General features: G+C 59.4%; 57 protein-coding genes and 4 tRNA genes (1 of these 61 only partly in view). 26 read left to right on the top strand and 35 right to left on the bottom strand.

Translation table 11 applies throughout. The features are described from left to right. The 3 genes from AAEZ10_RS04620 to AAEZ10_RS04610 form a co-directional block, all read left to right on the top strand. A protein-coding gene (locus AAEZ10_RS04620) for an XRE family transcriptional regulator (RefSeq protein WP_350568252.1) crosses the window boundary here: on the top strand, positions 1 to 111 show its 3' portion. It extends 621 nt beyond the left edge of the window; only the last 111 of its 732 coding nucleotides appear in the window; its start codon lies off the left edge, out of view; its stop codon occupies positions 109 to 111. Between the two features lie 62 nt (positions 112 to 173). Beyond that, positions 174 to 920, top strand: coding sequence for a HipA family kinase (locus AAEZ10_RS04615; protein WP_210709378.1), 747 nt, complete (start codon positions 174 to 176; stop codon positions 918 to 920). Beyond that, positions 917 to 1,753 carry a DUF3037 domain-containing protein gene (locus AAEZ10_RS04610; protein ID WP_350568011.1) on the top strand — a complete coding sequence of 279 codons (837 nt, stop codon included), beginning with the start codon at positions 917 to 919 and terminating at the stop codon, positions 1,751 to 1,753. Before AAEZ10_RS04615 ends, AAEZ10_RS04610 begins: the two co-directional genes overlap by 4 nt. A gap of 55 nt (positions 1,754 to 1,808) precedes the next feature. Here AAEZ10_RS04610 and AAEZ10_RS04605 read toward each other — a convergent pair whose 3' ends face one another. Beyond that, on the bottom strand, positions 1,809 to 2,399 hold the full coding sequence (locus tag AAEZ10_RS04605; RefSeq protein ID WP_350568008.1) for an SPOR domain-containing protein: 591 nt from the start codon (positions 2,397 to 2,399) through the stop codon (positions 1,809 to 1,811). A gap of 488 nt (positions 2,400 to 2,887) precedes the next feature. Here AAEZ10_RS04605 and AAEZ10_RS04600 point away from each other — a divergent pair, with 488 nt between their 5' ends. Next, on the top strand, positions 2,888 to 3,172 hold the full coding sequence (locus tag AAEZ10_RS04600; protein WP_350568005.1) for a hypothetical protein: 285 nt from the start codon (positions 2,888 to 2,890) through the stop codon (positions 3,170 to 3,172). An 86-nt stretch (positions 3,173 to 3,258) separates the two neighbouring features. Here AAEZ10_RS04600 and AAEZ10_RS04595 read toward each other — a convergent pair whose 3' ends face one another. Next, a complete protein-coding gene (locus AAEZ10_RS04595; RefSeq protein ID WP_350568249.1) occupies positions 3,259 to 3,444 on the bottom strand; it encodes a YodC family protein in 186 nt (61 codons plus the stop codon). Between the two features lie 164 nt (positions 3,445 to 3,608). On the opposite strand from AAEZ10_RS04595, the gene AAEZ10_RS04590 reads away from it, so the two are divergent. From AAEZ10_RS04590 to AAEZ10_RS04545, 10 genes are all read left to right on the top strand, one after another. Continuing rightward, positions 3,609 to 3,845, top strand: a complete 237-nt coding sequence (locus tag AAEZ10_RS04590; RefSeq protein ID WP_350568002.1) for a hypothetical protein — start codon at positions 3,609 to 3,611, stop codon at positions 3,843 to 3,845. Next, the gene (locus AAEZ10_RS04585) at positions 3,842 to 4,075 is read left to right on the top strand and encodes a hypothetical protein (RefSeq protein ID WP_350567999.1); all 234 of its coding nucleotides are present in this window, start codon (positions 3,842 to 3,844) and stop codon (positions 4,073 to 4,075) included. Before AAEZ10_RS04590 ends, AAEZ10_RS04585 begins: the two co-directional genes overlap by 4 nt. Beyond that, positions 4,072 to 4,266 (top strand): hypothetical protein, encoded by a 195-nt coding sequence (locus tag AAEZ10_RS04580; RefSeq protein WP_223630176.1) that lies wholly within the window; start codon positions 4,072 to 4,074, stop codon positions 4,264 to 4,266. Before AAEZ10_RS04585 ends, AAEZ10_RS04580 begins: the two co-directional genes overlap by 4 nt. Continuing rightward, positions 4,263 to 4,388, top strand: coding sequence for a hypothetical protein (locus tag AAEZ10_RS04575; protein ID WP_350567996.1), 126 nt, complete (start codon positions 4,263 to 4,265; stop codon positions 4,386 to 4,388). Before AAEZ10_RS04580 ends, AAEZ10_RS04575 begins: the two co-directional genes overlap by 4 nt. A gap of 156 nt (positions 4,389 to 4,544) precedes the next feature. Then, positions 4,545 to 5,687, top strand: a complete 1,143-nt coding sequence (locus tag AAEZ10_RS04570; protein ID WP_350567993.1) for a coiled-coil domain-containing protein — start codon at positions 4,545 to 4,547, stop codon at positions 5,685 to 5,687. Between the two features lie 55 nt (positions 5,688 to 5,742). Then, entirely contained in the window at positions 5,743 to 6,723 is a 981-nt protein-coding gene (locus tag AAEZ10_RS04565) for a RecT family recombinase (protein WP_206420663.1), read from the top strand. After that, positions 6,720 to 7,388, top strand: a complete 669-nt coding sequence (locus AAEZ10_RS04560) for a lambda exonuclease family protein (RefSeq protein WP_350567990.1) — start codon at positions 6,720 to 6,722, stop codon at positions 7,386 to 7,388. The genes AAEZ10_RS04565 and AAEZ10_RS04560 overlap by 4 nt, the downstream gene beginning before the upstream one ends. Before the next feature lie 2 nt (positions 7,389 to 7,390). Next, a complete protein-coding gene (locus tag AAEZ10_RS04555) occupies positions 7,391 to 7,633 on the top strand; it encodes a hypothetical protein (RefSeq protein WP_350567987.1) in 243 nt (80 codons plus the stop codon). Next, the gene (locus tag AAEZ10_RS04550; protein ID WP_350567984.1) at positions 7,630 to 8,094 is read left to right on the top strand and encodes a hypothetical protein; all 465 of its coding nucleotides are present in this window, start codon (positions 7,630 to 7,632) and stop codon (positions 8,092 to 8,094) included. The genes AAEZ10_RS04555 and AAEZ10_RS04550 overlap by 4 nt, the downstream gene beginning before the upstream one ends. Positions 8,095 to 8,169: 75 nt before the next feature. Continuing rightward, the gene (locus AAEZ10_RS04545; protein ID WP_122747169.1) at positions 8,170 to 8,478 is read left to right on the top strand and encodes a hypothetical protein; all 309 of its coding nucleotides are present in this window, start codon (positions 8,170 to 8,172) and stop codon (positions 8,476 to 8,478) included. Positions 8,479 to 8,481: 3 nt separating this feature from the next. On the opposite strand, the gene AAEZ10_RS04540 is transcribed toward AAEZ10_RS04545, so the two are convergent. Then, positions 8,482 to 8,682: a hypothetical protein gene (locus tag AAEZ10_RS04540; RefSeq protein ID WP_122747168.1), complete on the bottom strand. Its 201-nt coding sequence runs from the start codon at positions 8,680 to 8,682 to the stop codon at positions 8,482 to 8,484. Positions 8,683 to 8,788: 106 nt separating this feature from the next. Between AAEZ10_RS04540 and AAEZ10_RS04535 the strand changes: the two genes are divergently transcribed. After that, complete coding sequence (locus AAEZ10_RS04535) at positions 8,789 to 9,190, top strand: hypothetical protein (protein ID WP_122747167.1); 402 nt, start codon at positions 8,789 to 8,791, stop codon at positions 9,188 to 9,190. Positions 9,191 to 9,196: 6 nt separating this feature from the next. Here the strand turns inward: AAEZ10_RS04535 and AAEZ10_RS04530 are convergent, their stop codons facing one another. The 4 genes from AAEZ10_RS04530 to AAEZ10_RS04515 form a co-directional block, all read right to left on the bottom strand. Beyond that, positions 9,197 to 9,463, bottom strand: a complete 267-nt coding sequence (locus AAEZ10_RS04530) for a hypothetical protein (protein ID WP_164558298.1) — start codon at positions 9,461 to 9,463, stop codon at positions 9,197 to 9,199. Positions 9,464 to 9,575: 112 nt separating this feature from the next. Next, on the bottom strand, positions 9,576 to 9,890 hold the full coding sequence (locus AAEZ10_RS04525) for a hypothetical protein (protein ID WP_350567979.1): 315 nt from the start codon (positions 9,888 to 9,890) through the stop codon (positions 9,576 to 9,578). 89 nt (positions 9,891 to 9,979) lie between these two features. Continuing rightward, positions 9,980 to 10,168, bottom strand: a complete 189-nt coding sequence (locus AAEZ10_RS04520; protein ID WP_350567976.1) for a hypothetical protein — start codon at positions 10,166 to 10,168, stop codon at positions 9,980 to 9,982. Between the two features lie 37 nt (positions 10,169 to 10,205). Continuing rightward, positions 10,206 to 10,496 carry a hypothetical protein gene (locus tag AAEZ10_RS04515; RefSeq protein WP_350567973.1) on the bottom strand — a complete coding sequence of 97 codons (291 nt, stop codon included), beginning with the start codon at positions 10,494 to 10,496 and terminating at the stop codon, positions 10,206 to 10,208. 530 nt (positions 10,497 to 11,026) lie between these two features. Between AAEZ10_RS04515 and AAEZ10_RS04510 the strand changes: the two genes are divergently transcribed. The 7 genes from AAEZ10_RS04510 (at position 11,027) to AAEZ10_RS04480 (ending at position 16,677) form a co-directional block, all read left to right on the top strand. Next, positions 11,027 to 12,832: a DNA cytosine methyltransferase gene (locus tag AAEZ10_RS04510; RefSeq protein WP_350567970.1), complete on the top strand. Its 1,806-nt coding sequence runs from the start codon at positions 11,027 to 11,029 to the stop codon at positions 12,830 to 12,832. Positions 12,833 to 12,972: 140 nt separating this feature from the next. Beyond that, positions 12,973 to 13,920, top strand: a complete 948-nt coding sequence (locus tag AAEZ10_RS04505) for a GAF domain-containing protein (protein ID WP_350567967.1) — start codon at positions 12,973 to 12,975, stop codon at positions 13,918 to 13,920. Continuing rightward, the gene (locus AAEZ10_RS04500; RefSeq protein WP_350567964.1) at positions 13,917 to 14,126 is read left to right on the top strand and encodes a hypothetical protein; all 210 of its coding nucleotides are present in this window, start codon (positions 13,917 to 13,919) and stop codon (positions 14,124 to 14,126) included. The genes AAEZ10_RS04505 and AAEZ10_RS04500 overlap by 4 nt, the downstream gene beginning before the upstream one ends. 155 nt (positions 14,127 to 14,281) lie before the next feature. Then, positions 14,282 to 14,686: a hypothetical protein gene (locus AAEZ10_RS04495; protein ID WP_350567961.1), complete on the top strand. Its 405-nt coding sequence runs from the start codon at positions 14,282 to 14,284 to the stop codon at positions 14,684 to 14,686. A 328-nt stretch (positions 14,687 to 15,014) separates the two neighbouring features. Next, on the top strand, positions 15,015 to 15,263 hold the full coding sequence (locus AAEZ10_RS04490) for a hypothetical protein (RefSeq protein WP_350567958.1): 249 nt from the start codon (positions 15,015 to 15,017) through the stop codon (positions 15,261 to 15,263). A gap of 44 nt (positions 15,264 to 15,307) precedes the next feature. Next, positions 15,308 to 15,541: a hypothetical protein gene (locus AAEZ10_RS04485; protein WP_016773953.1), complete on the top strand. Its 234-nt coding sequence runs from the start codon at positions 15,308 to 15,310 to the stop codon at positions 15,539 to 15,541. Beyond that, the gene (locus AAEZ10_RS04480) at positions 15,541 to 16,677 is read left to right on the top strand and encodes a tyrosine-type recombinase/integrase (protein ID WP_071171664.1); all 1,137 of its coding nucleotides are present in this window, start codon (positions 15,541 to 15,543) and stop codon (positions 16,675 to 16,677) included. Before AAEZ10_RS04485 ends, AAEZ10_RS04480 begins: the two co-directional genes overlap by 1 nt. A gap of 109 nt (positions 16,678 to 16,786) precedes the next feature. Here the strand turns inward: AAEZ10_RS04480 and AAEZ10_RS04475 are convergent. Then, positions 16,787 to 16,863: transfer RNA gene (locus AAEZ10_RS04475), tRNA-Val, on the bottom strand. Positions 16,864 to 17,046: 183 nt separating this feature from the next. Here AAEZ10_RS04475 and AAEZ10_RS04470 point away from each other — a divergent pair. After that, positions 17,047 to 18,330 carry an NAD(P)/FAD-dependent oxidoreductase gene (locus AAEZ10_RS04470; protein ID WP_041478544.1) on the top strand — a complete coding sequence of 428 codons (1,284 nt, stop codon included), beginning with the start codon at positions 17,047 to 17,049 and terminating at the stop codon, positions 18,328 to 18,330. 129 nt (positions 18,331 to 18,459) lie between these two features. On the opposite strand, the gene AAEZ10_RS04465 is transcribed toward AAEZ10_RS04470, so the two are convergent. The 23 genes from AAEZ10_RS04465 to leuC form a co-directional block, all read right to left on the bottom strand. Next, on the bottom strand, positions 18,460 to 19,431 hold the full coding sequence (locus tag AAEZ10_RS04465) for an XdhC family protein (RefSeq protein WP_350567953.1): 972 nt from the start codon (positions 19,429 to 19,431) through the stop codon (positions 18,460 to 18,462). A gap of 1 nt (position 19,432) precedes the next feature. Continuing rightward, positions 19,433 to 20,668 carry a c-type cytochrome gene (locus AAEZ10_RS04460; protein ID WP_350567950.1) on the bottom strand — a complete coding sequence of 412 codons (1,236 nt, stop codon included), beginning with the start codon at positions 20,666 to 20,668 and terminating at the stop codon, positions 19,433 to 19,435. A 2-nt stretch (positions 20,669 to 20,670) separates the two neighbouring features. Continuing rightward, on the bottom strand, positions 20,671 to 21,210 hold the full coding sequence (locus AAEZ10_RS04455) for a (2Fe-2S)-binding protein (RefSeq protein ID WP_236169456.1): 540 nt from the start codon (positions 21,208 to 21,210) through the stop codon (positions 20,671 to 20,673). Further along, complete coding sequence (locus AAEZ10_RS04450) at positions 21,203 to 24,034, bottom strand: xanthine dehydrogenase family protein molybdopterin-binding subunit (protein WP_122700518.1); 2,832 nt, start codon at positions 24,032 to 24,034, stop codon at positions 21,203 to 21,205. Before AAEZ10_RS04450 ends, AAEZ10_RS04455 begins: the two co-directional genes overlap by 8 nt. Positions 24,035 to 24,511: 477 nt before the next feature. Further along, positions 24,512 to 24,588, bottom strand: a tRNA-Asp gene (locus AAEZ10_RS04445). Positions 24,589 to 24,681: 93 nt separating this feature from the next. Then, a tRNA-Asp gene (locus tag AAEZ10_RS04440) sits at positions 24,682 to 24,758 on the bottom strand. Between the two features lie 55 nt (positions 24,759 to 24,813). Next, positions 24,814 to 24,889 (bottom strand) — tRNA-Val (locus AAEZ10_RS04435). 166 nt (positions 24,890 to 25,055) lie between these two features. Next, complete coding sequence (locus tag AAEZ10_RS04430) at positions 25,056 to 25,832, bottom strand: SDR family oxidoreductase (RefSeq protein ID WP_122706896.1); 777 nt, start codon at positions 25,830 to 25,832, stop codon at positions 25,056 to 25,058. Next, positions 25,829 to 27,040: an O-succinylhomoserine sulfhydrylase gene (locus tag AAEZ10_RS04425; protein ID WP_016773944.1), complete on the bottom strand. Its 1,212-nt coding sequence runs from the start codon at positions 27,038 to 27,040 to the stop codon at positions 25,829 to 25,831. Before AAEZ10_RS04425 ends, AAEZ10_RS04430 begins: the two co-directional genes overlap by 4 nt. A 69-nt stretch (positions 27,041 to 27,109) precedes the next feature. Further along, entirely contained in the window at positions 27,110 to 28,615 is a 1,506-nt protein-coding gene (purF, locus tag AAEZ10_RS04420) for an amidophosphoribosyltransferase (RefSeq protein WP_016773943.1), read from the bottom strand. 41 nt (positions 28,616 to 28,656) lie between these two features. After that, complete coding sequence (locus AAEZ10_RS04415) at positions 28,657 to 29,217, bottom strand: CvpA family protein (protein WP_016773942.1); 561 nt, start codon at positions 29,215 to 29,217, stop codon at positions 28,657 to 28,659. A gap of 98 nt (positions 29,218 to 29,315) precedes the next feature. Further along, positions 29,316 to 29,975, bottom strand: a complete 660-nt coding sequence (locus AAEZ10_RS04410) for an SPOR domain-containing protein (protein WP_350567943.1) — start codon at positions 29,973 to 29,975, stop codon at positions 29,316 to 29,318. Beyond that, entirely contained in the window at positions 29,959 to 31,266 is a 1,308-nt protein-coding gene (gene folC / locus AAEZ10_RS04405) for a bifunctional tetrahydrofolate synthase/dihydrofolate synthase (protein WP_350567940.1), read from the bottom strand. Before folC ends, AAEZ10_RS04410 begins: the two co-directional genes overlap by 17 nt. Continuing rightward, complete coding sequence (accD, locus tag AAEZ10_RS04400; protein WP_016773939.1) at positions 31,263 to 32,183, bottom strand: acetyl-CoA carboxylase, carboxyltransferase subunit beta; 921 nt, start codon at positions 32,181 to 32,183, stop codon at positions 31,263 to 31,265. Before accD ends, folC begins: the two co-directional genes overlap by 4 nt. A gap of 199 nt (positions 32,184 to 32,382) precedes the next feature. After that, positions 32,383 to 33,015, bottom strand: a complete 633-nt coding sequence (locus AAEZ10_RS04395; protein ID WP_024012391.1) for a phosphoribosylanthranilate isomerase — start codon at positions 33,013 to 33,015, stop codon at positions 32,383 to 32,385. A 64-nt stretch (positions 33,016 to 33,079) separates the two neighbouring features. Next, positions 33,080 to 33,904: a tRNA pseudouridine(38-40) synthase TruA gene (gene truA, locus AAEZ10_RS04390; protein ID WP_016773937.1), complete on the bottom strand. Its 825-nt coding sequence runs from the start codon at positions 33,902 to 33,904 to the stop codon at positions 33,080 to 33,082. A 266-nt stretch (positions 33,905 to 34,170) separates the two neighbouring features. After that, positions 34,171 to 36,831 carry a FimV/HubP family polar landmark protein gene (locus AAEZ10_RS04385; protein WP_350567936.1) on the bottom strand — a complete coding sequence of 887 codons (2,661 nt, stop codon included), beginning with the start codon at positions 36,829 to 36,831 and terminating at the stop codon, positions 34,171 to 34,173. A 209-nt stretch (positions 36,832 to 37,040) separates the two neighbouring features. Then, positions 37,041 to 38,051 (bottom strand): aspartate-semialdehyde dehydrogenase, encoded by a 1,011-nt coding sequence (locus AAEZ10_RS04380; protein WP_122506453.1) that lies wholly within the window; start codon positions 38,049 to 38,051, stop codon positions 37,041 to 37,043. 247 nt (positions 38,052 to 38,298) lie between these two features. Next, on the bottom strand, positions 38,299 to 39,411 hold the full coding sequence (gene asd / locus AAEZ10_RS04375; RefSeq protein ID WP_071171651.1) for an aspartate-semialdehyde dehydrogenase: 1,113 nt from the start codon (positions 39,409 to 39,411) through the stop codon (positions 38,299 to 38,301). A 66-nt stretch (positions 39,412 to 39,477) separates the two neighbouring features. Next, positions 39,478 to 40,560: a 3-isopropylmalate dehydrogenase gene (gene leuB, locus AAEZ10_RS04370; RefSeq protein WP_016773933.1), complete on the bottom strand. Its 1,083-nt coding sequence runs from the start codon at positions 40,558 to 40,560 to the stop codon at positions 39,478 to 39,480. Between the two features lie 55 nt (positions 40,561 to 40,615). After that, positions 40,616 to 41,383, bottom strand: a complete 768-nt coding sequence (locus AAEZ10_RS04365; RefSeq protein WP_350567932.1) for a class I SAM-dependent methyltransferase — start codon at positions 41,381 to 41,383, stop codon at positions 40,616 to 40,618. 95 nt (positions 41,384 to 41,478) lie between these two features. Continuing rightward, positions 41,479 to 42,123 (bottom strand): 3-isopropylmalate dehydratase small subunit, encoded by a 645-nt coding sequence (gene leuD / locus AAEZ10_RS04360; protein ID WP_024012386.1) that lies wholly within the window; start codon positions 42,121 to 42,123, stop codon positions 41,479 to 41,481. A 2-nt stretch (positions 42,124 to 42,125) separates the two neighbouring features. Then, on the bottom strand, positions 42,126 to 43,556 hold the full coding sequence (gene leuC, locus AAEZ10_RS04355) for a 3-isopropylmalate dehydratase large subunit (protein ID WP_024012385.1): 1,431 nt from the start codon (positions 43,554 to 43,556) through the stop codon (positions 42,126 to 42,128). 139 nt (positions 43,557 to 43,695) lie between these two features. Between leuC and AAEZ10_RS04350 the strand changes: the two genes are divergently transcribed. The 3 genes from AAEZ10_RS04350 to AAEZ10_RS04340 all read left to right on the top strand — a co-directional run bounded on the left by AAEZ10_RS04350 (position 43,696) and on the right by AAEZ10_RS04340 (position 49,714). Beyond that, on the top strand, positions 43,696 to 44,586 hold the full coding sequence (locus AAEZ10_RS04350) for a LysR family transcriptional regulator (RefSeq protein WP_024012384.1): 891 nt from the start codon (positions 43,696 to 43,698) through the stop codon (positions 44,584 to 44,586). A gap of 63 nt (positions 44,587 to 44,649) precedes the next feature. After that, positions 44,650 to 47,928, top strand: coding sequence for a PAS domain S-box protein (locus AAEZ10_RS04345; RefSeq protein ID WP_071171649.1), 3,279 nt, complete (start codon positions 44,650 to 44,652; stop codon positions 47,926 to 47,928). A gap of 94 nt (positions 47,929 to 48,022) precedes the next feature. After that, positions 48,023 to 49,714: an Hsp70 family protein gene (locus AAEZ10_RS04340; RefSeq protein WP_350567927.1), complete on the top strand. Its 1,692-nt coding sequence runs from the start codon at positions 48,023 to 48,025 to the stop codon at positions 49,712 to 49,714. Here the strand turns inward: AAEZ10_RS04340 and AAEZ10_RS04335 are convergent. From AAEZ10_RS04335 to AAEZ10_RS04320, 4 genes are all read right to left on the bottom strand, one after another. Next, positions 49,711 to 52,401 (bottom strand): DUF805 domain-containing protein, encoded by a 2,691-nt coding sequence (locus AAEZ10_RS04335; protein WP_110646441.1) that lies wholly within the window; start codon positions 52,399 to 52,401, stop codon positions 49,711 to 49,713. The genes AAEZ10_RS04340 and AAEZ10_RS04335 overlap by 4 nt on opposite strands. Then, the gene (locus AAEZ10_RS04330; protein WP_073474085.1) at positions 52,398 to 53,093 is read right to left on the bottom strand and encodes a DUF1266 domain-containing protein; all 696 of its coding nucleotides are present in this window, start codon (positions 53,091 to 53,093) and stop codon (positions 52,398 to 52,400) included. The genes AAEZ10_RS04335 and AAEZ10_RS04330 overlap by 4 nt, the downstream gene beginning before the upstream one ends. A 188-nt stretch (positions 53,094 to 53,281) precedes the next feature. After that, a complete protein-coding gene (locus AAEZ10_RS04325) occupies positions 53,282 to 53,728 on the bottom strand; it encodes an Hsp20 family protein (RefSeq protein ID WP_101160023.1) in 447 nt (148 codons plus the stop codon). A 119-nt stretch (positions 53,729 to 53,847) separates the two neighbouring features. Continuing rightward, complete coding sequence (locus tag AAEZ10_RS04320) at positions 53,848 to 54,807, bottom strand: tRNA dihydrouridine synthase (RefSeq protein ID WP_016773924.1); 960 nt, start codon at positions 54,805 to 54,807, stop codon at positions 53,848 to 53,850. Positions 54,808 to 54,878 lie beyond the last annotated feature (71 nt).

Below are 54,878 nucleotides of genomic sequence, written 5' to 3'. Positions count from 1 at the left end.
AGCTTCAACCGTGACGAGCATCCGGACGAGGACTACACGTTCCAGCAGATCCAGGAGCAGCAGATCTCAATTCTGGGGCATGTGTTCTGGTGGGCGATGTACTCGCGCTGATTACGCGCTGGAAGCCAACAGCTCGTTTATTCAACCTTTAATTCGCTTCGCAGGGATCGCTTATGCCGGGACGTGTTACAGCAAAGGAAATCATCAGGCAAAGCAGTCAAGGCATTTCGGTTCAGCCTTTTCTTGTTAGGGCAGATGACGACCAGACCTACTTCGTCAAGGGTCTATCAAGAGCTCTCGGAGCGGGACTGATGTCTGAAGCGATAGCAGCCGAGTTAGGAACACACCTTGGGCTGCCAATCCCCCCGTGGCGAATCATCGATATTCCCCCGGAATTGATTGATTTCAGCGTCATGGATAACGTTAGAGATCTTGAAGGTGGCCCCGCATTCGGCTCCCTACAGGTTGAAAACGCATCGGACTTGCTCTGGGCTAAGGTCCCCGACATCCCTGCAGAATTAAAGAAGCGAGTATTGCTCTTCGACTGGTGGATCGGAAATGGCGATCGTGGCCTCGGCCCGTTAGGTGGTAATGTAAATCTAGTCCTCGATCAATCCGGGGGCTTAATGGTAATAGATCACAATGTAGCCTTTGATAGCAGCCTCACAGGCGAGGAATTTAGGATGTACCACGTATTCCGTGACCAGTTGAGCACCCAGACCGGGGAGCTGCTCGCTCGTCTGGAATATTTGCCCATGCTTGACGCTGCTATGGCTGACTGGGGTAGGATCACATCCCTTTTGCCAGAAGAATGGATAAGGCGTGACTCGGGTCACGGCGATGAGAACGAGCCGACCCTCGAGCAGAGGCTTCAACTACTGGAAAGGTTCAAGGAAGAGCAGTTCTGGGGGCAGCTATGAAACATATTTGTAATTATTCGATATTGAGGTTCCTCCCCTACCCTGAAACGGGGGAGTTCGTGAACATTGGCGTTGTGCTGTTGGCGAATAATGGCGAGTTTCATTATAAAATTGAGCCAACTCGTAAGCGAGTGACTCAATTTTTCAAAACCTTGGACCACAAGGTGTATATCAGAGCTCGCGACGAGGTTCAGGACGAGTTCAAGAGGCTTGCCGAGTTTTTTTATGGGCATCGTGGCGAGGTGTCGTTACTGGCAAGCACCTTCAAGCACCTCATCCATGCTCGCGAAACGATGATGCGTTTCAGCAATCCTGGATCTATCGCGACAGACAACATTCCTGCGGTTGTTCAAGAGCTGTATGACCACTATGTCAATCACAGCTTCGCAAACAAGGAGTATCAGGAGCGGGTTCTTGAGCGACAGCTTGGTAATCTTCTCGCAGTGTCGAATTTGAAGCAGAGATATAAAGAACAGCGCCTAGGGACAAAGGAGTACGAGGTACGCTTCCCCTTTGTTGTGCTGGATGACGGTGATGCGGCCCAGGCAATCAAACCCCTTTATCTGGGCCAGAGCGAGCCGTCTAGAATCCTAGATCATGGTGATGCGTGGGTGGCTAGAGTAAAAAGACTCAGCAAGGCCAACCACCTAGCAAAGGATACTTTGTTTATCGTTGCTCCACCTGAAGGTGGCAATTCGAAATTGCAGAGTGCATTCGGAGAAGTTGTTGAAGCACTAACCGAGTTTAACGGGGTTAGGGTAGTCAGCAATCGTGAAACTAACGCCGAAATCGTTCAAGAAATCAAGCGCGGCTTACCTGCAACAATGCATTGACTCAAGCCCGGCCTAGCGCCGGGCTTTTTCATGCCCGCTCTTGCTCTAACTGCGATTACTTGCTCGACGCCTCCGGCTTGCTGTATCGCAGCACGAATCCTTTCAAGGCCTTTTTGCTCGCCAACTCATCCATCGAGGCGTTGGCCTCTGACCGGGTTGAGAACGGCCCAAGGAAAACTCGGCTCTTGCCTTCCCGCCTCGTCGTATAGGGTTTCCAGCCAGAGGCGATAAGCTCTTGGCTTAGTTTCTCTGCTGTCTGCTCACTGCTAACAGAGGCCACCTGGACGGCCCACTGGACGCCAGGAATCTCCTTTGTCTGCACCGGATCTTCTATTTGCGGGCTGGCTATCGTGTAGCCGCAAACCTTACTGACGAATGGATCTGATAGAGAGGAGTCGATCACCACATCGAAACCACCGGGCGCTTTCATGGCAAAGAACGGAGCGAATCCAGAATAGGCGCCAAAACCATTTTTTCCGTTCACCTCTCCACAAACGCCGCCATCGGCGACCTGTCGCTCATTTTTGAACTTTGCAGAGTCAGGATCTTTCAAGCGATCAGCGACTGCAGTTCGAGCTCTATCAATATCGCTGCCTCCACATCCCGCCACGGCGAAAGCCAGGCCCACCAGCAGTAATCCGCGCATCCATACCTCCATGGTCAAGTCGCGCGATTCTACCAGCCAGCTAGGCCCTAAGAAGGACAGCACGAAGGATTTTTGCAAATGAAAATATAGGAAGATCGAAAATTATGGGAATGCCCGTTGACATAGAATATGGGAGTACCTATATTTCACCCATCGCAGCGACATACAGTCACTGCGAAGGGCCTCAACAGACCCACCGCTCTTTAACAACCAGCGCCATGAACGACTACCCGGCCAGTCCGGTTAGGTCACTCCCGGCTCCATCGGTGGGAGGTCAGTAAACCGATGAACAAAACCGCACTTGCCTCTACCGGCGACCGGCGATCCGACAGGCCCGAAAGCCTGCCCACGCGCAGCCCACTGCGACGGCGGACGAGGTGTTGACCGAACTGAGTGAATGACCTGGTAAGCGGGTGCGGAGAAACACGGAATTTTTCACTGATGCACCTGGTGACGGGTGCATTGGGAAAACAACCGAGGGCAAGACGATGAAGCTCTACACCCGACACGATGGACTACTTGCTCTTAAGAAAGAGCGCATCGAAACATGCAAAGCGGCTGGAGTTACAGTTCTTGGCTTCGGCGAGCACCTGCCGAAGGATGGAATTCTGATCGCTGACTGCCGGCCGCGCGGCTTCGTTGGTGGCCGCGTGATTGAGCGCGACCCGGCAGCAACGATGCTGTACGTGGGTGGCGTGTTCAAGCCAGAAAAAACCTACTACTTCGAGAGCTTTGAGCGAGCACTGAAGAAGGCTCAGAAGCTCGCAGCCTGAACAACCAGCGCCACGACAGCCTGTCGTTAACTGCCCGATCCTCTCCCCTCGCAAGAAATAATCAAACTGCAATGGAGAGGACTAGGTCAGTCTGCTCTTTTCAACGAGTCAATCGAAAAATTCTCGATATGACGCTTACCAGATGCATCAAACCAACTGCACTTGGCTCCGTTTTTAGGTCCGTTGCCAAAGCCTCCTGCGGAAAAGTCCCCAATTTGTTCAATTGTCATTCTCGGGCCTCCGCTCTTTAGGCGCACTACTTGGCCCGGCATTAAATTATGCATTCAATCGCTCCCAAAATGATGGCGCGACGATTCTACACGTTCCTTTTCGAGTCGACCCACATGTACTCCCCTCCGCGCCCAACGGCAACCAGCGGAGCGGATGAGTGCATCCGAGTTTTGTTGGATCAATACCCGCCATCACGGAGGCGACCATGGCAACCAGCTATGCAGACAGTGCGCAGGCCCGAGAGTGGGATCGGCGCTTTGATGAATGGGGACGCCCCAAAGCGCCGAAGGTTGAAGACTTTCACGACTACGAAGCAGCGGCGCAAGAACGCACAGAGCGTCAGGCGCTGATGGCAGCTCAAGATCTGGTCGACCGCAAGGCGCGGGCGAAGCGACTTGAGGCAGCGGTGGTCGCCTACGGCGAATTCTGGGGGCTCAAATGAACATCCAGCAACGTGACCATCAAACGGCGGTGACCTGGATCGAAGGCGAGATCAGCAACATGATCCGCGACCTCGGCAAGCCCAACGCCAGCGCCGCCGCGACATCCTGCATCACCCTGGCCTTCATGCTTCGTGCCATTGACGATGCCGAACACCGTCACTTCCGCGCACGCATCGACCAGATTTACGCCACCTACAACGCCTCCGTCTCGCAAGGAGCTGCAGCATGACAACGCCTCTGGTGAAAACGCTGGCCGATGAACAGCTCGAGGATATCGAGCGTCGCATTGCGATTCTCGGCTTCGGCCTGCCCTTCAATGAAGTGATCGGCCGCAAGCGCGAGGATTTGGTCGACAATCTCCCGCAGCGCCTGTCGGTGACCATGAAAGGCGGACGCATCGCTGTGAGGGCTCGGCCATGAACCTCGTCTACTGGATTCTGGTTGTGCTTCTGGTTGTCGGTGCAGGCGCCTACGGCATCGTGAAAGACGGCTCGGGCACTTGCCAGGTGCCGCGCTCCACCACCTACAACGTGTTCCGATGACCAGCCTTCAGCGTGCACGCCGCATCCTGATTCGGCGTGGCTCGTTTCGAGTCCTTTCGATCTACACCTTCCTGATGCTGCTCAGCGCTCTCGCCGACCGCATCACTCAATAAACAAGCCCACCACAAGCTGCGCTCGGCGCGGCAAGGAACCGTCATGTCTGCAAAAGCCCAACAAGCCCCTTTGCAAGAGTCCATCGAAATGACCGCTGTAACGCCCAAAGTAGCTGTCACCGATATCGCCGAATATCGGCCGCATGAAGAACAAATCGTCCGATTGGAAACGACCTACGCGAACCTCGTTGTCGACTGCTCTACCAGTGAGGGCTTGGCGAATGCGAAGGAAGTTCGCGTGGATATTCGCGACGTCCGCTACGCCTTGGCCAATACCACGAAAACGGCGCTGGTTCCCTATCAGCAGGCGGTTAAAGACGCCCAGGCTCGCGTCAACCAAGTGAAGGAATTTGGTGAAGCACTGAAGGAGCGCGTGCTGGCGATCGAAGCGCCTGTAGACGAGGCAATCAAGGCCGAAGAAAAGCGCGCCGCAGACGCCAAGGCCGAACGCGAGCGTGTCGAGGCTGAGCGTGTCGAGGCCATCCGGAAAAAAATTACCCGATTCAGCTCTGTAGCAGCAGCGTACGCAAGCCGCAGTGCTGCCGATGTTGCAGCCGTGCTTCAAAGCGTCAAAGAGTCGGTAATCCTGCCAGACGAATACGCCGAGTTTGAAGCTGAAGCCACCATCGCCCGCGACAACGCTATTGATCAGCTTGAAGCGCTGCACCGGGCTGCTGTTGACCGCGAAGAGGCGGCAGCCAAGCTACTGGCCCAACAAAAAGAGCTGGACGAACTGCGTGAGAAGCAACGCATCGCCGATGCTGAAGCAGAGGAGTTGCGCAAGCAGCGCGCCGAGGAAGATCGCCTGCGCTTGAAGCAGCAGCAAGATGAACTCGACCAGCAGCGCCGCGATATGGAAGCGCAACAACGCCAGCAACGTGAGCAGCAAGAAGAACAGCAGCGCCAGCAGCGCGAACGCGATGGGCAGTATCAGCGCGACCAAGAAGAGTTGGCTCGCCTGCGCGCACTGGCTGCAGCACCCGCTGCGGTTGCTGGCGTCATCACGACACCAGCCGTTACCGACACAGCGCCAGCAGATGCAGTGGGAGTTGATCCGGTTCCAGTGGCTGACGAAGTCGCTGACTCGAACATGCCGAGCGCCAACGAAGTGGTCGAGGTCGTGGCCATGGCCTTCTGCGTCACCAATGACGAGGCATCGGCCTGGCTGCGCGCCCTGTCGTTCTAACAAACCCTGAAATCACCCCGGAGGCCGGCCAAAGTCGTCGGCTATGGAGTTAGGAATGAACGCTCAAACCCAGATTGCTACCGTACCAATGGACACAAGCCCGACGGGCCTGATCCTCAATCGCGACAGCATGCAGTCGATGACTGAACTCGCCGGCATCATGGCAGGCGGCAAAACCACCCTGCCAAAGCATTTCCACGGCAACACTGCCGACTGCATGGCAGTGATCATGCAGTCCATGCAATGGGGCATGAATCCCTTCCAGGTGGCGCAGAAGACATTCATCGTCAACGGCGGCCAGCTCAGCTATGAAGCACAGCTCGTCAACGCGGTGATTACCACGCGAGCGCCGACCCTTGATCGAATCCATTACGAGTGGTTCGGCGACTGGGACAAGATCATTGGCAACTTCCGCGAAATCGAAAGCAAAAAGCAAACGGATGATCACGGGCAGCCGAAGAAATACCGAGTCCCAAACTGGAATATCAACGACGAGAAGGGACTCGGCGTCCGCGTTTGGGCGACGTTCGTTGGCGAAGACGCTCCCCGCGAACTGACCACCTTGATGACTCAGGCGCGAACCCGGAACTCTACGCTATGGGCGGACGATCCGAAGCAGCAGATCGCGTATCTGGCGCTCAAAAAATGGGCTCGTCTGTATTGCCCCGACGTGATTCTGGGCGTGTACACCCGTGACGAGCTGGACGACGGCTACGCGCTTCCGGAAACGGATGTTACCCCACGATCTACCAACGAAAAACCAGCAGATGTGGGAGCTGCGTCGGTTCCTCAGGGCGACACCACTGACGCAACAAGTGACCTATTCGAGCAGCTGAAAAAGATCGCTCAAGAACAAGGAATTGATGGCTACGAAAAGGCCTGGAAGGCGTTGAAGCCGCAGCAGCGCGGCGCTATTGGCGTGACACGTCACGGTGAGCTGAAGTCGATTGCACAGACAATTGAGGCAGAGTTCACAACCCTCAATGAAAGCTCAAACGGCAGTGCGAACGACGATGTGCAAGGCGGCGAGCAATGAACGCCTCAGTAGACCTTCAACGCACCGAGCAGTGGCATCAGGACCGCAGCGGGCGCCTAACGGCAAGCAGGTTCAAGGATGTGATTGCTTGGGGTGATCGTGACAAGCAAGGGAAGCGCAAGCCGCTCGCGGCCCGCACCACTTACATGCGCGAACTGGCTTTTGAACGTCTGGCGAACAGATCGAAACATTCGGTCAGCAGCAAGTCGATGGCGTGGGGTACGGAGGTCGAGCAGTCGAGTCACGACTTTTACGAAATTCTGACCGGCAATACCGTCATCAAGTCGGGCTTCTTGGTTCATCCAAAATACGACTGGTTGGGCTGCTCGCCGGACGGCTTGATTGGCGAGGACGGCGGCATTGAGTCGAAGTGTCCATTCAATGAAGCCGTCCACGTCCGTACCTGGCTCGAAGGAATGCCCGACGAACACATGCCGCAGGTTCAGGGCTGCATGTTCGTCACGGGCCGGGAATGGTGGGATTTCCTGTCGTTCGATCCGCGACAAGATGAAGACTGCCGCCTGTACATCGAGACCATCAAGCGCGATGACGAGTACATCGCGATGCTTCATCAAGAGCTGGTCCAGTTCAATCTGGAGCTTGGCCGGATGGTTGACGAAGTAGCGGACAAAGCGCGGGCACAAGCCCATCGATTAGGAGCCTGAGCATGATCAGCCTCAACCTAAACGCAGTTCGTGAAAAGCAGACTGAGTCGGATCGAATCGCGGCTGCGATGGCCGACTTCTGGGCGCGACCCGGCAGCACCTTCAAAGAGCTGCCGGCAACCCGGATAAAGCCTAGGCCTGCACGGCGGGACTGGGTAGACCCTGAAACGGTGCTCAAGCGGCGCCCGAAGCCGATATCAGCGGCCGAACGCAAGGCGCTGCGCAAAATGGCGGACTCGATATGAAATCGAAACGCAAACCCAACAACGGTTTCGCCCGAGCTGAGCGCAGTTGCCGGGCGCTGCTGCGCACCAACCGCATCGCGGTCGTGAACATCGATCCCAGCGGCAGCCAGATCATGGCGAACTGGAAGAGCTGCAAGCAGATCCGCAGCCTGGCGATCGCCAACGCAATCTTCGATTTCTCCTATCGCTGGACGATCTACATCGCCGCCATGTGTCGAGACGAGTGCGGCGCGGAGTACATCAAGTCGGTGGAGATCTCGCCCGAGGGCATCTACAAGGTCGAGCGCCTGACTGATGCGATCGAGCATTACTACCTGGAGCTGCGCAACAGCGCGAACCCGACCCATCTGGTCGCGTCAGGCTGGATCGCCATTCCCGACGAGATCTCAATGGACGAAGCCCAAGCCGCGAAGCTGTTCTACGCCGCCGGCGCCTGGCATCAGGTGAAGGTCGCAGCGTGAGACGTTTCCGCATCCAACAACGCAAACGACAGACCTGGCTGGACTTGCCGGCCAGCGGAATTGAAGAGGTAGGCCATGGCCAAGAGCAATGCAGATCGCTCAGCGAAAGCCGCGGCGAAGAGGAAGGAGCGCGGCGAAGAGGAAATCAGGCTGCACTGCCTGCCGGGCACGCGCCAAGCACTTGCTGAGTTGATGGCTTGGAGCGGCATCGAGGAACAGGGCGAGGCGATCACGCTGATGATTCATCACCTGCACAGACTTGGCCCGGGCGGCGCCCTTCCCCTTCTCACGCCTCCGCGACACGAAATCACGGTCTCGCCATCTGTGGCGCGGAAGCTTCAGCAGTTCAGCCAGCGCGAAGCCGGCCGCATCACTCAGGACTGATCGTTATCTCAGGCGGGACTCGATGTATTTCAAATACTCAACCGCAGCTGATTTTTGCTCTGGTCCGCCAGGCCCATCGCTACCGAGCAAAGAAGCCTGCGCGGTTTCGAGCAGGTAAGACTTTGGCACACCGGTGGACATCGAGCTGTTCAGCACCGCGATCAGCAGGTGTTCGATCGCATCGACTTGCGCGTTGTTACTCATCACCACTCCTTGATCCGGCGGTATGCCGGGCCATCAAGCAATAGCTCACAAACACATATCTCGCCACCACCGGTCACGGAGGGCGGCGCCTGACTGGAGATAGTTCATGAGCCACAACTGCGAATACGTCCGGCAGCACTATCAGGTGCCCGCCGAAATCGGCCGCCGAGTCATCGCTTACGGAAAGCCCGGTGTGATCCTGGCTGATCGCGGCCATTACATCGGCGTGGCGCTGGATGAAGACCCGAAGAAGCGCATCGGCAACTACCACCCCACCCACGAAATGCAGTATGGCGACATGGCCGAAACGCTGCCGCTCAAAGAGTGGCTGGTCCTACCGTTCAAGCATGACTGGGAAGATCTCGACTGGAACCGGGAAGCTCGCGAAGATCTGGTCAGGGTGTGGGCCGCTACTCGAAGCCAGGCCAAGTACAAGGCCTACGAGCGGCTTCAGGACTACTGCCACAGCATCAAGGCAATGCTCCACTTTAAAGTTCGCCGTGCCTGACGGAATTCAGCTACTGAGCATGCTAACTGCAATCTGAAGCAGGACCGTTGCCGCCGCTGCGAATGCCGCTCTGCTGTTCCACTTTGACTGTGAGCGAAGTGTTCCAAAAAGCTCGCCACCATGAATTACGGCGCACTTCCAGTAGTCACCATCTGGCATGCCCTTGAACTCTGGCGGCACGGGTGCTTTTACAACTGCTGCAATCACCCAGAATCCTGCGGAAGCCAGTCCAGCGATAAGCGACGCGACATTTGCTAACTGTGCGATGTCCACGGAAATCCCCTTGATCCGGCCCCATGCCGGGCCGAACACAAATACCCCACTTATCAGGGTTGCGCCACTTCGAACGGCAGGATGGCGGAAATGGTCGGGCACTCGGCTTGCGTCACTGATCCACCAGCCGCCGCGATCTCATCGCCAGAGCAGGCCAGCCGGGCAAATCAGATTTCGCAGGATGTCGCTGCGTGCTGGTCTGAAATACAGCGGTGTGGCTATCGACAATCGGGACTAGGTCGCGATCGTGCGTAGGTTGGAAGCGCTCACGCATCGCGGCGACATCGAATTTTTTGCCGACGTGCTCACCCAAGAAGCGCCGGCTGATTTTGTAACGTCCGCAGTTGAAGCACACAAGGTCGTCCCAATCGCCGTAGATGCCCTTGCGGTACGCTTCCCCCCAGCAGATCCAACACATACATCTCATAACTCGTCTCCTGATGCCCAGATAGATTCGGGCAAAACGGCGAGGGTTCACTGAGAAGTGTTGAACGAGCGGGTCACCTGTCGGCTGAATTACGGGCTGCTCGGCGCTTCAACGATTCGGTGCGCCGACTCCATGTAGCTGGCCAGGTCGATCACCTCCCGAAGGAACACGACCACCTCCAGCTTCACTGCGTCGTCCGGCAGCCCTATCCGTTTCAGCATTGCCTTGGCGTCCTCTTCGATCGCCGCCAGCGCATCTACATCGCTCTGCAACCTCATGTCGGCCTCCTGCCGGTGTGAGATAGAAGTGGAGGGATTAAGTGTACTGGTCGTTGGAGGACATCAGCCAGTAGAGCTCCCAAAGATCCTTAAAGCAGCGCTCTATATCTGGATGGTTTATTGCGGTAGGGCGGCTTGGCTCGTACGTGCCGGAATACTCCACGATGCTCTCGAATAATTCACGAGCGTACTCATCTGGAAATTCGTCCGGCCGCAAAGCCATTAACTCTTGATGAACAGCGCGCAATCGCATGTGTTTTTCCACACCGGTGGCAGCGGCCTCTAGTGCATCAGTGAGTCGTTTCACTGTTCCATTTGGATCCTTCATGCATCCCCCAGAAAATTTATGACAGCCCGAACTGGAATGTCACGACTATAGCTGCGAGGTAACCGCGTGCCCACTGCAATCGATTTGTTCGCCGGCCTTGGCAAATGGATCACCTGCGCGCGCTGCATCGCCAGATTTACCGGGGGGCAGTCTGCAATCGCCACCTAGCGGCTTGGAGCAGTTGACCACTGAACAGTGAAGCGAAGTCGGGTCTAAGCATGATCGCCTCCACTGTCAGGTGCTCCCTTCCCTCTCGCAATAGCTTCCTGAAGCCGTCTTGAAACTCGGGGGATTGAACCAGTTTGATCGACGCTTCAACCGGATGCTGGGCTCGGTTCATTGCCTCCCATTTAGATGGGTGGTATCCGAACTCGTGGCATTGCCTGATAGCTTCAAAAATTGCCTCAGCAAATGCAGCTCTGACCTGCTCCACGCAAAACTCCTTGCTTATACGGATGGCACATTGCCGTCCACAACCCCCTGAATACCCTAAATCATCAACTCACGCCACCTCAGGCGAGGATCCCCCTATGTCCGCACAACAGAAATTGCCTCAGCTCATCCATGGCCAGCCAAGCATGGGCCTGCCATTCGAAAAAGAACTGGTGGTTGACCTGTTCGCCGGCGGTGGCGGCGCCAGCACCGGTATCGCCCGGGCATACCGGGAGCCGGACGTGGCGGTGAACCACAATCCAATCGCCCTGGCTGTGCACCGCGCCAACCATCCCGCGACGGCACACTACGTTGCGGACGTTTTCGAGGTAGATCCTCGGGAGGCCACCGGCGGACAGCCGGTCGCGATCATCTGGGCATCGCCAGACTGTCGGCATCACAGCAAAGCCAAGGGCGGCACACCGCGTGATCGTGGTGTTCGCGGGCTGGCTTGGGTTGTGATCCGCTGGCTGTACGTCACAAAGTCGCGCCTGCTCTTCCTCGAAAACGTTGAAGAGTTCTGCGACTGGGGTCCTATCGACGATGACGGCCAACCGATCAAGGCTGAACGCGGCCGCACCTTCAAGGCGTTCATTGCCGCGATCAGCACCGGCTTGCCCGCTGATCATCCGGACATGCCGGAGATCATCGAGGCGATCGGAGAGTTCGTGCCGGTGGAGGCTCTAGTGCGGGGGCTGGGCTACAACGCTGAGTGGCGGGAGCGCATCGCGGCGAACGCCGGCACGCCGACCATCCGCAAACGCCTTTACTTGGTGGCGCGAAGCGACGGGATGCCGATCGTCTGGCCAGCACCAAAGCGCCATAAGCGGCCAGCGGCGAAACAATTACCGTGGCGCTCGGCGGCGGAGTGCATCGACTGGAGCAATCTCGGGCGCACGATCTTCCGAGACAAGCCGATGGCCGAGAACACCATGCGCCGCGTGGCCAAGGGCTGCTGGCGTCATGTACTGACCAGTGCGAAGCCTTTCATCGTGCCAATGCGCGGCACATCATCGGCGCACACCAGCACGCACGGTACCGACGAAGCGCTTTCCACAATCAGCGCGGGCGGCACGCATCACGCGCTAGTGCAGCCGGTTGCAGCACCCTTCCTCACCGAGTGCGCCAACGGATCAGCACAGCGCGACTTCGACGTGCAGGAGCCGCTGCGCACGCAAGTCGCCCAAGTCAAAGGCGGACACTTCGCGATGGCGGCAGCGCATATGACTGCGTTCGGGCAGAACGCAGCGGGCAGCTCGCCTGACGATCCAACTCAGACAGTTCTGGCCGGCGCCGCGCGTCACGGCATCGTCACAGCGTTCTTCGAACAGGCTAATGGCGGCTTCTACAAAGGCGACGGCCGATCGGCCTACGATCCGATGTCGACCATCTGCCAGTCCGGCGCCAACCAGCGGCTGGTGAGCGCTTACCTGGTGAAATATTACGGTAACGAGAAGGACGGCATTTCGCTTAATGAGCCGATGCACACGCTGCCGACGAAAGATCGCGTAGCGGTTGTCGAGACGGTTCAGGTGCCCGACACGCTGACTCCTGGTCAGATGGAAGGCGCCCGGCGCTGCGCCGCCTTCATGCACAAATATCTGCCGGAGCACTTCAAAGACCCGGCCGAAATGGTAATGGTCGGCGGCTACGTGCTGATCGATATCACGCTGCGCATGCTGCAACCACCAGAGCTGAAGGCCGCGCAAGGCTTCGACAAGGATTACATCATCGATCGCGGCCTGTTCGTGGATCCGGTCACCGGCGCCGAAGAATGGCGCGACATCAAGAAGGTCGACCAGGTGCGGCTGATCGGCAACAGCGTCTGTCCTGACGAAGCTGAAGCCTTGGTTGCCGCAAACGCTGCCGACATCATCGAGCTTTATCAGCGGCTCGCCGCTTAACCCGCGCAGTGCTTGTCGTGGCTTGCCCGCCCCCCAATAAGTTGGGGAGCGCTATTGAAAGGCAATGTTTCGGGAAGGATAATATTGACGCAGGACACCAAATCTTGCATATAGATGGGAAAATCATGGAACTCTGACGTATGGATCTGAAGCTGCTTAATCTCAAGAATAAAACTACCGAAGCCGATATCACGTCAGTATCAATAATTTTTTCCAATACGTGGATGACCTTGATCTCACCGGTTCTGATAGGTCTATTCATCAGCAAATTATTTTCTGCCGAAAACAAATTCACGGGCAGTGAAACAGCATTTGCGGTAATAGCTATTGCGATTCATATTCTACTGGCGCTAATACTCTATAAATCAGGTTCACGCCAAAGCAACTCGGTTGAAATTGACAACATGATTAGTGAGCTTGGCTACTTAAAGCAAGAAGTTATTCCGAAAGCCCAACAATTGTTTGGATGCTCAACAGCGCAGCAAATCGTTATCTATCTTATGACACTTGAACTTGAGTCACGCATAAGAGACATTAATTTAAAAGACAAAGATTATCCAGTTGCGCAAAGATGGGAAGACTGGACAAAGGGGCTGGAAGCTGTTCTTTCTCATTTGGTTAAACACCGGTTTGAGCTTTTCGGCTATAGCGGAGAAAGCTTATATAATATGGCGCTATATATGTATGACAACAATGACGATGATCTTTTCATTATCTGGCGCCGGCACGATGATCGTATGACTACCTCTAATAGGAGGTGGAAGCCAGGGTTAGGTCATGTGGGTTTGGCATTCGTTCAGCAGGAAGCAAAAATTTGCCATGATATTTTCACTAGCACAGAGTTAGCTGACTCCTCGACCAGCGATGAGGCTGACAAGGCGAAATATAGGTCATTCCTCTCAATTCCCATTACAAATTCTTTCGGTAACGTTAATGGTGGAAAACCATTGGGCGTGCTAGTCTTCACCAGCAGTAGCATTGGACAGTTTGATTGGGAAAGAGATAGATTTTTCACACTCACAATAGCTAAGTTACTATCGATCTATATTGAGAGAAACGTAGCTGACTGGACAGGAGCATCGAAATGAGCAGGACCAGAAACGAGAAACCTGTAATTATGCCTCCCGCACCTTCATCTAAACGCGCAGATGGCGTTCTTTCAGTAAGCATGAGCTTTGAAAGCTGCTTAGTAGAAAGCCATAAAAAAAATGACGAATATGTAGAAAGCTGGGTTAACTCTGAAATTAAAAAAAGTAACAGTTATTTCAAAAAAGAAATATACAGCGAAGAGTAATCCTTCCATATTTTAAAAAGACGGAGACCTAGTCTCCGTTTTTTTATGGGACTTCCAAAGAGCCTAGCGTATTCCCCCTACCTTTTTTCATTTCATAGAATTCCTCTCAATTCCATCCCTTCAAAGTCAGCCGCTATAGCGGCAAGGACGAAGTCATGTCTGAAGAAACTGTTTTGCCTGTCGCTACCGCCGGAATTGAGTATGCCTACTCGAACAATGGTGAGGACTGGACTGCGGATTGGTGTTCGTTCCTCAGCCAAAACGACGATCTCGCTGTCGGTGATGAGTGCCAGCGTGGCGAAATTCGCTACGCAGATCCTGCGGAGTTCGTAGATTCGGATGCCGTAATTGAATCGATGGCAGACAACGCGGCATCAAGCGACCTCGGCGACTGGGCGGATGATTTCCCGACTGTGACCGCAGAGGCCAAGCAAGAACTTGAAGACCTTCTCGACGCCTGGGCTCGCAAGAACTGCGACTGCTCCTTCTACCGCGTCAAGAACATCGAGACGTTCACGATCGCCGCTGAGGACCTGGAACAGGAAGAGGTTACGCCATGATCGCCCTCGCCTGGTTCGCCTACGTGTACCGCTACAAGGGACCGCGGTGATGACGCAAGCGGCGCGACTTTCTCCCGCGCAACTGAAAGTGCTCGGTTTCGCGGTGGGCTGCCTTCCGAACTTCTACAAGTCTTCGCACACGCGCACCACCGGAAAGCTACAGGATCTTGGTCTGCTGAAATGGTGCGGTTCGGCTGGAACATCGGCGTATGGATGTCTCTTCCAAGCCACGGCGCAAGGAAGAGCGGTCTGGGGAGCTCAGACTAAAACAGCGTAACCCCTCACCCAACTCAACAGCCTGCCGGTGTACGGCGGGCGAGGTATTCGCATGCCTGAATTAACGTACGACCAGAAACTGGTGGATTACGCGACGGCGCCGAAAGCATCGGCCGGCACCATCTGCCAGATCGAGAACGGCGACTTCGTGAAGCATTGGTGCGGGAAGCTGCGCGGCAAGTTCATCCAAGTCGGCCCCACTTGGAAGGCCGCCAGCAAACAGCAAGCAATCGAAAACGCTCGAGAGTTTCGCGAGCAGTGCCGGGCAGAAGCAAAAGCGAAAGGCTTGCTGCCTGCATAACCCATCACCACCTTCTGCCGCCACGCGCGGCATGGAGCATCACAATGGCAAAAATTCTGGCCCAGATCACGGTCAAGTTGCCGCGCCTTATGGAGGCAGGCGAATACAGAAAGCTCCGCTACGTCGGCGGCAAGCCGAGTTTGCAGCAGTTGAAAAAATGGATTGAGGAAGGCGAAGTGGTAGGAGAAGTAAAAGGCGGGATGTATTTCGTGGATGTGCAGGCGGCCGTGATGGGGTCAGATGATCCCCTGCTGGCCAAGATGTTGGAGATAGGCTGATGGCTGCCCGGCCGCGCACGCTCAAAAACAGGAAGCTACCGCCAAATCTTTACCCGAACGGTAAATATTTTCGGTACCGGAACCCCATTACCGGCTTGATGACCAGCATCAACCGCCCACTTGAGGAGGCAATCAAGCTCGCGCACGCAGCAAACCTCAAGGTCGCGGCGCTCGTCGTCGATGACGGCGCCCTGCTCACCCTGCTGACAGGTGACAGGTTGCCAACGGTGAGCAACCTGCTGCAGCGGTTCAATGACGAATGGCTGGTGGACAAGGGCTATGCGGCGCGAACACTGGAAGAGATCAAATTCAAGCTTGAGCGGTACCGGCAGGATCTCGGCGACCGACTGATCGGGCAGATGGATGTGCTGGCCATGGCCGAATACCTGGACCAGTTCAGCAACAACGCCTACACGAAGCATCGCGGGCTGTGGGTGCAGATATTCGCTTTCGCCGTGGCAAAGGGGTTGGCCGAGCGCAATTGCGCCGAGCTGACGCTGGTCAAGAAGGAAGCCGAGAAGAAGCGCCAGCGGCATACGCTGGAGGGATTGCAGACGATCATCGGCGCGGCGACCACGCCGCCATGGCTGAAGCGGGCAATCCGCCTGGCACTGGCCAGCCTTCAGCGCCGCGAGGATATCGTGACCTGGCTGAAGTCGGCGGTCGACATGGACAAGAACACGCTGACCGTCTCGCCGGGTAAGACTCAGGGGTACGACAACCCGGTTCACCTGAAAATCACCATGGGTGCAGCGCTGCGTGAGGTCGTCGGCGAATGCTTGCGCTCGCCGCTGGTCTCGCCCTACCTGATCCACTACAAGCCCAAGGCCCGGCGCCGGGAACAGATTGACGCGAAGGACCACTGGACGTCGGTAACGCCGGATTATCTGACCAAGGAGTTCAGCAAGGCCCGCGACGCTGCGCACGCTTATGACCATGTGCCCGCCGGTGAGCGCCCCACTTTTCACGAAATCCGCGCTTTAGGTGCGTGGCTGTACGAGCAGCAGAACTTCCCACAGGAATACATCCAGGCGCTGCTGGGCCACGCGGACGAGAAGATGACGAAGCACTATCAGGAGGGGCACGGCGACAAGACGATCGACTATGTTGAGGTGAGCGCCGAACTGGCGTTCTGAGGTGGGGGTTTTGCAAAAGTTTTGCAAAAGTTTTGCAAATCGCAGACAACAAAAAAGGGCTCACCTTTCGGTGAGCCCTTCCAGACCGCCCAGCAGAGCGGATTTTGTTTGGTAGGCGCGATTGGACTCGAACCAACGACCCCCACCATGTCAAGGTGGTGCTCTAACCAACTGAGCTACGTGCCTGCTGTGAGGCGGCATTCTACGGAATTCCGGAGGGGTGTCAACACCTTTTTTTCACCTAACCCTATGAATATGCAAAATATTTAATTTCGCCTCAGCGACGAAGATTTTCCGGTGGCTGGCGGAGGTTTTTCAACTCGGGTAGGATCGACGCACTCGTAAAATATATTAAACAGAGGCGGCAGGATGGCGAACACCCAATACCCAGAGTCTTATTACGCTGCGTCGGCCAATGCCGTACCACCACGCCCTGTGCTGCAGGATGATGTGGAGACGGACGTCTGTGTGATCGGCGCCGGGTATACCGGGCTGTCGTCCGCCCTGTTCCTGTTGGAGAACGGTTTTCGCGTAACCGTGCTGGAAGCGGCGAAAGTCGGTTTTGGCGCTTCAGGCCGAAACGGCGGGCAGATCGTCAACAGCTATAGCCGCGACATAGACGTCATTGAACGCACGGTCGGCCCCAAGCAGGCGCAACTGCTCGGCGAAATGGCCTTTGAAGGCGGCCGGATCATTCGCGAGCGCGTGGCCAGATACAACATCCAGTGCGACCTGAAAGATGGCGGTGTATTCGCCGCCCTTTCCGCCAAACAAATGGGCCACCTTGAATCGCAGAAACGGTTGTGGGAACGCTTTGGTCACACTCAGCTGGAACTGATGGACCAACGCCGCATCCGTGAAGTGGTGGGTTGCGATCAATACGTCGGTGGCATGCTCGATATGAGCGGCGGCCACATCCATCCGCTGAATCTGGCACTCGGTGAAGCGGCGGCAGTCGAGTCTCTCGGCGGCACCATCTATGAGCAATCACCTGCCGTGCGCATCGAGCGCGGGGCCAATCCGGTTGTGCATACACCGCAAGGCAAGGTCAGGGCCAGGTTCATCATCGTTGCCGGCAACGCCTACCTCGGTAATCTGGTGCCGGAGCTGGCGGCCAAATCGATGCCGTGTGGCACTCAGGTGATCACCACCGAGCCACTGGGCGATGAGCTGGCGAAGGCGCTTTTGCCGCAGGATTACTGCGTGGAGGATTGCAACTATCTGCTCGACTACTATCGCCTGACCGCCGACAAACGCTTGATCTTCGGTGGCGGCGTGGTTTACGGCGCTCGCGATCCGGCGAACATCGAAGCGATCATTCGCCCGAAGATGCTCAAAGCTTTCCCGCAACTCAAGGACGTGAAGATCGACTACGCCTGGACCGGCAACTTCCTGCTGACCTTGTCGCGCTTGCCTCAGGTCGGACGACTGGGCGACAACATCTATTACTCGCAGGGCTGCAGCGGTCACGGCGTCACCTACACGCATCTGGCTGGCAAAGTCCTCGCCGAAGCGTTGCGCGGTCAGGCCGAGCGTTTCGATGCCTTTGCCGACCTGCCCCACTACCCCTTCCCCGGCGGGCAACTGCTACGCACGCCGTTTGCCGCGCTGGGCGCCTGGTATTACGGGCTGCGCGATAAGTACGGTCTATAAACACCATTGTGGCGAGGGGATTTATCCCCGTTGGACTGCGCAGCAGTCCCCTCCTGCTCAAGAGGGGGCGCTTCGCACCCCCAACGGGGATAAATCCCCTCGCCACAGTAGATTCAGCAAGGCTTAGGATCAGAGCTGATCCCGAGCGATCCCACTGCGAATCCGCAGGATATCTGCCAGCACCGCCAGCGCAATTTCCGCCGGTGTCTTGCTGCCGAGGTTGAGGCCGATCGGCGCATGAACCCGCGCCAGCTCTGCCTCACTCAAGCCACCAATGCGGCGTAAGCGCTCGAAGCGTTTCTGCGACGTCTGCTGCGATCCCATCACACCGATGTAAAACGCTTCGGTGCGCACCGCTTCCATCATCGCCAGATCGTCGATGCGCGGATCATGGGTCAGCGCCACCACTGCCGTGTCGCGATGGCAGCCTCCGTCGGCAATGAACACCGAAGGCAACTGCCGACGGATTTCCACGCTATTGAGCACCACGCCTTCAAGCACTTCATCGCGCGGATCGCAGAGAATCACTTCGAAGCCAAGCCCTACCGCGAACTCGGCACAGGCCTGCGCCACACTGGAGTAGCCAGCGAGCAACAAGCGCTGCGCTGCACCGACACGAATGCGCACCCGATCGATCTCACGCTCGATCCGCGCGCCCTGCTCGCGATCAGCAAACAGAGTGCGCGCACCGCTGGCCAGATCAACTTCGCGAAGCAGACGACGCTGACCCAGCAACGCCGATTCCAGTTCACGCAGGTGCGCCTGCACCGCGCAGTCGGCGTCAAGTTTCTCAACCAGCACATCAAGAATGCCGCCGCAAGGCAGGCTGACCCGCGAGCACGGATCATCGCCTTCGCCGTAACGCACGACGCTGACCGCTTCGTGAAACGCACCTTCGGCGACGCGTTCAAGAAAGTCGTCCTCGACGCAACCGCCCGACAGCGAACCGATCCACTGCCCGCTTTCATTCACTGCGAGCAGCGAACCCGGCGCGCGCGGCGCCGAGCCGTAAGTGGTCAGCACCGTGCACAGCCAGATTCGCTGCCCGGCCACCGACCATTCCAACGCCCGACGCACCACTTGCAGATCGAGATGCTGCATATCAGTGGGCCTTGTGCTCGACGCTCGGTGCGTCGGAGTGCAGCTTCTGCACTTCGCTCACCGCCAGTTCAGCGCCCTGCCCGCCCCAACCCTGACGCAGGTAGTTGAGCAGATCAGTCAATTGCTCAGGACTGAGCTTTTCAGCAAAACCCGGCATCGGCTGCATGTGCTCGAACCCGGAGAACTTCTGTTCGCCGATGCCATCTTCGATCACTCGCAACAGGTTGCGCGGATCTTCCAGACGCAACGTGGTGTTGCCACGCATGGCCACTGCGATGTGCGGCTTGCCTTCACCGCCAGCCGCGTGACAACCGGCGCAGACGTTCAGGTATTCCTGACGGCCGCGCTGAGCACTCGCGCTGAGCTTGTCGAGCGGCACCTCGACAAGCTCTTTGGCTGGTGGCGGTTGCTCGCCAAGGAGGAACGTCGCCATTGCCGCCAGATCAGCATCGCTCAGACCTTGAGTGCTGTTGTGAAACACCGGGAACATTTCGTTGAACATCGTTCCTTGCGCGCTCATGCCATGCTTGAGAAACGTGCTCAGATCCCGCTGATTCCAGCCGCGCGCGGCCAGGTCGGTGGCCAGCAGGCTCGGCGCGAGATAACCATTGAGAATGCCGCCGGTCATGCGCTTGTCCATTTGCATCGCACCCGGCAGGCCGCGTGGCGTATGGCATTCGCCGCAGTGACCGAGAACGTCGACCATGTACTGGCCGCGCTTCCACGCCTCACTTTTGCCTTCGGCCGGCTCCAGCTTGACGTCTTTGCCGTAGAGCATGTTCCAGCCGGCCAGGCCCAGACGCACATTGAACGGAAAGCTCAGGCTGGTCACCGGCGCGGCGCGTTCGATCGGCTCGATGGTTTTCAGATACGCGTGAATCGCATCGGAATCGGCGCGCGGCATCAGGTGATACGAGGTGTACGGCATCGCTGGATACAGATTCGCACCGTCGCGCCGTTTGCCTTCGGTCAGCGCAGCGAAGAACTCGTCGTCGTTGTACAGACCGATGCCGTGCTCTTTGCTCGGGGTGATGTTGGTGCCGTAGATCGTGCCGAATGGCGAGACGATCGGCAGGCCGCCGGCATACGGCGCGCCACCCGGTGCGGTGTGGCAGGCCATGCAGTCGGCAGCGCGGGCGAGGTATTCGCCGCGCTTTACCTGTTCATCGGCGTGGACCGCCAAAAGCGGCGCGGCCAGTCCGACCGCAAAAGTCAGGCGGGTCAGTAAACGCTTCATGCTCAACCCTCCTTGACCAGGCCGAGATCGGTCAGCACGTTGCGCGTGGCGTTGTAATAACGCACGTACCCGGTGCAGCGGCAGACGTGATGACCGAGGCTATCCTCGATCACCTGTTCCAGCTGACTTTTGACGATCGGCTGGCGCTGCAGCTTCTCGACCAACACCGTCGCGGCGTTGACGAAGCCTGGCGCGCAGTAGCTGCACTGGAAGGCGAACTCGTCGACAAAGCGCTGCTGGATCGGATTGAGCTCGGTGACCTGGCCCTGCTCGTCGCGACTGGCGTGGCCTTCGATGGTGCGGACTTTCTTGCCCTCGAAGTAATGCGCACCGGTGATGCAGGTGCGCACTGCTTCGCTGGTACCGTCGGGGTTATCGACGATCACCACGCAGGCGTGGCAGATCCCCTGACCGCAGCCCAGCCGCGAGCCGGTGAGGTTTTTGTATTCGTGCAGGTAGTCGATCATCGGCAGGTCATCAGGGATGTCCACCGGCCCGACGGATTGACCATTGAGGGTCAGTTGAAGCGGACGGTTAGCCATTGAGGGCCTCCTTGATGCGCGCAGCGGTAATAGGCAAGTCACGAACACGTTTACCGATGGCGTGCGCCACGGCGTTACCGATGGCACCGACAATCGGGATCATCACCACTTCGGCGATGCCCTTGGACGGATCGCTCGGCGACAGCGGCGGCAGGATCTCCGCAGTCTGCTTCCACACCGCAACGTGACGCGCCATCGGCAGACGGTAACGGTTGAAGTTCCAGTCACCCTCCCCCGGCCCGCCTTCGTACAACGGCATCTCTTCCATCAGCGCATGACCAATACCCATGGCGATACCGCCTTCGAGCTGGCCCTTGACCAACTCTTCAACCAGCACCCGACCACACTCGATCCACGAATGGTGGTTGAGCACCTGAACTTCCGCCGAGCCTTTATTGACCTTCAACTCGACCAGCGTCGCGACCGGGCTGTAATAGGTCACGGCAGCGTTGTTCAACTGGACCACCGGGTAGTTGACGTTCTGCCGATCAAGCAAGTGGAAGCCGGCGCTGTTCATCTGCGCTTTCTTCGCTTGCGGCGCGCCATCGCCGTATTTCACCGCCAGACCGTCGAGCGGCAGGCGCTCGCGCACGCCGTCGATGCTGTATTCAGCCTCGGCCCAGCTCCAACGGTTGAAACCGTGCACCGTGGCGCCCGTCACCAGCCCGCGTTCGTGGGCGCGCTTGGCCAGCTCTTCGAAACTCAGCGGCTGCATGCCGTTGGCGGTCAGCTTGCCGTCGATCCAATGCGCATCTTCGCGACGCACCACATAAGGGTTGGCCTGGCCGCCGTACGGACCCTGACGCCAGATCTCCAGCGCCGCCGGCCACAAGCCGTGGTTGAACAGCACACGCGCCGCTTCACGGGTCGCATGACTGAAGTAATAGGCGGAGTTGGTCGCCGAAGACGCCGACGCCAGCTTGCCGACCCAGCGCGGATTGCGCAGCAGATTGTCCTGCTCGGCCTGACTCATGATGTAAGGGTTGCCGCTGGTGATCAGCTGCATTTCCTGCCATTCGGTTTCGCCGGTCTTCACCTCGTGCGCCGGGCTGCCGAGGAAATCGGCGACGACCAAGGCTTGCGAAGTGGACATGCCGGTGCCGATTTCGATACCGATGTGGCGCAGAGTAATGCGCCCGTCTGCAGTGAATTCGATGCTGGCCATCGGCGCTTCGGAGCCGGTGCCGAAGTCTTTCTGGCAGATGGCGAAACCGACGCCGTACCAGTTATCCGGGTCTGCCGCTTCACGTTGCTGCTTGATCGTGTCGCGATTTTTCCAGACTTCGTGCACCGAGGCTTTGTCGAGGATTTCATGCAGGCGCAGTGCACCGGCCGGGATTGCGCCCTGGGTGTTTTTCATGCCGGAACGCAGGGCATTCCTGCGGCGCAAATCGATGGCGTCGACACCCAGGCGATTGGCGATCTCGTCGACCATCATTTCGGTCGCCGCCATGCTTTGCAGAGTGCCGTAACCGCGCATCGAACCCGCCTCGACCGCGCGCGAGTGATACGCGGTGACCTGCAGATCGTTCTGCGGCATGTAGTAGATCGACTGCGCTGCGGTGGCGCCAACCGCCGCCACCGATGGGCTGTAGTTGACCCGACCGCCGCCATCGACGCTCATTTCCGCGCGGAAAATCTTGAAGGTGTAGTCGTTCTTGTCCACGGCCAACTGGTAGCGGATGTCGAACGGGTGACGCTTGATGCCGCTCTGGAACTGCTCGTAGCGGTCGTTGGCCAGACGCACCGGCACACCGGCGCCGTACAGCGCGGCCAGGGCTGCGTAGTAGACGAAAATGTTGTGGTCTTTGGAGCCATACCCGACGGTGTAGCCCGGGTGCATGTTCAGGTTGGCCAGGCCGAAACGCGACGGCCCGATCATCTTCGCGGTCTCGGTCGCGACTTCCAGCGGGCACTGCGTCGCCACGACGAAATGCAGGGTTTTGGTTTTCGGGTCGTACCAGCCGTTGCCGTTGTCCGGCTCGAGGGCGGCCGGCTCGATCGACGGCGTCTTGTAGCGCTCATCGAACACCAGCCAGTTGTCTGGCGGCGTGTCGATTTCCTGCTTCATGCGATCGGCGTAGAACAGACCGCGCTCGGTGAGGTTGCCATGCAGGTTCGGCGATGCATTCCACACTGGACGGCGGTTCTTCAGCATCGGGAACAGAATCGAATCCTTGAGGCTGGCGAACTCGTCTTCATCCGCCGAGGTCGCGCCACCGACGCGCACATAGCGGAAGCTGCCGTAGGGATCGCCTTCGTAGAACGGCACTTTGGCGCCGTAACGAATCGCCTTGTCATTGAATTTGAGTTGATTCTTGGCCTGACGGAAACGCTCGAAATCGTTCCAGATCAGGATCGCCACCGGGTGACCGATGAACATCGGTACTTTACCTTCCGGCAGCAATGGATCAGGCGCGTGCTCTTCGGGGAAGTGGATACCGTCCTTGTCCAGATCGGCAGCGGTGACGATGCGGTCCGGTTGCAGATCGGCGCCGAGCCACGACAGGTCGTAGCCTGCGTAGATACGATCGGCCTTGATGGTTTTCAGCAGCATGGCGTGGCCTTGTTGCTCAGGCCAGCCAGGCATGTCCTTGGCGCGGATGTCGCGGGCAAACACCTTGCTGCCGCAGACCTTGGACAAGGCATCGTTGCGTTGACGGGCCTTGCCGTTATTGCCGAGCCATTTCTCGGACGGCACGGTGACGCTGTTTTCCATCAAGGCAGCCAGCGCCTGACTGCTGAGCGGCGTGAGCGTAACGCTCACACCCGCCACCAGCCCGCCCTGGAGGAACGAGCGCCGGGATATTTCACGGTTGGACATGGATCATCCTCTGGGCGGTTATAGGTCCGCCCTTGTGGTTATCTACTGGGGATCTCGAGTCGTGCAGAAGCTCTTTCTGGCGAAGCAAAGAGCTGTGTTGACAGTGCAAAGCTGACCGAAAGGTTAACTTTAAAGGTTTCTGCGCCCACAGCAAACAACCAGTTACAAAAACCTGACTAAATAATCAAAAAAAACAATGCGACGTGGCACCGCAGTAGGCTTGCAGAGATTCTTGTAGGAGCTGTCGAGTGAAACGAGGCTGCGATCTTTTGATCTGGATTTTTTAAGAGCAAGATCAAAAGATCGCAGCGTGCCGCAGCTCCTACAGGACGATTTGCGCAGGAGTTCGAGAGGGGAATAACCAAATTTCAGACACAAAAAACCCCGGTCTTTCGACCAGGGTCTTTGCTATCGATCCGATTCAGCCGATGGCTGGTTTCGGCGCTTCAAGGCGTTCAGTGGTCCTTGAAACAGATATGGCGCAGCGGACGGGACTCGAACCCGCGACCCCCGGCGTGACAGGCCGGTATTCTAACCGACTGAACTACCGCTGCGTATCGCTTTGAGCTTGCGCTCAAGTAACTCGTTTTGATTACCGGCTTCGGTGCCTGACAATCGCGAATCAGATGAATCTGACTCGTAAAATATGGCGCAGCGGACGGGACTCGAACCCGCGACCCCCGGCGTGACAGGCCGGTATTCTAACCGACTGAACTACCGCTGCGCGTCGGTGCAGGCACTTTCAGCCTACTCTCTTGCTTGCGCAAGCTTCTCGGGAGTGGTGGGTGATGACGGGATCGAACCGCCGACATTCTGCTTGTAAGGCAGACGCTCTCCCAGCTGAGCTAATCACCCGTTTGCATCTCCGAGGCCGCGAAATTTACGCAGGTGGCGAAGCTAAGTCAATAGCAGGATTGGAGTTTTTCTGAAAAAGACGAAATTGCTTCATTCCTGAAGACGCCATCGACCGATAGACCGCATTCGCGAGCAGGCTCGCTCCCACAGCACGCGGCTTCGCTTGTTATTCCGTGTAGATCATCTTCTTGGTCATGCCGCCATCGACGACAAATTCCTGGCCGGTGACAAATCCGGCATTCCTCGACAGCAACCACGCCACCATCGCCGCCACGTCCTCGACAGTCCCTACCCTGCCCGCCGGATGCTGAGCATGATCGGCATCGGCCAAAGGTTCGGCGCGACGCACCGAGGGATCACGGGCATCAATCCAGCCAGGACTGACTGCGTTCACGCGGATTTCCGGTCCAAGGCTGATTGCCAGCGCATGGGTCAGCGCCAACAGCCCGCCCTTGCTCGCCGCATACGCCTCGGAGTCCGCCTCCGACTGTCGCGCGCGGGTCGAGGCCAGATTGACGATCGAACCGTTGTGCGCACGCAGATACGGCGCACAGTGCTTGGCCAGTAACATCGGCCCGCTCAGATTCACCGCCAGCACCCGATTCCAATACGCCAGATCGAGGCTTTCCAAGGTGATGTTGTGCGGATCGGCGACCGCCGCGTTGCAGACCAATGCATCAAGGCGACCAAACTGCCCCAACACCTCGGCCACGCCCAGCGCGACCTGATTTTCGTCGGCGACGTCCATGGCGATGAACCAGGCGTTCTCGCCCAGCACCTTCGCCACTTTCGAACCACGCACCCGATCAAGATCGGTCAGCACCACCTGCCAGCCTTCGCTGATCAGCCAAGCGGCGATTCCGAGGCCAATCCCGCGCGCAGCCCCGGTGACCAGCGCCACGCGGCCATGGGTGTTGGCCGCGGGTGTAGACAACTCGATCACAATGCCGCCAGACCGCGCGCCAGGTCAGCCTGCAGGTCAGCGACATCTTCCAGACCAACCGCGACGCGGATAAGGCTGTCGCGAATCCCCGCCGCTTCACGCTCCTGCGGCGCCAGACGGCCGTGGGAGGTGGTGCTTGGATGGGTGATCGTGGTTTTGCTGTCGCCGAGGTTGGCGGTGATCGAAATCAACCGAGTAGCATCGATAAAGCGCCAGGCGCCTTCTTTGCCGCCCTTGACCTCGAAGCTGACCACCGCACCAAAACCCTTCTGCTGGCGCTGGGCCAACTCGTGCTGCGGATGGCTCTTGAGGCCGGCGTAATGGACTTTCTCGATGCCGTCCTGCTGCTCCAGCCATTCGGCCAGCGCCTGAGCGTTGGCGCAATGCGCTTTCATGCGCAGGTTGAGGGTCTCGAGGCCTTTGAGGAAGATCCACGCATTGAACGGGCTGAGGGTCGGCCCGGCGGTCCGCAGGAAACCCACCACTTCTTTCATCTGCTCACCGCGACCGGCGACAACGCCGCCCATGCAGCGACCCTGACCGTCGATGAACTTGGTCGCCGAGTGCACGACAATGTCCGCGCCGAGCTTCAGCGGCTGCTGCAACGCCGGGGTGCAGAAGCAGTTGTCGACCACCAGCTGCGCACCCTTGGCATGAGCGATTTCAGCCAGGGCGGCGATATCCACCAGCTCGGCCAACGGGTTGGACGGCGACTCGACAAAAAGCAGTTTGGTGTTGGACTTGATCGCCGCGTCCCAGGCCGACAGATCGGCCAGCGGGACGTAATCGACTTCGACACCGAAGCGTTTGAAGTATTTCTCGAAGAGGCTGATGGTCGAGCCGAACACGCTGCGCGACACCAGCACATGATCGCCAGCACTGCACAGGCTCATCACCACCGCCATGATCGCGGCCATGCCGGTGGCCGTGGCGACGGCTTGCTCGGCGCCCTCCAGCGCGGCAATGCGTTCTTCGAACGCGCGCACGGTCGGGTTGGTGTAGCGCGAATAGACGTTGCCCGGCACTTCGCCGGCAAAGCGCGCCGCAGCATCGGCAGCGGTGCGGAACACGTAACTGGAGGTGAAGAACATCGGGTCACCGTGTTCGCCTTCCGGCGTGCGGTGCTGACCGGCACGGACGGCCAGGGTATCGAACGCTACGCCTTCGAGGTCGCTGTCCAGCCGACCGGCATCCCATTCCTGACTCATGCTGTCTCTCCTTTGTTCACGAACAATAAATATCAGATACAAAACCGGCCCCTCAGGGCCGGTGGAAACTCAGTTGTTGTACAGATCGATGATCGCACTGACTGCCTGGGTCTTGACCTTCGAGGCATCGTTGCGCGCCTGCTCGATCTTGTTCAGGTAAGCCTCGTCGACGTCACCGGTCACGTACTTGCCGTCGAACACTGCGCAATCGAAGTGCTCGATCTTGATCTTGCCGCCACCGACCGCTTCGATCAAGTCAGGCAAGTCCTGATAGATCAGCCAGTCAGCGCCGATCAGATCGGCCACGTCCTGAGTCGAACGGTTGTGCGCGATCAGTTCGTGGGCGCTCGGCATGTCGATACCGTACACGTTCGGGAAGCGCACCGCAGGTGCCGCCGAGCAGAAGTAGACGTTTTTCGCGCCGGCTTCGCGGGCCATCTGGATGATCTGCTTGCAAGTGGTGCCGCGCACGATCGAGTCATCGACCAGCATGACGTTCTTGCCGCGGAATTCCAGCTCGATGGCGTTGAGCTTCTGGCGTACCGACTTCTTGCGCGCAGCCTGGCCCGGCATGATGAAGGTGCGACCGATGTAACGGTTCTTGACGAAGCCTTCGCGGAATTTCACGCCAAGGTGATTGGCCAGTTCCAGCGCTGCGGTACGGCTGGTGTCCGGAATCGGGATGACCACGTCGATGTCGTGCTCAGGGCGCTCGCGCAGGATCTTCTCGGCGAGTTTCTCGCCCATGCGCAGACGCGCCTTGTACACCGACACACCGTCGATGATCGAGTCCGGACGCGCCAGGTAGACGTGTTCAAAAATGCACGGAGTCAGCGACGGGTTGGTTGCGCACTGACGGGTGTGCAGCTTGCCATCTTCGGTGATGTACACCGCTTCGCCCGGCGCGAGGTCGCGGATCAGGGTGAAACCGAGCACGTCCAGGGAAACGCTTTCCGAGGCAATCATGTACTCGACGCCTTCGTCGGTGTGACGCTGGCCGAACACGATCGGGCGGATGCCGTGCGGGTCGCGGAAACCGACGATGCCGTAACCGGTGACCATCGCCACAACGGCGTAACCACCAACGCAACGGTTGTGCACGTCGGTCACGGCGGCGAACACGTCTTCTTCGGTCGGCTGCAGCTTGCCGCGCTGGGCCAGCTCGTGGGCGAACACGTTGAGCAGCACTTCCGAGTCGGAACTGGTGTTGACGTGACGCAGATCGGATTCGTAGATCTCTTTGGCCAACTGTTCAACGTTGGTCAGGTTACCGTTGTGCGCCAGGGTGATGCCGTACGGCGAGTTGACGTAGAACGGCTGGGCTTCGGCCGACGTCGAGCTGCCGGCAGTCGGGTAACGGACGTGGCCGATACCCATGTGGCCGACCAGACGCTGCATGTGACGTTGCTGGAACACGTCACGCACCAGGCCGTTATCCTTGCGCAGGAACAACCGGCCATCATGGCTGGTCACGATACCGGCAGCGTCCTGGCCGCGGTGCTGGAGCACGGTTAGCGCGTCATACAGCGCCTGATTGACGTTCGACTTACCGACGATACCGACGATGCCACACATGCGACGCAACCCCTACTTAATGGATCTGAACTGAACAGCACTCACTGAGGCGTTTTCGCCGTCGGCAAGAGCTGCTCCTTGAACGGAATCTCAGCGGGTACGCTGATTCCGCTGGCAAGCCACTGACTGCTCCACCCGAGTATCAGGTTTTTGGACCAGTCGGCGACCAATAGAAACTTGGGCACGAGCTGTGATTCTTTCCACCACCCGTCCTGCTGTACCGGCCCCAGGCTCAACAGCCCGACCGCCACGACCACCAGCAACACGCCACGCGCTGCGCCGAAGGCCATGCCGAGGAATCGATCGGTCCCGGACAACCCGGTGACGCGAACCAACTCGCCGATAAGATAATTGATCATTGCGCCCACGATCAGTGTGGCGACAAACATGATGGCACAGCCCGCAATCACGCGAGCCGATGGGGTTTCGATGTATCCGGCGAGGTACTCGGACAGTGAGCCACCAAACATCCAGGCAACCGCTCCTGCGATGATCCAGGTCAGCAGCGATAACGCTTCCTTTACGAAGCCGCGGCTCAGACTGATCAATGCGGAGATGGCGATGATTGCAACGATCGCCCAGTCAACCCAGGTAAATGGCACAGTGCAGCCTACAGACGGATAAGGCGGCGCATTTTAGCAGAGCGCATGGCTGTCGGTAAGCTGCGATTGTCAGTGCTTTTCAATCGAGGTGATAGATTTCAGCCACGTTCAGGCTGAAAACGGACAACGAAGCCTTTGAGGTTCTGCTGACGACTCAGCAGATCACGCAGACGGTCGGCTTCGGCACGCTCGATCAGCGGACCGACGAACACCCGATTCTTGCCATCGGCCGAACGAATGTAGGCGTTATAACCCTGGCTGCGCAGGTTCTTCTGCAGGCTCTCGGCGCTGGCACGGCTCGACAGGCTGGCAAGTTGCACTGACCAGCTCACCGACAGACCGTTGGCATCGACGCGGCTCTGCGTGGTGTCAGGCTTGCTGGTTGCGGATGTGATCGGCCGAGCCGGCGCCGGAATCGGCTTGGCCACCGGTGGCGGCGTTGCCGGACGGGCTATCTGCGCAGGGATGGTCGGTGCCGGGGCGGCCGGGGTGGCCGGTGCAGCGGGCGCAGCTTCTTCAGCGACCTCTTCGTCCGTTGGCACCGGCTCTTGTGGCAAAGCCTGGGGCTCAGGCACGGCGACCGGGTCCATTTGCACTTGCGGCATGGCCGAAGGCTGAGGCGCAGCCGGGGCCTCGACGGTCACCTGACGCTGCTCGTCCTGGCGGGAAAACAGCATCGGCAGGAAGATCACCGCCAGCGCCACCAGCACCAGCGCGCCAACCATGCGCTGCTTGTACGCTTTATCCAGCAAAGCCATTTGCCGCTTCCTCCGTGGAGCGCCGGGCCAGCCATTCAAGGGCCTCGGCGACACAATAAAATGATCCGAACAAGAGAATCTCGTCGTCACTGGTTGCTATAGCGCACTGCCCTTCCAGAGCGGCCGCAACGCTGGCATAGGACGTTACTGAAGCACCAAGGTTCTGCAGCGCTGCCTCAAGTTCAGCCACCGGACGCGCGCGCGGCGAATCCAGCGGCGCGACAGCCCAATGCGCGACACTAGCATTCAATTCGCCAACAACACCATCGAGATCCTTGTCCGCCAGCAACCCGAACACCGCCAGACGGTTGCCAACCGGCGGCCGCGCAGCCAGACGTCGCGCGAGATATTCAGCGGCATGCGGATTGTGACCAACATCCAGCAACAGGTTCAGGCGCTTGCCGTTCCATTCGAACGAACGACGATCGAGGCGCCCGACCACGCGCGTCGCCTGCAACGCCGCGACAATCTGTTCGGCATTCCACGGCAAACCTGTCAGCAGATAGGCTTGCACCGCCAGCGCGGCGTTTTCCATCGGCAGATCAAGCAGTGGCAAATCACGCAATTCGACCGCTTGGCCCTGCGCGTCGGTACCGCGCCACTGCCAGTGCTGCTCAGTGATGCCGAGATCGAAATCGCGACCACGCAGAAAAAACGGGCAAGCCAGTTCGCGTGCCTTGTCGAGCAGCGGTTGCGGAGGATTCAGGTCGCCACACAGAGCAGGCTTGCCCTGGCGGAAGATTCCGGCCTTCTCGAAGGCTACGGATTCGCGGGTATTGCCCAGATAATCGGCGTGATCGACACCAATACTGGTGACCAGCGCGATGTCGGCATCCACCACATTGACGGTATCCAGACGCCCGCCCAGACCCACTTCAAGCACCACAGCATCAAGCGCGGACTGTTGGAACAGCCAGAACGCCGCCAGGGTGCCCATTTCGAAGTAAGTCAGGGAAGTGTCGCCGCGGCCCGCCTCGACCGCAGCAAAGGCTTCGCACAGCTGGGCGTCAGTGGCTTCGACGCCATTGAGCTGCACCCGCTCGTTGTAACGCAACAGGTGCGGAGAATTGTAGACGCCAACGCTCAGGCCCTGCGCACGCAGCAAAGAAGCCACGAACGCGCAGGTCGAACCCTTGCCGTTGGTGCCAGTGACCGTGATCACCCGAGGCGCCGGCTGGCCCAGCCCCATACGGGACGCTACCTGTTGCGAACGCTCCAGGCCCATGTCGATGGCCGACGGATGCAACTGCTCGAGGTAGGCGAGCCATTCACCAAGGGTGCGCTGGGTCATACGTTGGCAGGCACCGGCGGCACCACGATCGGCTCGATCGGCGCGGCGACGAACTTCGGCGTCGGCTTGCCGGTCATCTGTGCCAGCAGGTTACCCAGACGCGGACGCAGTTCCTGACGGTGAATGATCATGTCGATTGCACCGTGCTCCAGCAGGAATTCGCTGCGCTGGAAGCCTTCCGGCAGTTTTTCGCGCACGGTCTGCTCGATTACCCGCGGACCGGCGAAGCCGATCAGGGCTTTCGGTTCGCCAACGATGACGTCACCGAGCATCGCCAGACTGGCGGAAACGCCGCCGTAGACCGGGTCGGTCAGTACGGAGATGAACGGAATGCCTTCTTCACGCAGACGCGCAAGCACGGCCGAAGTCTTGGCCATCTGCATCAGCGAGATCAGCGCTTCCTGCATGCGCGCGCCACCGGAAGCGGCGAAGCAGATCATCGGGCAGCGGTTTTCCAGTGCGTAGTTGGCAGCGCGAACGAAGCGCTCACCGACGATGGCGCCCATGGAACCGCCCATGAAGTTGAATTCGAATGCCGAAACCACTACCGGCATGCCCAGCAGGGTACCGCTGACCGAGATCAGCGCGTCTTTTTCGCCGGTCTGCTTCTGCGCAGCAACCAGGCGATCCTTGTACTTCTTGCCGTCGCGGAATTTCAGACGGTCAACCGGCTCCAGATCAGCGCCCAGTTCGTTGCGGCCTTCCGGATCGAGGAAGATGTCGATGCGGGCACGTGCGCCGATGCGCATGTGATGGTTGCACTTGGGGCAAACGTCCAGGGTCTTTTCCAGCTCCGGACGGTACAACACCGCCTCGCAGGATGGGCATTTGTGCCACAGACCTTCAGGCACCGAGCTCTTCTTGACCTCCGAGCGCATGATCGAAGGGATCAGTTTGTCTACTAACCAGTTGCTCATGCTTTCTTTCTCCAGTACCGGCGGCCCGAACGCTCTGGTTCGCAGCCCCGCGTATGCCCTTGAGCTAAATTCATGTGTGTGGCGATGGTTGCCGAACAGTCGCGGTCAGCGCGAAACATGACCTGCGTACGATTCAGCAACCCTCAGCCGCGCCTGCTTTGTGCAAGTGCATTGATGGACGGCGGCAGACTGCCAGCCGTCACATCGACGATGTATTGCCGCGCACCGCGTTGATGAATGCGCGAATCTTGTGGTGATCCTTGATGCCTTTGCTCGCCTCTACTCCGCCGCTGACATCCACCGCGTAGGGCTTGACCCGTGCTACCGCGTCGGCAACGTTCTCCGGCGTCAGGCCGCCGGCCAGAATCAGCGGTTTGCTCAAATGTTGCGGAATCAGTGACCAGTCAAACGCCTCGCCGGTTCCGCCAGGCACCCCTTCGACATAGGTGTCGAGCAGCACGCCACTGGCGCCGGGAAAGGCATCGCAGGCGGCGGCAATGTCATCGCCGGCCTTGACCCGCAGCGCTTTGATGTACGGACGATGCCAGCCTTCACACTCCTGCGCGCTTTCGTCGCCATGGAACTGCAGCAAATCAAGCGGCACCGCATCGAGGATTTCTCCCAGCTCGCAACGACTGGCGTTGACGAACAGCCCCACGGTGGTGACGAACGGCGGCAACGCCTTGATGATCGCCCTTGCCTGCTGCACATTCACTGCACGCGGGCTCTTGGCGTAAAACACCAGACCGATCGCATCGGCACCGGCTTCGACGGCGGCCAGTGCATCTTCGATGCGGGTAATGCCACAGATCTTGCTGCGAACAGCTGACATGTCAGGAAAACCTCAAGGCAAAATCCGAAAACGTCCCGGATGGTAACAAAAGCGTCCGAGGGCGTCAGCCGTCAAGTTCGGAGAAACCCGTAAGGAAATGTGGCCCGATAAAGCGCTCGGGCAACGGGAATTCGTCGTGATACTCGACCTGCACCAGATAGAGCCCATATGGATGCGCCGTCACCCCGCCGGAGCGGCGCTCGCGACTTTCCAGCACTTCTTTCATCCACTCCACCGGGCGCTCCCCGGCACCGATGGTCATCAGCACACCGGCAATATTGCGCACCATGTGATGCAGGAAGGCATTGGCCCGAATGTCGAGCACGATCATCTTGCCGTGTCGGGTCACGCGCAGGTGATGCATCTTTTTGATCGGCGACTTGGCCTGGCACTGACCAGCCCGGAACGCGCTGAAATCGTGGGTACCGATCAGGTACTGCGCGGCCTCGGCCATACGCTCGGCGTCGAGCGGACGGTGATTCCAGGTGATTTCTTCATTGAGGTGCGCCGGGCGAATCTGATCGTTGTAGATCACATAGCGATAACGCCGGGCGATGGCCTTGAAGCGCGCATGAAAATGCGCCGGCATGACCCTGGCCCAACTGACACTGATGTCGTGGGGCAGATTGATGTTGGCGCCCATGACCCAGGCTTTCAGCGAGCGATCAACTTGAGTGTCGAAGTGCACCACTTGGCCGCAGGCATGCACGCCGGCGTCGGTACGCCCGGCGCATTGCAGGGAAACCGGTGAATTGGCGACTTTCGACAGGGCTTTTTCAAGCTCTTCCTGCACCGTCGCCACACCGGTCAACTGACGCTGCCAGCCGCTGTAGCGCGAGCCTTTGTACTCAACGCCCAGCGCGACGCGGTAAAAGCCGTCGGGCGCCATTTCAGCGACCGGGTTATCTATGTTTGCCAAGGTGGGACAGCCTGCTGATTTGCAAAGGCGGGCATTATAAGGCGGTGGGCCGGGGATGCCAGAGTTCTCTATCGGCAGTACCGCCGCCTTCGCGAGCAGGCTCGCTCCGACATTTGCAATGCATCCCCCTGTGGGAGCGAGCCTGCTCGCGAAAGCAATCGATCAGACACCGCCGAATCCGGCACAAACAAAAACGGCAGCCCCACCGGGCTGCCGCTTGTTGTTTACCGCTGAACTTACGCCAGGTTGGAAAGCATTTCCTTGGCCTCGCCCCGCTGCTTCTCATCACCCTCGGTCAACACTTCGTTGAGGATGTCACGGGCACCGTCGGCGTCGCCCATGTCGATGTAGGCCTGGGCCAGATCGAGTTTGGTCGCTGCTTCGTCGGTGCCGGCGAGAAAGTCGAAATCATCTTCACCCAGGTCATCACCCAACGCAGCGTCCGCTTCGGTGAAGCTCGGCTCGGCCATGCTTTGCGACAGGCGATCCAGCTCGGCATTGACGTCGTCCAGCTCGGCCGCGAAGGCATCCGGCTCAGCAGCCGGGTTGCTGTCCATTTCGTCCGCCAGCGACAGGTCGAAATCAGCTGGCAGCTCCAGATCGTCCTGCGGCACGTCAGCGACAACCGGCGTCTCGACCGGCGGCAAGTCCTTCACGCCGTCGTCCAGATCCAGCAGGAAGTCATCTTCAGCCAACGTGGCCGGTGATGGTTCGGCGCCGAGATCCATATCCAGATCGAAGTCCGACAGATCGTCGAGATTGTCTTTCATCTCAGTCTGTTCTTGCAGCACCGAGGCGAAGCTCAGATCGTCTTCAGCCGGAAATGCGTCGAGCTCGACAGGCGCCTCTGGCTCGACCGCTGGCGCAGGATCGACCGGGGTGATGTTGTCGAGGTCGTCCAGGCTCAAATCGAACGCGGTGTCGAGGTCGTCAGCGGCAGTCTCGGGCGCTTGCGGCTCGTCTTGCAGCAGTTCCTTGACGTACTGCGCGTCCAGCTCGGCAGCGACGGCGGCAGCCGCCAGTCCACCGGCAGCAACCACGGCCATGGCCGGGAAGCGGCTCTTCAGTGCTTCGACCTTGGCGAAGTTATCGCCATTAGCCACCAGTTGACGCTCTTGCGCAATGAACGCATCGCGATCGCCCTGCTGGCCGTAGACTTCCATCAGCTTCAGGCGCAGATCGCTGCGTTCCGGCTCAAGGCTGACGCCCTCTTCCAGCAGCGCGGCGGCTTGATTGAGGCGACCGGCATTGATGTGCGATTGCGCTTTGTCGAGCACATCATCAGAGCGTTCGCCGGCCGGGGCCACCAGTGGTGCGGCAATCGGCGCAGCCATCACCACCGGAGTGACGACCGATGCAGGGGCTGGCGCAGGTGCCGGAGCTGGCGTGTTGAGCTTGACGCTGGCTGCCGGGGTTTCCAGGCCGGAGAAACTGCTTTCCGGCAGATCCTGCTCAGCGGAGAACTCTTGCTCTTCAGCCAGAGCGCGGGCCATGCGCAGGTGCTTTTCGGCTTCCTGCTGGGCTTTGCGACGGCGCGCCAGCAGCAACAGCAGAAGCAGGAGAACCACCGCACCGCCGCCGATCAGGCCGAGCAGGATCGGATTGGTCAGCAGTTCATTGAAGGCTTTGTCGTCATCGGCGGCAGCAGGCGGCGTAGTTTCGACCACCGGCTCGACGACTGGCTCAACCGGGGTTTCCGCTGGGGGCGCGATGGCCGACTCTGGAGTCGGTGAAGCCGCTGCGGCGTCGGCCGGGGTGGCTGGCGGTGTTGCGGCCAGTTCGGCAGTAATCGCCGGCACCGGCGGCACAGCAGCAGTGGCGCCAGGCGCAGCGCCGGCGCCGTCGGCCTGCATCTTCGCCAATTGATTGTTCTTCAGCTCGATGAGCTTTTGCAGCTTGTCCAACTGGCTCTGCAGATCCGCCATGCGGCTTTTCAGTTCCTCGTTGTCACGACGGGTCGTGTCGAGGTTTTCCTGGGTGATTGCGAGCTTATTGCTAAGCGACTTGGCATCGCCGGCAGGGCCTTTCGCACCGGGCTTGGCACTTTCCGCCGAGACCAGGCTCAGATTGTCCTGAGTGTTGGCCGCTGCACCGGTATTGCCACGGCCACGATTGGTCGCATCCAACTGCTGCTGACCGGTGCCAGGCTTGGCAGTGTAACGACGGCCCTGACGCCAGGCTTCGTTCTGCGCCGCCACTTCAGCGATGGCCGCCGACTGCGGCAGCGCGGTGCTTTGTACCGGATCGGGCAGACGCAGCACCTGGCCGGTTTTCAGACGGTTGATGTTGCCGTCGATAAAGGCATTCGGATTGAGCGCCTGAATCGCCAGCATGGTCTGCTGCACCGAGCCGCCGTTGCGCGCCTTCGCGGCGATTTCCCACAGGGTGTCGCGCGGCGTAGTGGTGTACTGATTGCGATGGGTGGCGCCAGTGGTTGGCGCGGTGATGGTCTGCGACGGCGCCGGCTGCGCGGCGGCGTCAGCGGTCTGCGGCGAGAACTTCGACGGATCGAGCAGCACGCTGTAATCACGCAGCAGGCGGCCATTGGGCCACATCACCTGCACGAGGAACTTCACCATCGGTTCCGACAGCGGTTGGCTCGAGGTCACGCGCAACACGCTTTTGCCGCTGGCGTTGAGTACCGGGGTGAACGTCAGGTCATTGAGAAAAGCCTGACGGTCGACGCCGGCCTTGGCGAAATCTTCAGGGGAAGCCAGGCTCGGCACCACCTCGGCGGCGGTGAGATCCTTGACGTCGAGCAGCTCGATTTCAGCCACCAACGGCTGGTTCAGGGTCGACTTCAGGGTCAGCTCCCCGAGCCCGAGGGCATGCGCCATACCGGAGGACAGCGCCGAGGCGGCCGCTATTGCTAACACCAGTTTGCGAACTTGAACCATAGCCTCATCCTTTGTTTGAACGTTCCTCGGCCAGCGAGAAGCTTTTGAATACCGCTGCCGTAAGGCATTGCGCGCGACGACGGGGGTCGCCGCGCGCGATCATTTCTGTGCTGCCCCGGAAAGTCCCGGAGGGTGACTCGTCATCGACGCGCTTCGGGCAAGCATAGCGCTCACCTAGAATCAGTCGACAAATTGTTGCCAAGTATCTTTTACAGCAGGTCTTTTATCAACAACTCAGCCAGTTGCACGGCATTGAGCGCCGCGCCTTTGCGTACGTTATCTGACGTCAGCCAAAGATTTAGTTCCGCCGGGTCGTCGACACCACTGCGCACGCGGCCGACATAGACCACGTCCTGCCCCACCGCATCGCCGACTGCGGTCGGATAATCGCCGGCCTCGACCAGCTCGATGCCCGGTGCTGCCTCGAGCGCTGCGTTGACCTTTTCCAGGTCAACAGCGCTGCCTGACTGCAAGGTCACGCTAAAGCTATCGCCAAAAAACACCGGGGCTTGAACGCAAGTGGCAGAAATCTTCAATAAAGGTTTTGCCAGAACCTGGCGCAGCTCTCGAACCAATCGTTTTTCCAGCAGCGTGTGGCCCTGCGCATCAGGCGTACCGACTTGTGCCAGCAGGTTGAACGCCATCTGCCGGTCGAAGAACGTCGGTTCCAGCGGACGCATGTTGAGCAGCTCGGCAGTCTGCCGCGCGAGCTCGGTGACCGCCTCGCGACCTTGGGCAGAAACGGCCAGGTTGGCGGTGACGTTGACGTATTGCAGATCGAGCAGATCGAGCAACGGCGCCAGCACCACGGCAAGCGTAGTGGCCGACGGGCTTGGGCTGCTGACCTGGAACGGGCTTTTCAGACTGGCGAGAATATCGGCATTGGCCTCGGGCACCACTTGTGGCGCCTGATCCGCAGGCAACGCGCCGGACAGGTCGATCAGTGAGCAACCTGCAGCATGGGCGCGAGCGGCGTAGCTCAGCGACACCGCAGCGCCGGCAGCGAAGAATACCAGTCTGACCTTGCTGAAATCGAACTCGTCGACCTCGCGCACGCGGACGTTTTTGTTGCGGAACAGCACCGAGCTGCCGGCCGATTCGCTGCTGGCCAGCAGGTGCAAATTGCCGACCGGGAAGTCGCGTTCTTCGAGAATCTGTACGAGGGTTTCGCCGACAGTACCGGTGGCGCCGATAACGGCGATATCGAAAGTCTGGGTCATGGAGCTACCTCTGGCAAAACGGGGGGAGCGGCACTTTACCGGGTGGGTGGCGCACAGGCAATTTCTGCCCGTACCGATCATTCCCACGCTCTGCGTGGGAATGTCTCAACGGACGCTCCGCGTTCTGCTTTGGAAGGGACGCAGAGCGTCCCGGGATGCATTCCCACGCGGAGCATGGGAACGATCATTGCGCATAAAAAAACCCGCACCTCTCACAAGGCACGGGCTCTTTCATTGCTTCAAGCGATCAACGCTCCAGCAGGATCCGCAGCATGCGGCGCAGCGGTTCGGCCGCGCCCCACAGCAGCTGGTCGCCGACGGTGAAGGCGCCGACGAATTGCGAACCCATGTTCAGCTTGCGCAGACGACCGACCGGTACATTCAGGGTGCCGGTGACCTTGGTCGGGCTCAGCTCCTGCATGCTGATCTCGCGGTTGTTCGGTACCAGCTTGACCCACGGGTTGTGCTGGCTGATCAGCCCTTCGATATCGGCGATCGGTACGTCTTTGTTCAGCTTGATGGTCAGCGCCTGGCTGTGGCAGCGCATGGCGCCGATGCGCACGCAGATGCCGTCGACCGGGATCGGGCTCTTGAAGCGACCGAGGATCTTGTTGGTCTCGGCCTGGGCCTTCCACTCTTCGCGGCTCTGGCCGTTCGGCAGCTCCTTGTCGATCCACGGGATCAGGCTGCCGGCCAGAGGTACACCGAAGTTTTCGGTCGGGTAGGCTTCGCTGCGCATGGCTTCGGCCACGCGACGGTCGATGTCGAGGATCGCGCTGGCCGGGTCGGCCAGTTGATCGGCGACAGCGGCGTGGGTCGCGCCCATCTGCTTGATCAGTTCACGCATGTTCTGCGCGCCGGCACCGGAGGCCGCCTGATAGGTCATGGCGCTCATCCACTCGACCAGACCGGCCTCGAACAGACCGCCCAGGCCCATCAGCATCAGGCTGACGGTGCAGTTGCCGCCGATGTAGTTCTTGGTGCCCGCGTCCAGCTGCTGGTCGATGACCTTACGGTTGACCGGGTCGAGAATGATCACCGCGTCATCGTTCATGCGCAGGCTCGACGCCGCGTCGATCCAGTAGCCCTGCCAGCCGGCTTCACGCAGCTTGGGGAATACTTCGCTGGTGTAGTCGCCGCCCTGGCAGGTCAGGATCACGTCGAGGGTCTTCAGCTCGTCAATACTGTAAGCGTCCTTGAGCGGAGCAATGTCCTTGCCCACGGACGGGCCTTGGCCACCGACATTGGACGTGGTGAAAAACACCGGCTCGATAAGATCGAAATCCTGCTCTTCCAGCATCCGCTGCATGAGCACGGAACCGACCATCCCGCGCCAACCGATCAGACCTACACGTTTCATCGCAACTACACCTTCTTGAAAAGTGGGCCGCTGCTTTGTATTGAATTTCGCAGCGGGCCCGAGAGATTACAGATTCCGCAGCGCGGCGACTACTGCGTCGCCCATTTCCTGCGTACCGACTTTGGTACAACCGGCCGAGTGGATGTCGCCGGTGCGCAAGCCCTGATCGAGCACGACACTGACGGCTTTTTCGATGGCATCGGCAGCGTCGTGCAGATTGAAGCTGTAACGCAGCATCATCGATACCGACAGGATCGTCGCCAGCGGGTTGGCAATGCCTTTACCGGCAATGTCCGGGGCCGAACCGTGGCACGGCTCGTACATGCCCTTGTTATTGGAGTCCAGGGAGGCCGAAGGCAGCATGCCGATCGAACCGGTGAGCATCGACGCTTCGTCGGAGAGGATGTCGCCGAACATGTTGTCGGTGACGATCACGTCGAACTGCTTGGGTGCGCGCACCAACTGCATGGCGGCGTTGTCGACGTACATGTGGCTCAGCTCGACTTCCGGGTAATCCTTGGCCACCTGCTCGACCACTTCACGCCACAACTGGCTGGATGCCAGGACGTTGGCCTTGTCCACTGAGCAGAGCTTCTTGCCACGCACCATGGCCATGTCGAAACCGACACGGGCGATGCGGCGGATTTCGCTTTCGCTGTACGGCAGGGTGTCGTAGGACTGACGCTCGCCGTTGTCCAGCGTACGGGTGCCACGCGGCGCGCCGAAGTAAATGCCGCCGGTCAGCTCACGAACAATGAGGATGTCCAGACCGGCGACGATTTCCGGTTTCAGGCTCGATGCGTCGGCCAGTTGCGGATAGAGGATCGCCGGGCGCAGGTTGCCAAACAGTCCCAGTTGCGCGCGGATTTTCAGCAGACCGCGCTCAGGGCGGATGTCACGCTCGATGGTGTCCCATTTCGGGCCACCGACAGCGCCCAGCAGCACGGCATCGGCGGCGCGGGCGCGATCGAGGGTTTCGTCGGCCAGCGGCACGCCATGCTTGTCGATGGCCGCGCCACCGATCACGTCGTGGCTCAGCTCGAAGCCCAGGCTGTACTTGTCATTGGCCAATTCCAGCACCTTGACCGCTTCGGCCATGATTTCCGGACCAATACCGTCACCCGGGAGAATCAGAATCTGCTTGCTCATGCTTTCCTCGTGTCTTCAAGCGGTGCGCCAGTGAACGGCGCGCCGGGAAAAATTCTTATCGCTCGGCCATCAGTACGATGACATCGGTACTGAACGAGCCGTCGGCATCTATCTCAAAATACTCACGCACTTCGTTGCCCATCGACTGCTGCAACTGGCGGATCGCCGCGCGCATCACGTCAGGTGTGCGCATGCGCTCGACCCAACTGCTGTACTCCAGACGCAGGCGCTGACGGGTGGTCCTGCGCACATGCAGTCCGGCCTCGCTGACCTGGCGCAGCCACTCGGCGGCGGAGTAGTCGCGCACGTGGCTGGTGTCGCGCAGCACTTCAACGCTTTGCAGGTAAGTGTCGAACAACGCACTGCCCGGTGACAACACATCAACGAACGCTGCCACCCCGCCCGGCTTCAGCACCCGACGCACTTCGCGCAAGGCCAGACCGAGGTCGCTCCAGTGATGCGCCGAGTACCGGCTAAACACAAAATCGAACTCGCCATCGACGAACGGCAAGCGCTCGGCAGCGCCGTTGACGGTAATGATATTGCTCAAGCCGCGATCGACGGCAGCGCCGGCAACCACATCAAGCATTTGCTGCGACAAGTCGCAAGCCACCACTTCCTTGACCAAGGGAGCGACGTGGAAACTGACATGGCCTGCGCCGCAACCCAAGTCCAGCACACGAGCCTCGCCCTGCCCGGCCAGTTCAGCCTGTAGCAGCGCGAATTCGCTGCCTTGGGCGTGAACCGCGCTGCTCAGGTAAGCGGCGGCCTGTTCGCCGAATTGCTTCTGGACGACCTGGGTGTGCTGGGCGGTGCTGGTCATGGATCACATCCTGTAAGCAGTGTTATTTGAAATACATTCCCTGTGGGAGCGAGCCTGCTCGCGAAGAGGCCCGCCCTGACTACATCAATCCCGAATCAAGCGTCGCGAAACAACCACGGCTGACTAACCCGATGCTTGGCTTCGAACGTCGCGATCGCATCGCCGTCCTGCAAGGTCAGGCCGATATCGTCCAGACCGTTGAGCAGGCAGTGCTTGCGGAACGCATCGATCTCGAAGCTGTACACCTTGCCATCCGGGCGGGTCACGGTCTGCGCCTGCAAGTCGATCTGCAATTGATAACCCGGCTCGGCTTCAACCTGCTTAAACAGTTCATCAACTTCTGCATCGCTGAGAATGATCGGCAGCAGGCCGTTCTTGAAACTGTTGTTGAAGAAGATGTCGGCGTAACTCGGCGCGATGATGCTGCGGAAACCGTACTCTTCCAGCGCCCACGGCGCGTGTTCACGGCTCGAGCCGCAGCCGAAGTTCTCGCGGGCGAGCAATACGCTGGCACCCTGATAACGCTCGGCGTTGAGGACGAAATCCTTGTTCAACGGGCGCTTGGAGTTGTCCTGGTACGGCTGGCCGACATCCAGATAACGCCACTCATCGAACAGGTTCGGACCGAAGCCGGTGCGCTTGATCGACTTCAAGAACTGCTTGGGAATGATCTGATCAGTGTCGACGTTGGCACGATCCAGAGGCGCAACAAGACCAGTGTGCTGAGTAAATGCCTTCATCTTTACTGTGCTCCTTGGATCAATTCACGAACGTCGATGAAACGGCCGTTCACCGCTGCTGCCGCCGCCATGGCCGGGCTGACCAGGTGGGTACGGCCACCGGCGCCCTGACGGCCTTCGAAGTTACGGTTGGAAGTCGAGGCGCAATGCTCGCCGGACTCCAAACGGTCCGGGTTCATCGCCAGGCACATCGAGCAACCCGGCTCGCGCCATTCGAAACCGGCCTCAAGGAAAATCTTGTCCAGCCCTTCAGCTTCCGCCTGCGCCTTGACCAGACCCGAGCCCGGCACGACGATCGCCTGCTTGATGGTCGAGGCCACCTTGCGGCCCTTGGCGATGACCGCAGCAGCGCGCAAGTCTTCGATGCGCGAGTTGGTGCAGGAACCGATGAATACGCGATCAAGCTGAATGTCGGTGATTGCCTGATTGGCGGTCAAACCCATGTATTTCAAGGCGCGGACGATCGAGTCGCGCTTGACCAGATCCATTTCCTTGGCCGGGTCCGGCACGTTCTGATCAACGGCCAAAACCATCTCTGGAGAAGTGCCCCAGCTGACTTGCGGCTTGATCTGCGTGGCGTCCAGCTCGACCACGGTATCGAACTTGGCATCGGCGTCGGAGACCAGGTCTTTCCAGGCTTCGACGGCCATGTCCCACTGCTCGCCTTTCGGCGCGAATGGACGACCTTTGACGTAGTCGATGGTCTTCTGATCCGCCGCCACCAGGCCGACGCGGGCGCCGGCTTCGATGGACATGTTGCAGATGGTCATGCGGCCTTCGACGGACAGATCGCGGATCGCGCTGCCGGCAAATTCGATGGCGTGGCCGTTACCGCCGGCGGTGCCGATCTTGCCGATCACCGCAAGGACGATGTCCTTGGCGGTCACGCCGAACGGCAATTGGCCTTCGACGCGCACCAGCATGTTTTTCATTTTCTTGGCCACCAGGCACTGCGTGGCGAGCACGTGCTCGACCTCGGATGTGCCGATGCCGTGGGCCAACGCACCGAATGCGCCGTGGGTCGAGGTGTGCGAGTCACCGCAGACCACGGTCATGCCCGGCAAGGTCGCGCCCTGCTCCGGACTGATGACGTGAACGATGCCCTGACGCACGTCGTTCATCTTGAACTCGACGATGCCGTATTCATCACAATTGTCGTCGAGGGTCTGCACTTGCAAACGCGAAACCTGATCGGCAATGGCTTCGATGCCGCCCTTGCGCTCCGGGGTGGTCGGTACGTTGTGGTCCGGGGTCGCAATGTTGGCATCGATGCGCCAAGGCTTGCGCCCGGCCAGACGCAAGCCTTCGAAAGCTTGCGGCGAAGTCACTTCGTGGATGATGTGACGATCGATGTAGATCAGCGCCGAGCCATCGTCGCGCTGCTTGACCAAATGCGAATCCCAGAGCTTGTCGTAGAGCGTTTTGCCGGCCATCAGACGGTTCCTCATCAGCTTGTTTCTATGCCCTGGGCTTATCAATAACCCTTTGGCTTGTGAGGCCGATCCTATGGGGTTAGATTAAATAACTCAAATTCATATTTTTTATGCTTTGGATAACCAACTGGAATGCGACATGGACTTGGCTAACCTCAACGCTTTTATTGCCATCGCCGAGACCGGCAGCTTCTCCGGCGCCGGCGAACGCCTTCATCTGACCCAACCGGCGATCAGCAAGCGCATCGCCGGTCTTGAGCAGCAATTGAAGGTGCGCCTGTTCGACCGCTTGGGCCGTGAAGTCGGCCTGACCGAGGCCGGTCGCGCCCTGCTGCCACGGGCTTATCAGATTCTCAACGTGCTCGACGACACCCGCCGCGCCCTGACCAACCTGACCGGCGAGGTCAGCGGTCGCCTGACGCTGGCCACCAGTCACCACATCGGCCTGCATCGCTTGCCGCCTCTATTAAGGGAGTTCACCCGCCGCTACCCACAGGTTGCGCTGGATATTCAGTTTCTTGATTCGGAAGTGGCCTACGAGGAAATTCTCCACGGCCGCGCAGAATTGGCGGTCATCACCCTCGCACCAGAGCCGCATACTCTGGTCAAAGCCACGCCGGTATGGGACGACCCGCTGGATTTCGTCGTCGCCCCGGAGCATTCGCTGATCAACAACGGTGCCGTCAGTCTGGCGGACATCGCCGGCCATCCGGCGGTTTTCCCCGGCGGCAACACCTTTACCCACCACATCGTCCAGCGTTTGTTCGAAGCTCAGGGCCTGACGCCAAACATCGCCATGAGCACCAACTACCTGGAAACCATCAAGATGATGGTCTCCATCGGCCTGGCCTGGAGCGTGCTGCCGCGCACCATGCTCGACGAACAAGTGGCAAGCATCGCATTGCCGGGCATACAGCTCACTCGCCAGCTAGGCTATATCTTGCACACCGAACGGACGCTATCGAATGCAGCACGCGCCTTCATGGCCCTGCTGGATGCACAGATCGATCGGCCAGGGATCCCGGCCTGACTTGTGCTACTCCTATAGAGCCGCTCCTGTGCCTCACGCCACTCAGCTCAAGGCCCGCTGACAATGCCGAAATCTGTTGACCGAATTCCGCCGATGCCGCGAATCCAGGCTGTTGATCCGCGCCATTCCGAGCAGAGCTGGGAAAGCGCGCCGCAATTGCTCGCCGCGCTCAACGGCGCGCGGCTCGGTGCCTGGTATTGGGACATCGAACGTGGGCAGATCAGCTGGTCACGGGGCACTCAGGCGTTATTCGGTTTCGATCCACGGCAGCCATTACCTGCCGACCTGGAATACCTCGACCTGTTGCCGCCGGAAGACCGCGCGAAAACCGTGCGCGCCTTCCACGCGGTGATCGCCGGCGCCCCACTGGAGCAGGCGATGCATCACCGCATCCGCTGGCCCGACGGCAGCCTGCACTGGCTGGAGATCAGCGGCAGCCTGCTGCCAGACAAGAACGGCCGGCCCCGAATGATCGGGGTGATTCGCGAAATCACCCACCAACGCCAGCGCGAGCAGGCCCTGAGCAGCTCGGAGAAACGTTTCGCGACACTTTTCCACCTGTGCCCGAACATGGTTCTGCTGACCCGTCAGGATGACGGTCTGATCAGCGAGGCCAACCAGTATTTCGAAAGCCTGTTCGGCTGGCCGGTGCAAAGCGCAATCGGCCGCACCACCCTGGAACTGGGCTTGTGGGTGCATCCCGAGCAACGCGCCGAACTGGTGAAGAAAACCAAAGCCAAGGGCGAGCTGATCAGCATGGAAGTGCAGTTCCGCGCCAGCAATGGCCAGGTGCACGACGGCATCCTCAGCGCGCAGAAGGTCGAGCTCGAAGGCCAGCCCTATCTGCTCAGCACCTTCCTCGACACCACCGAACGCAAAGCCGCCGAACTGGCCTTGAAGGACAGCCAGGAACGCCTCGACCTGGCGTTGGACTCGGCGCAGCTCGGCACCTGGGACTGGCACATCCCCAGCGGCATGCTTTACGGCTCGGCGCGCGCTGCGCAATTGCACGGGCTGGAGCCGATTCCATTCCATGAATCATTCGAGGAGTTTTTCGAAGGCGTGCCGGGCGAGGAACGCGACAGCATGCGCGACGCCTACCGCAGCCTGCGCGAAGGTCCGGCCGGCAATTATCAACTGACCTATCGCGTGCAACTGCCCGACGGCAGCTCGCGCTATCTGGAAAGCCGCGCGCGTCTCTATCGCGACGACAACGGCGCACCGCTGCGCATGGCCGGCACGTTGCTGGACATCACCGATCAGGTCGAGCGCGAGCAGCGTCTGGTGGCCTCGGAAGAGAAATTCGCCACGCTGTTTCAGGTCAGCCCTGATCCGATCTGCGTCACGCGCCAGGAAACCGGGGAGTTCATCGAGATCAATTCCAGCTTCAGCCAGACCTTTGGCTGGAGCGCCGCCGATGTGATTGGCCACACCGCCGAAGAAATCGGCCTGTGGGACGCCTCGGCGAAAAGCCTGCAACGCATCGAACGGGTGATTCGCGAACAAGGCCTGAGCAACGTGGCCATTCTCGTCCAGCACAAGGACGGCCAGTCGCTGACCTGCGTGATTTCCAGCCGGCAGATCAGCGTCGGCGACCAGCCGTGCATCGTCACCACCCTGCGCGACATCACCCAGCAACAACGCTCGGAAGCAGCGCTGAAGGCCAGCGAAGAAAAATTCGCCAAGGCGTTTCACTCCAGCCCCGACGCCATCACCATCACCGAGCGCGACACCGGGCGTTATCTGGAGGTCAACGACGGTTTCTGTCGCCTTACCGGCTACCGCGCTGACGAAGTGGTGGGCAAAACCGTGTATCAGGTGGGGATCTGGGCCGAAGAGAAACAGCGCTCGACCTTACTCGCCGAGTTGCAGATCAAGGGCCGCGTGCATCATCAGGAAATGCTCGGGCGCAACAAGCGCGGCGAATTGCTCACCGTTGAGGTCTCGGTCGAGCCGATCACGCTCAATGAAACCGCCTGCCTGCTGCTGACCGCGCGCGACGTCAGCCTGTTGAAGAACGCCGAAGCGCAGATTCGTCACTTGGCCTATCACGACCCGCTGACCAACCTGCCTAACCGCGCCCTGCTGATGGATCGCCTGAGTCAGCAGATCGCCCTGCTCAAGCGCCACAATCTGCGCGGCGCCTTGCTGTTTCTCGACCTTGATCACTTCAAGCACATCAACGATTCCCTCGGCCACCCGGTCGGCGACACCGTGCTGAAAATCATCACCGCGCGGCTCGAAGCCAGTGTGCGCATGGAAGACACCGTGGCGCGCCTCGGTGGCGATGAGTTTGTGGTGCTGCTCAGCGGCCTCGAAGGATCGCGCAGTGAAGTCAGCGAGCAAGTGCGCGCGCTGGCTGACACCATTCGCGAACTGCTCTCGGAGCCGATGTTCCTCGATGGCCAGCGCCTGCAAGTGACGCCGAGCATTGGCGTCGCGCTGATCCCCGATCACGGCTCGACCCCGACCGACCTGCTCAAACGCGCCGACATCGCCCTGTACCGGGCCAAGGATTCCGGGCGCAACACCACGCAGATGTATCACAACACCATGCAGAAAGCGGCCAGCGAACGCCTGCGTATGGAGACCGACCTGCGCCTGGCGCTGTCGCGCGGCGAGTTCAACGTGCACTTTCAGCCACAGGTCGATGCCCGCGACAACCGCATCATCGGCGCCGAAGCCTTGGTGCGCTGGAACCATCCCGAACTGGGTGCGCAGTCGCCCACCGAGTTCATCAAGGTACTGGAAGACAGCGGCCTGATTCTCGAAGTCGGCACGTGGATCCTCGATGAAGCCTGCAACGCCTTCAAACAACTGATCGCGTTAAAACTGGTCGACCCGCTCAACTTCAGCCTGTGCGTGAACATCAGCCCCCGGCAGTTCCGCCAGAACGATTTCGTCGAACGCATCGAACACAGCATGACCAGCCACGGCCTGCCCTGCTCGCTGCTGAAACTGGAAATCACCGAAGGCATCGTCATCCAGAATCTGGAAGACACCATCAGCAAAATGCGTCGTCTGAAAAAGCTCGGCGTGAGCTTCGCCATGGACGATTTCGGCACTGGTTATTCGTCGCTGACTTACTTGAAGCGTCTGCCGGTAGACACCCTGAAGATCGACCAGTCATTCATCCGCGATGCGACCACTGACTCCAATGTTGCCGAGATCATTCGCGCGATTGTCGCGATGGCGCGCAGCTTGGAATTGGAAGTGATTGCCGAAGGAGTGGAGACGCCAGCACAACTGGCGTTTTTGCAGGGGCTGGAATGCCATTTGTATCAGGGCTATCTGCACAGCCGACCGGTGGGGTTGGAGGATCTGAAAAAACTGCTGCCCTGAATCGGCGGTCGCACAGACTGGCAACAGAGCAACAATTGCCACGGTTTGCGTCAGCCTGTAGGGTCGCGTTTTTTGCGCCGCTTCGAGATCAACCATGCAGGATGCATCCCTTCCCCGCCCGGCCCTGCTGGGCATCGACCTTGGCACCACCAACAGCCTGATCGCCGTCTGGCGTGAAGGCCGCGCCGAACTGATCCGCAACGCCCTCGGCGATGTGCTGACACCGTCGGTGGTCAGCCTTGATGAAGACGACACGATTCTGGTCGGCAAAGCCGCCCGCGCCCGCCTGACCACGCACCCGGAACGCACTGCCGCCGCGTTCAAGCGCTTCATGGGCAGCGACAGGCAAATCCAGCTCGGCTCTCGCCAGTTCAGCCCGGAAGAGTTGTCGGCGCTGGTACTTGGCTCACTCAAGCAAGACGCGGAAGCCTTTCTCGGCCAGGCGGTCACAGAAGCGGTCATTTCCGTACCGGCATATTTCAGTGACGAGCAGCGCAAGCGCACCTTGTTCGCCGCCGAACTGGCCGGGCTGTCCGTGACGCGCCTGATCAATGAACCGACCGCTGCCGCCATGGCGTACGGCCTGCACGAACAGAAGTTCGAACGCACGCTGATATTCGATCTCGGCGGCGGCACGTTCGACGTCACCGTGCTCGAATACGCATTGCCGCTGATTGAAGTGCACGCCTCCACTGGCGACAACTTTCTCGGCGGTGAAGACTTCACCGCCGCCCTGTTGCAGGCCTGCCTGAAACACTGGCAACTCACCCCCTCAACGATCGATGCACAAGCCATGGCCAGCCTCGGTGATGCCCTGGAACAGCTGAAATGCAAACTCGGCGAAGGCGCGCAGCACTTGAGCTGGCGGTATGCCGAGCAGACATTCGAATGGGAACTGGATGAAGCCGCTGCGGTGAAAATCTGGGAGCCGTTGCTGGCCCGCTTGCGCGCGCCAATCGAACAGGCTCTGCGCGATGCCCGACTGAAACCGCGCGACCTCGACAGCCTGGTGCTGGTCGGTGGCGCCACGCGCATGCCGGCGGTACAGCAAATGGTTGCCACGTTGTTTGGACGCCTGCCTTATCGGCATCTTGATCCGGACACCATCGTGGCGCTGGGCGCAGCGACGCAGGCGGCATGCAAGGCGCGGGACGGTGCGGTCGAGGAATTGATTCTGACGGATGTCTGTCCGTATACGCTGGGGATTTCGACCAATCGTGGCGAAGGCGTCAGTGGCGCGTTCTCACCGATCATCGAACGTAACACGGTGATTCCAACGTCACGGGTGCAGCGTTACTCGACGACGTTTGCGCAACAGACTGAAATCCGTATCGCGGTTTACCAAGGGGAACGCCCGTGGGTACGCGACAATATTTTCATCGATTCTTTCGACATCCAGTTCACCCCTAGTGAGCAGCTGCAGAGCCTCGATGTGCGTTTCAGTTATGACATCAACGGCCTGCTGGAAGTAGACGTCACGCTTCTGGAAACCGGCGAACGTTACGGCCACAGCATCGACCGCAGCCCGACCGGACTGGATGAACAGGCGCGCAGAGACAGCCATGCCCGGCTCGCGAAGCTCAAAGTCCACCCTCGCGACGCCCTGCCCAACCGCACCCTGCTCGCACGACTGGAGCGAGCATGGATGCAAACTCTGGGCGACGAGCGTGCGCGCATTGCCGAGTGGATGGACACCTTCAACACCGTGCTTGCCGGCCAGCAAGCCAGCGAAATCGCCAGCCACCGCTCAGCGCTGAATGAGGCGCTGGACCAGATGCGTCTTTAACCGTTCAGTTGCCGTAAAGCAGCCTGCAACCCGCCGGACAACATATCTGCCCCACTGTCCGGCGGCACGCCATAGCGGTTAGGCAGTTTGTCTCCCGGAAAGCCGAACAACACCAGCGGCAGGAATGGCAGAAACGGCGACAATCCCAGAAATATCAGCAGTGTCGGTATGCCCCGGCCCATATCGTGCAACCGCCGTAGAACTGCCGCGAACAACAGCAGCACGCCAAGCAAAAAGATGACCATCCCGCCAATCGTCGTGCCCGTTATCAGCCCGGCTATTGGGGTTACCACTACGCATCCCAGGACCTGAGCGATAAAAGCTCTGCGCCCCAGCCGTGATCCGAGGCGCCAGAAAGCTTTCGCTGGTACTGGCTGGACATCACTGTTGGCTAACAGCAACCGCTCCGACCACGACAGCAACGCGCACAGTGCCAAGCGCAAACCGACGCTGTTCTGCACGTCATCCTTACCCTGCTGCAGCTGCCGCAATACTCGCGTTTTCGGCACTCCGGCAGCGCCGTAGCGAATCAAGCTTTTGAGCGCATCCAGCGCCTCATAGGCCAATAGTTTGTCGACACCGAAATCCGTCAACACCTTGCGCGGTGGCCACACCGGTTCGCCCTTGATCAGACCGTCGCGAAAGCCTTCGAACCAGTCATCCTCGCAACTGACCGCTTCAATCGACTGCAACAACGCCCGGTGCTGCTCGGCGCTCAGGCTTGGATCGTGGTAGAGCACGCCCCAGAACATCAACAAGCCCAGCAGGTCATCGCCGCACGCCGCACGGTCACTTTCGACGCAGGTGTAAAGCAGGGTATTGGCGGGCAGCCTGGCGCTGTCGAGAGCCTGCTCGACACTGAACAACTGTTGCACCAGCAAACCGTGCACAGGATCGTCACCCTGCAGCCAGCCGAGCAAACCGGCGCAATTGCCCTGCTCACGCAGCAAGCGCCGCAATAGCGGCTGCAGTCGGCTCAAAGGATGCGCAGGATTGAACGGCAAACGCTCCAGACACTGCGCATCAATCAATTGCAACCAGCGCTCGGGTTGTTCCAGCAATGCCAGCAAAAACACGGTTTGAGCGTGCCAATCCCAGATGGCCGCTCCCAAACCGATCGGCGGCAAACCTGTCGCGCGCCGACTCAACTGGAGCATGAGATCGAGTTGCGACAGGTCATTGCCGTCTTTGACCGCACTCAGCTCGAACGCGTCGGCAATGCGTGCAAGCGCCGTGTCGCTATAGGGCCGCAAGCGCTGCAACCACAGACGACAAACCTTGTGCAGCGCACCTTCGGACAACGCGAGAGGCAATTGCGGTGAAAGTGTTTGCGAGTCAGTGAAAGCGCTCATGGCCTGCGCAACAGGCGCCTTGGCCAGCCAATGCAGATGTTGCCTGGCCTGATACTTCAGGCCGCTCAATACCAGGCATTCCAGCGCGTCCACCGGCAGCGGTTCGTCGACAATCTGCTGCAACAAGGCCGAATCACCACGATGCAGCGCCCAGGCGTGCCGGTACAGACGCAGCAAACGGCTGTCGTGGTTTTCGCCGATCAACTGCGCGAGCAATGGCAACTCGTCGCCCGCCATGCGCCAATCAACAAAGCTTTGCGCCAGTGCATCAAGCTTGAGCCGTCCGACACCCAACCAACGGGTCAAGGTCTCGGGCCGTTGTGACGGACTGCCATACACTTGGCACTCAGCACCCAGTTCGTCCGGCCAAACGGCGCAGTCCTCCAGACGATCGAACGCCTGAATCAGCAACGGCAGAAAGGTCGGCTGACGCTTGGCACACAGCTCCAGCAAGCGACTCTCTGCCGCGGGATGGCGATGTTCGCTCCAGAGCCGAATCCAGCATGGAAACGCTTGATCGTCGTGCCCCAACAGACTGTACTGACACGCCAGCAGGTACAGCCAGTCGACGTTATCCGGCGCGGCATCGTGCTGTTCGGCACAGCACTGCAGGAACGTCGGCGCGCCCATGCCCGCTTGGGTGAACTGCACCAGCAACCGCTTGAGGTACGCGGCATCGTTGGGCAACGGCAAGCACGTGTGCCGACTGGCGAACTCGGCGAACTCGTGAAGCGGACGCTGAGTAAAGATGAAATCGAGGCTACGGGCATACCACAGCGACTCGGTCTGTGCCGGCTCTGACCAGGCGCTCATCAGATCCGTGTCGAACGGGTCGGGCGTCTTGATGCGCTGCAAAAAGCCTTCTACCGCTTGCGCATCGTCGAATGCCAGATCGAGCAATTGCTGGTCCCAGGCCATGCGCTGCGCCAACAGATTCGCACAACGGTAGGACAACGGACCGGCGCCGGACATTCGGTGGTACAAGCCCCAGTTGAGGTCATCGAAAACCTCCAGTGACAAGGCATCCAGCGTCCGGACAAATGCCTGCCATGCCGCGTAGTTGAAGCGTCGCGCGGGATCATCCAGCAGCGCACAGAAATCCAGGAAAGCTTGAGGCGCCCGAACGACATTGGCTTGTGCAGCGTCGATCTCGTCTCCAGCCTCTTCCTCCTCTTCACGGGCCAGACGCAGGGCACTCTCGTAGGCCATGCGTAGCGCTTGAAAACCTTCCGGATCGGTTTCCGGATGATGCGCCGGCAAACGGGCGCGATAGGCGCTGCGAATCAGGGTTTCGTCAGTAGTCGGCTCAATGCCCAGTCGAATCCAGCAACTCATGACCAGTCGAACTCCCCAAGCGATGCCGGACGAGACGGCGGATCAATATCCATGTGCCATGGCAGATCGGCAAGAAAGTGTGGAATGTTTTGCGCAAGGCCTCGGGCAATCCTGGTGTTGAAAGCGCTGGTGCCCTCACGACTCATCTCGACCGCCAGTTCATCATCGCTTCTACTCATGCAGCACCAAAAGGTTCGTCCCACCAGAAAGCCGTTGAAGTAAGCCATCCAGCTGCCGTAATGAAACTGCGCCCTCAACGCCAGACGACTGTGCAACCAGTTGCTCTCGGCCAGATCGATCCATTGATTACGTACGGCGCAGCGCAACAGAAAGCCCATCCGGCCGTAATCCCAGGACAAGATGCCGCCGGGACCACAGCTGCCGAAGGTACGGCTGGCAAATTCATGCAGGACGCGCTCGCGCGGGTTCAGCTCATTGAGCAACGACTGCCATTCACTCGGCAGGCATCGCTGCCACGCCAGATAGGCCCCGCTGAGATGCTTGGCATGGCCGTCGTCGGTCATCCATCCGAGCATGTCGAACAACTGTCGCCGATCATCGATACCCCAACTTTCCTTGAGGTTGATGTAACGGTCGTTGCAGAACGCCGGGTCGTCATACCCGGCGCCGGTGTTGAGCGCGGCCATTGGTGCGGACAACGCGCACAGCCAGCGCTGTTGAATCTCGTCCATGAAAAAAGGCTCCAGGCCGACCGCTGGGAAATGGGGGCCGGCAAAACTGCGCAGATTGTAAAGAGCCCCGACAACAGCGGCAAACCCTGCATCGCTTTGACTGCGCGCACAAAAAAGGCCCCGACGTATCGGGGCCTTTCGTTCAGCGGCTTATCGCCGGTTCGGGCGATTGTGTGTCAGCACATGAATCAATGCTGCAACGCCGGCTGCTGCGCTCCATTGATCGGGATGCGCTTGGCTTTCGCTTCTTCCGGGACCACACGGAGCAGGTCGATGCTCAGCAGGCCGTTGCGCAGGGCAGCGTCCTTGATCTCGATGTGATCGGCCAGACGGAACGACAGCTTGAAGGCTCGCTGGGCGATGCCTTGATGCAAGAACGTGACGCTTTCGTCAGTGTCACGCTTGCCGCCACTGATGGTCAGCACACCCTTCTCGACTTGCAGGTCCAGGTCTTCTTCCTGGAAACCGGCGGCCGCAACGACGATACGGTATTGGTCATCACCGTGTTTTTCGACGTTGTAAGGTGGGTAGCTGCTGCCTGGCTCGTTGCGCAGGGCGGTTTCGAACAGGTCGTTGAAACGGTCGAAACCTACCGAGGAACGGAACAGTGGCGCGAGAGAAAATGCAGTACTCATGATTCAAATCTCCTGAAAACAATCAGCAAGGTTTTGTGTCTCCGCGACCCAAATTCGGCATCGCGTAACCCTTAGATAGGGACCGCTGTTTTGATTTCAAGAGATTATTTTGAGATTTTTTATGCGGCCTCGACGAGCGGCAATCCGAGCAGACGCGAGACTTGATCCGGCTCGGTTTCACGGCGCAGAACGGTGAAAAGCTCGGCGGCTTCCGGGTAGTTCCGTGTCAGCATGGCCAGCCATTGCTTGAGGCGACCGGGCGATTGGCGCGCGGTCATTTGCGCCTTGGCCTGCAGCCAGAAGTCCTGAATCAGCGGCATCAGCTCGGCCCAGGTCATCTCGACGACCTCTTCGCCAGCGCGCGCCGCAGCGATCTGCCGAGCGAGATCCGGGCGGGAGACCAGACCCCGACCGAGCATAATGTCTTCCACGCCACTGATTTCGCGGCAACGGCGCCAGTCTTCGACGCTCCAGATATCGCCGTTGGCGAACACCGGCACCTTGACCACATCCTGCACACGCGGGATCCACTCCCAATGCGCCGGCGGTTTGTAACCGTCCATTTTCGTCCGCGCATGTACGACGATGTGCTCTGCCCCGCCTTCCGCCAGCGCCGTGGCGCAGACCAGCGAGCCGTCAGGACTGTCGAAACCCAGGCGCATTTTCGCGGTGACCGGGATGTGCGCCGGTACGGCGCGACGGACATGTTCGACGATCTGGTTGAGCAGCTCCGGCTCCTTGAGCAGCACGGCGCCGCCGCGGGATTTGTTGACGGTCTTGGCCGGGCAGCCGAAGTTGAGGTCGATCACCTCAGAACCGAGTTCGCAGGCCAGCGCAGCGTTTTCCGCCAGGCAAACCGGATCGGAACCGAGCAACTGCACGCGCAGCGGCACGCCGGACGCGGTGCGAGCACCGTTGAGCAGCTCGGGGCCGAACTTGTGGAAGTACGCCGGGGTGAGCAACTGGTCGTTGACCCGAATGAATTCGGTCACGCACCAGTCGATGCCGCCAACGCGAGTCAGCACGTCGCGCAGGATGTCGTCGACCAACCCTTCCATGGGCGCCAGAGCAATTTGCATGGGGAAACACTACTTGAAGAAAAAACGTGCGGCAGTTTACTGGATATCGTGGAAGACCGCAGGACAACACA

Origin of the sequence: Pseudomonas sp. H26/SER47-MNA-CIBAN-0231, assembly GCF_040310465.1 — a bacterium.
GTDB classification, from domain to species: domain Bacteria; phylum Pseudomonadota; class Gammaproteobacteria; order Pseudomonadales; family Pseudomonadaceae; genus Aquipseudomonas; species Aquipseudomonas atacamensis.
This window is presented reverse-complemented; position numbering and strand designations above follow the sequence as displayed.

Excerpts from the sequence above, each read along its gene's own strand:
- AAEZ10_RS04345 (WP_071171649.1), top strand. The coding sequence starts at position 44,650 with ATGCCGAAATCTGTTGACCGAATTCCGCCGATGCCGCGAATCCAGGCT.
- AAEZ10_RS04425 (WP_016773944.1), bottom strand. The coding sequence starts at position 27,040 with ATGAGTCAGGAATGGGATGCCGGTCGGCTGGACAGCGACCTCGAAGGC.
- AAEZ10_RS04540 (WP_122747168.1), bottom strand. The coding sequence starts at position 8,682 with ATGAGTAACAACGCGCAAGTCGATGCGATCGAACACCTGCTGATCGCG.
- AAEZ10_RS04395 (WP_024012391.1), bottom strand. The coding sequence starts at position 33,015 with ATGTCAGCTGTTCGCAGCAAGATCTGTGGCATTACCCGCATCGAAGAT.
- leuC (WP_024012385.1), bottom strand. The coding sequence starts at position 43,556 with ATGGCCGGCAAAACGCTCTACGACAAGCTCTGGGATTCGCATTTGGTC.
- AAEZ10_RS04335 (WP_110646441.1), bottom strand. The coding sequence starts at position 52,401 with ATGAGTTGCTGGATTCGACTGGGCATTGAGCCGACTACTGACGAAACC.
- AAEZ10_RS04465 (WP_350567953.1), bottom strand. The coding sequence starts at position 19,431 with ATGCAGCATCTCGATCTGCAAGTGGTGCGTCGGGCGTTGGAATGGTCG.
- AAEZ10_RS04585 (WP_350567999.1), top strand. The coding sequence starts at position 3,842 with ATGAACATCCAGCAACGTGACCATCAAACGGCGGTGACCTGGATCGAA.
- AAEZ10_RS04470 (WP_041478544.1), top strand. The coding sequence starts at position 17,047 with ATGGCGAACACCCAATACCCAGAGTCTTATTACGCTGCGTCGGCCAAT.
- AAEZ10_RS04490 (WP_350567958.1), top strand. The coding sequence starts at position 15,015 with ATGCCTGAATTAACGTACGACCAGAAACTGGTGGATTACGCGACGGCG.
- AAEZ10_RS04410 (WP_350567943.1), bottom strand. The coding sequence starts at position 29,975 with ATGGCTTTGCTGGATAAAGCGTACAAGCAGCGCATGGTTGGCGCGCTG.
- AAEZ10_RS04455 (WP_236169456.1), bottom strand. The coding sequence starts at position 21,210 with ATGGCTAACCGTCCGCTTCAACTGACCCTCAATGGTCAATCCGTCGGG.
- leuD (WP_024012386.1), bottom strand. The coding sequence starts at position 42,123 with ATGAAGGCATTTACTCAGCACACTGGTCTTGTTGCGCCTCTGGATCGT.
- AAEZ10_RS04550 (WP_350567984.1), top strand. The coding sequence starts at position 7,630 with ATGAAATCGAAACGCAAACCCAACAACGGTTTCGCCCGAGCTGAGCGC.
- AAEZ10_RS04320 (WP_016773924.1), bottom strand. The coding sequence starts at position 54,807 with ATGCAAATTGCTCTGGCGCCCATGGAAGGGTTGGTCGACGACATCCTG.
- AAEZ10_RS04525 (WP_350567979.1), bottom strand. The coding sequence starts at position 9,890 with ATGAGATGTATGTGTTGGATCTGCTGGGGGGAAGCGTACCGCAAGGGC.
- AAEZ10_RS04365 (WP_350567932.1), bottom strand. The coding sequence starts at position 41,383 with ATGACCAGCACCGCCCAGCACACCCAGGTCGTCCAGAAGCAATTCGGC.
- AAEZ10_RS04565 (WP_206420663.1), top strand. The coding sequence starts at position 5,743 with ATGAACGCTCAAACCCAGATTGCTACCGTACCAATGGACACAAGCCCG.
- AAEZ10_RS04500 (WP_350567964.1), top strand. The coding sequence starts at position 13,917 with ATGAGCAGGACCAGAAACGAGAAACCTGTAATTATGCCTCCCGCACCT.
- accD (WP_016773939.1), bottom strand. The coding sequence starts at position 32,183 with ATGAGCAACTGGTTAGTAGACAAACTGATCCCTTCGATCATGCGCTCG.
- AAEZ10_RS04610 (WP_350568011.1), top strand. The coding sequence starts at position 917 with ATGAAACATATTTGTAATTATTCGATATTGAGGTTCCTCCCCTACCCT.
- AAEZ10_RS04575 (WP_350567996.1), top strand. The coding sequence starts at position 4,263 with ATGAACCTCGTCTACTGGATTCTGGTTGTGCTTCTGGTTGTCGGTGCA.
- AAEZ10_RS04385 (WP_350567936.1), bottom strand. The coding sequence starts at position 36,831 with ATGGTTCAAGTTCGCAAACTGGTGTTAGCAATAGCGGCCGCCTCGGCG.
- AAEZ10_RS04460 (WP_350567950.1), bottom strand. The coding sequence starts at position 20,668 with ATGAAGCGTTTACTGACCCGCCTGACTTTTGCGGTCGGACTGGCCGCG.
- AAEZ10_RS04555 (WP_350567987.1), top strand. The coding sequence starts at position 7,391 with ATGATCAGCCTCAACCTAAACGCAGTTCGTGAAAAGCAGACTGAGTCG.
- AAEZ10_RS04515 (WP_350567973.1), bottom strand. The coding sequence starts at position 10,496 with ATGAAGGATCCAAATGGAACAGTGAAACGACTCACTGATGCACTAGAG.
- AAEZ10_RS04520 (WP_350567976.1), bottom strand. The coding sequence starts at position 10,168 with ATGAGGTTGCAGAGCGATGTAGATGCGCTGGCGGCGATCGAAGAGGAC.
- AAEZ10_RS04560 (WP_350567990.1), top strand. The coding sequence starts at position 6,720 with ATGAACGCCTCAGTAGACCTTCAACGCACCGAGCAGTGGCATCAGGAC.
- AAEZ10_RS04450 (WP_122700518.1), bottom strand. The coding sequence starts at position 24,034 with ATGTCCAACCGTGAAATATCCCGGCGCTCGTTCCTCCAGGGCGGGCTG.
- AAEZ10_RS04535 (WP_122747167.1), top strand. The coding sequence starts at position 8,789 with ATGAGCCACAACTGCGAATACGTCCGGCAGCACTATCAGGTGCCCGCC.
- AAEZ10_RS04350 (WP_024012384.1), top strand. The coding sequence starts at position 43,696 with ATGGACTTGGCTAACCTCAACGCTTTTATTGCCATCGCCGAGACCGGC.
- AAEZ10_RS04380 (WP_122506453.1), bottom strand. The coding sequence starts at position 38,051 with ATGACCCAGACTTTCGATATCGCCGTTATCGGCGCCACCGGTACTGTC.
- purF (WP_016773943.1), bottom strand. The coding sequence starts at position 28,615 with ATGTGTGGCATCGTCGGTATCGTCGGTAAGTCGAACGTCAATCAGGCG.
- AAEZ10_RS04330 (WP_073474085.1), bottom strand. The coding sequence starts at position 53,093 with ATGGACGAGATTCAACAGCGCTGGCTGTGCGCGTTGTCCGCACCAATG.
- AAEZ10_RS04615 (WP_210709378.1), top strand. The coding sequence starts at position 174 with ATGCCGGGACGTGTTACAGCAAAGGAAATCATCAGGCAAAGCAGTCAA.
- AAEZ10_RS04545 (WP_122747169.1), top strand. The coding sequence starts at position 8,170 with ATGGCCAAGAGCAATGCAGATCGCTCAGCGAAAGCCGCGGCGAAGAGG.
- AAEZ10_RS04600 (WP_350568005.1), top strand. The coding sequence starts at position 2,888 with ATGAAGCTCTACACCCGACACGATGGACTACTTGCTCTTAAGAAAGAG.
- AAEZ10_RS04590 (WP_350568002.1), top strand. The coding sequence starts at position 3,609 with ATGGCAACCAGCTATGCAGACAGTGCGCAGGCCCGAGAGTGGGATCGG.
- AAEZ10_RS04485 (WP_016773953.1), top strand. The coding sequence starts at position 15,308 with ATGGCAAAAATTCTGGCCCAGATCACGGTCAAGTTGCCGCGCCTTATG.
- AAEZ10_RS04510 (WP_350567970.1), top strand. The coding sequence starts at position 11,027 with ATGTCCGCACAACAGAAATTGCCTCAGCTCATCCATGGCCAGCCAAGC.
- AAEZ10_RS04570 (WP_350567993.1), top strand. The coding sequence starts at position 4,545 with ATGTCTGCAAAAGCCCAACAAGCCCCTTTGCAAGAGTCCATCGAAATG.
- AAEZ10_RS04340 (WP_350567927.1), top strand. The coding sequence starts at position 48,023 with ATGCAGGATGCATCCCTTCCCCGCCCGGCCCTGCTGGGCATCGACCTT.
- AAEZ10_RS04505 (WP_350567967.1), top strand. The coding sequence starts at position 12,973 with ATGGATCTGAAGCTGCTTAATCTCAAGAATAAAACTACCGAAGCCGAT.
- AAEZ10_RS04580 (WP_223630176.1), top strand. The coding sequence starts at position 4,072 with ATGACAACGCCTCTGGTGAAAACGCTGGCCGATGAACAGCTCGAGGAT.
- AAEZ10_RS04595 (WP_350568249.1), bottom strand. The coding sequence starts at position 3,444 with ATGCCGGGCCAAGTAGTGCGCCTAAAGAGCGGAGGCCCGAGAATGACA.
- truA (WP_016773937.1), bottom strand. The coding sequence starts at position 33,904 with ATGGCGCCCGACGGCTTTTACCGCGTCGCGCTGGGCGTTGAGTACAAA.
- folC (WP_350567940.1), bottom strand. The coding sequence starts at position 31,266 with ATGACCCAGCGCACCCTTGGTGAATGGCTCGCCTACCTCGAGCAGTTG.
- AAEZ10_RS04325 (WP_101160023.1), bottom strand. The coding sequence starts at position 53,728 with ATGAGTACTGCATTTTCTCTCGCGCCACTGTTCCGTTCCTCGGTAGGT.
- AAEZ10_RS04605 (WP_350568008.1), bottom strand. The coding sequence starts at position 2,399 with ATGCGCGGATTACTGCTGGTGGGCCTGGCTTTCGCCGTGGCGGGATGT.
- AAEZ10_RS04495 (WP_350567961.1), top strand. The coding sequence starts at position 14,282 with ATGTCTGAAGAAACTGTTTTGCCTGTCGCTACCGCCGGAATTGAGTAT.
- asd (WP_071171651.1), bottom strand. The coding sequence starts at position 39,411 with ATGAAACGTGTAGGTCTGATCGGTTGGCGCGGGATGGTCGGTTCCGTG.
- AAEZ10_RS04480 (WP_071171664.1), top strand. The coding sequence starts at position 15,541 with ATGGCTGCCCGGCCGCGCACGCTCAAAAACAGGAAGCTACCGCCAAAT.
- leuB (WP_016773933.1), bottom strand. The coding sequence starts at position 40,560 with ATGAGCAAGCAGATTCTGATTCTCCCGGGTGACGGTATTGGTCCGGAA.